A 53,645-nucleotide genomic window follows, 5' to 3' on the forward strand; every position below is an offset into this window, starting at 1 on the left:
CAAATATCAAACTCTTAGCCCTGCAGCTCGCGGGGCTTGCTGCGTCGAACCATCCGCGCTGGATCCGCCGGGGAAGCGTCGAGAAGCCGATCCCAAAATCAGCGTCAGAAAATCCAAAACAAACCATCAGACTAAAACTGATCCCCAGGAGCAATGGCTTATCGTCCTCACCTCCGGACAGGTGATAAGCGTTGCATCTGACCCTGCCTGATACGCCTATGATGCCGACTGGTTCCGAGAAGCGTTAAAAGACAAAGGGATACGCGCCTGCATCCCAGCCGCAAGTAACGAAAGACCCGGGTCAAACACGATAAGCACAGGTACAAACGCCGCAATCGGATCGAGATAATGTTCGGCAGACTCAAAGACTGGAGACGCGTCGCAACCCGCTATGACCGCTGTCCCAAGGTGTTCCTATCTGCCATCGCGCTCGCGGCTATCGTCATCTCTTGGTTATTAATCCTGACCCCAGGACAGGTCATTTAGAAATCCTTTAAAGTAATTACTCTAATTTGCAGTCGAAAATCAGCTTTTCGAAAGCTTCAACTAACTCTTCTACGTTCGAACCTTGCAATTGAAGAGCGGGACCAAAAGGTCCGACTACCTTTCCAGACGGGCAATACTCTTTAGTTCCACCAGAAAAGAAATCCGTCATGTCGTCTTTCAACAAAAACTCTCGGCTTGAAGCTATTGCTGCGTCCTTACCTCGACCATATTTTGCTATTGCAGCCTGTCGGCGAATTTTGGCTTCTGCCTTTAGACTAGTCGTTCGATCTGCCCACTCTCCAATAGGTGAAAGCAGAACATGAAACCGCCACATTCCATCCACTTCTCTAGCGTGCTTATGGAGTGTTTCCGCGTCGTGATGCCTCAAGTCAAAGAAGTAATGCTCAGATTGTGTGGACGAACCGGTTGTACACGCATCCGTATCCTTAAGGACTAGGTCTATACGGCATTGTTCGACAGAAGTTTCAACACTGTCGTACCTGGAATCCAGATACGCTCTCTTCAATGCTTCAGCAATCTGGAGACTGGTTGTGTCTGCCGAAACCTCCAGCGGAGAAAAAAGTAAAAACAGTATTAGTGCCTTTAAGCAGAAAGCTTGAGGTTTGTTTGATTGCATTGAAAGTGCTGCTGCCGTGGCAGCGTTTCCATAGACAGACGCTGCTCTCCAAATAACTCCCACGGCGGCTGCAAAAACAGACGCTGCTCTGGCTGTGAGAAAAAGACTGCCAACCAGATCTTCAAGCCATTCTTCTCTCTCGTCAATGGGATCAGTGATATGGGGCAACGTCTTACAAGTCATGATTTATAGAACTCCTTTATCTACAAAAAAAGACGTGTGAAATTGAAAACAGAAAAGCAGCAACCAAGACCAGATAAAAACCGCCGAAAATCGCGGGGCCGGGCGCGGCAACTGATCGAAAATCAGCGCCGAGCTTCACCTCAGCGAATGCTGGCCCATTATCTGGTATCGAAGTGTCAATTGCTGTTCGGACCTTTCCAAGGAGTGGCAACCGCAATCCAGGTGACGGGTTTAGTTTCATTCGGCTTTCGGTGTTGAAAACTCTGCTGACATCTCACATGGTTTGACAGCAAAAAGCCCTGCTCAATTCGAATTTGGCGAGGCGGTTTGCCGGCCCCGAAATTTGCAAATTTATTCGAAAAACCTTAAACTCAGCAGATTAAAGCCAAAAGCCATTTCCGGTTTTTGACGGCAAAGTCATACGAAAACACAGAATTTCCGGCCGAAATTGATTTCGTGGAGCCATAAATATGACTAAAAAAAACACCTTTATTGACATGCACACCCACCTGTTCACGGCGCGATATCTGCCGTTGCACAGTATCTTCTACTCGTTCACTTCACTGTATTTGTTTTCGCTTGGGTTGGCCTTTCTGGCGCTTCGTTTGACCCGCATGAGTGACTTCAGCAGACCCGCGACGGAAGAACCTGACCAGGACGATTTGATCAACGCGTTGCTCGATCACGATGTGGACCGGCTTATGCGGGCCATTGCACTTCCCGTTCGTGAGAAGATCAGAGAGTATCAATCGACACCCAACCCCAGCCACCAGGATTGGAAGGACATAGAGGAGCTGATCCGAGCCCTGAACGATATTGACCATGATATCAACTATTCAGGGGCCGGCGACCTCCCGATAGGTGTCCAGCTTGTGGGCGGCGACAGAATTTCTGAAAGCTCCGTCTTTGCCGACAGTGGCACGGACGCTGATTTGCTGGATCGGTTTCTGGCCGAGGCCTTCCGGGTCGCTGGTCAAAAAGCGGTAGAAAGCGATTTCTTTCATGAAGCTGCACACTTGCCGTCGGGTGAGGTGTACAAACCTGGATCTGATGCCGGCTTTCGTGCCGTCGACATTCCAATCGGTCAAATCGGCATTATCTTTCAGTTTCTTGAATTCTTTGTCATCATGACCTTGTCCGAGCGAAACCGGTTCAAAGCGCTCAAGAGGGATTTCAAGAAGAATGGTCAGCCGAGCGACCCGGAAGCCAGCCTTTTCGTGGGTATCCTGCTGGATATGCGCCGTGCCTTCGACAAGCTCAAGGAATTTTGGATGCCCGGATTCCTACCGCCGTATTTTGACTTCACCGAACAAATGGACCGGATGCAGTCACTCGCAGCTGAGAACCCGAATGAATTGATCAATTTTGGGGCAGTTGACCCGTTTCGAGGCGGGAACTGGAAACAGATTGTCGATTCAGGCGTTGCACTAGGGATAACGGGATACAAAATCTATCCGCCCTTGGGGATCCGGCCGATCGATATGCGCGGCTACCAGACCCCGGTCGCCCCTGGGCGAAGTCTGGACAAGTACAAAGAAAAAGCGCAGAACCCTGCGCCCTACCCGATGGCACAGGCCAAGATGGGTGACATCATTCGCCATTTCTCCAGCCACAACCTGCGTTTGTTTGCCCATTGCAACCCGATGGGATTTGAGGTGGAGAAAGGTTACGGCGTCTATTCCGATCCAGAGTTATGGAAGCACTCGATGGAGACCCACAATGCCCGGAACCTTTGGTTGTTCCTGGCTCATGGTGGCGGCGCAAAAGAAGTAGATTGGATGGGTTGGGCAGCAGATAACACCCATTTCAAGCAAACATTTGCCTATCGTGCTATTCGCTTGGTTGAGGAATTCGACAATGTCTATCTTGGCTTGGGTCATATTTTGGGAATTCTGGACACAAAGCTCAAACCAAAGATATTTCAGCGATTAAAATCAGTACTAGTGGACAAGAGAACCCAAGGCGCACCGCACCATTTTCGGGACAAAGTGTGTTTTGGAACGGATTGGGCGATGCCCCTGATGGTCGGCAGAACCCGTGAATACCTGATCGAATTTGACAAGTTCTTCAGCGATCCACAGATCAGTCCTTGTGCACCTAACTTTTTTGAAGGGAATGCAAAAAAATTCTTGGGTATTTGATGGGTTTTCAGGCTGAGATTGCCTGACCGGCGCCCAAGACAACCTGAATTTCCGATGGCCCTGTTTCAAGCGGATTCCCGGTGCAGGGGGCGATTCAGGAATATTATATTGTGCATTGTAAATACATGTTATGTTGGTTGGGGGGTATTTTTATGAGTCGTATTTTGGAAGAGTCCTATAGGGCTTACGAACCTCGTCCTTTTACTGCGGATCAGCGCAAGGATGTCACCTTGTTGTTTGGTGGGGTCACATGGCGCGCCGAAAAACTGCTGGAAGGCCTGTTCAAAAGTGCGGGTTACAATGCGCAGCGCCTGCCTGATGTGACAGTTGAAGACTTGTACCTGGGACGTGAACTGGCGGATGTCGGACAGTGCTGCCCCACCGCCTTCACAACGGGCAACTTGTCGAGTTTTCTCAGAAACGAAGCCGAGGCTATCGGTGCTGACGAAGTGGCCGAAAAATATGTTTATGTGACCGCCGGGGCCTGCGGGGCCTGCCGTTTCGGTCAATATCACCAAAGCTATGAGCTTGCGCTGAAGAATCTGGGGCTCGAGGCGTTCAGGATGTTTCTGGTTCAGCAGCATGAAATCGATCAGTCGAAAGGCAAAGACGCCGGTTTGCAGACTGATATTCACCTGCTGCTGAGCACGGCCTTGGGCATGATGGCAGCGGATGCCATTCAGGATCTGGAATACCAGCTGCGGCCCTATGAGCTAGAGCAAGGCGCGACCAACCAGGCGGCGCAGAAGGCGGTTTCCGAGATATACGACGCCATGTTGAGTAGGCCGAAGCAAATGCCGAAATGGGGATCGGTCCTGTGGCATGCGACGACCAGACGCTTTCTGAAGGCCATGAGGCGTGCACGCGACCACTTTGAAGACATCCAGCTTGATCGATTGAGGGTCAAGCCCATGGTCAAGATCACCGGCGAGTTCTATCTGGCCACCGCCGAAGGGGTGCAGAACTACAATATGCACAAATGGCTTGAAGGCGAAGGCGCCGAAGTTCAGCCGGCACCGATGGTCGTATGGTTCGATTACCTGATGCGGTATGGCGGACAAAAGCTCAAGCTGGGCTTCGGGATAAAAGACAAAGCGCGTCAGAACTATGCTCTGTTGAAACTTGGGCAGCGCTTTTTCAGGTTCAAATACGATCAGATGCGCCAGATGCTTGGGGGCGTTCCCCGTCCGATGCCCGATCAGGACAAGCTGCGGAAACTGGCGGCTCCTTTTTTTGACAACATGATCAACGGGGGTGAGGGTGATTTGCTGATCGCCAAGGCGATCTGGGCGCATACCCAGCGAAAGGCACATATGATTTGCGAGCTGTCGCCCTATGGCTGCCTTCCAAACACTATGAGCATCGGCGCAATGGCGGCCGTACAGGGCCGGTATCCCGACATGCTCTATGCCCCAATCGAGGTAAAAGGGGACAGCGACGTACATGCTTTGTCGCGGTGCCAGATGGTGCTGGCAGACGCCAAGATCCGCGCGCAGGAGGAATTTGAATCTGCTCTTGCCGCCGCCGGGTTGACTGCGGACGAGGCCAGAAAGCGCGCCAAAGAGCATCCCAAGGTCAACACGCCGTTTTGGAAAGTTCCCCATCGTGGCGCCGTGGGCACCGCATCCAATGTCGTGCTTGAGCTGGGAAATGCCACGTTGTGAAATACGCGGGGATAGATATCGGATCGACAACTGTAAAAGGCGTCGTGGTAGAAGATGGCGAAGTCATCTGGAAAGACTATGGTCGTCACAAAACACGCCAGGCCGAGAAAACCCTTGAACTGTTGTCGCAAATGGAGCTGGAGGCCGGCCTGACCGCCGGTCGCGATGTCGTCACGTTTACGGGATCCGGGGCTGGGACACTGGCAGATCATGTGAACGCGCGGCAAATCCAGGAAGTTGTCGCCGTCGCGGCCGCAGTCGAAGCGTTGCATCCGGATGTGCATTTCGTGTCTGAAATTGGCGGGGAAGACATGAAGACGTTGTTCTTCACGCCAACCTCCGCAGGCAAGGCCAAGCAGGTCTATATGCAATCGGCGTGCAGTGGCGGTACGGGCACCTTTATCGAAAAGTCAGCACGAAAGCTGAATATTTCTCCGGACGAACTGACCACTCTGCCATTCGATGGTCAAACTCTTCATCGGATCAGTGCCAAATGTGGGATCTTTGCAGAGACTGACGCAAACAGTCTGGTCAAGGCCGGAGTTCCCAAAACCGAAATCATCGCAAGCTTGTTTGACGCAGTTGTGCGGCAGAACCTGGCGACTTTGACAAAAGGCAACACCCCCACACCACCAGTGCTTTTGCTGGGCGGACCGAACATGTTCTTTCAAGGTCTTCAGCAGGCATGGGCAAGCCATTTGGCCGCGCTCTGGGACGAGCGCAATGTCGTATTGAAAGCTGGACAGAGCGTCACTGATGCAATCCTGGTTCCCCGCGACGCCTTGTACTATGCGAGCCTTGGTTGCGTCGAGATTTCTCGCCGGGAACAAAATGTATCCGGGGCCTATTCCGGCACGGATGGCCTGAAGTGGTGGGTTGAAACAGGCCAGCACGGTGAAAAGGCCAAAACCGGGCAAGAGGCCTTGGCCCGGAACGGTGAACTCGTCCGGTTCCTGGAGGATTTTACCCAACCCGTGATCCAGATGCCTCAGCCTGTTGCGGCCGAGACATATTATGTCGGGTGCGATTTCGGCAGCACCACGGTCAAGGCGGTGGCGTTGGACCGCGACGCGGAAATCAAGGCTTCGGTCTATCAGCACAGTCAGGGAAACCCGATCGAAGATGCCAAGTCCGTTTTCCGCAAGTTGCGTGACGCAGGGATCGAGAATATCGGCGCTCTTGGGCTGACGGGGTATGGGAAAGATCTGCTGAAGGATATTTTGGGGGCGGACGTTCCGGTGGTCGAGACGGTCGCACATGCGGCTGCTGCCATGCACATACATCCCGACGCAGACGCGATATGCGACGTCGGTGGGACCGATGTCAAAATCATGCTGTTGCGGCAGAAAGCGGTCGTCGATTTTCGGCTCAATTCCCAATGCTCTTCCGGCAATGGGGCGTTTCTTCAAGGCGTTGCCGAACGCTATGATGTCCGGCTTGAGGATTATGCCGAAAAAGCCTTCAGCGCCAAGCGGATGCCGAAACTGATGATGGGGTGCGGCGTGTTCCTTCAGTCCGACATCGTGAACCAGCAACGCAAAGGGTGGGCGGCAGAAGAGATTATGGCAAGCCTTGCCGCGGTCCTGCCTCTGAACGTTTGGGTCTATGCCGGGCAGTTTCAGAACCTCAAAGCCATCGGCAGGAAGTTCGTCCTGCAAGGTGGGACACATCGAAACCTGGCAGTCGTCAAAGCCCAGATCGATTTTATCAGGGGCAAAATTCCTGACGCAGAAATTACTGTGCACCCTCATGCTGGCGAGGCTGGCGCTTTGGGCGCGGCCCTTCTTGCGGTCGAACATGTGAACACCGGGCAAACGTCCCGGTTCGTCGGGCACGACCGCGTCGAAGAATTGGAATATGTCAGCACTACCAACAGCAAAACCACCTGCAAGTGGTGTGCGATGAACTGTAGCCGGGCCTTTGTGGATGTTCAGATCCCCGGCGGTCGCGGCCGGGCAAACAGCAAGGTTCCTCTGGCGGAAGGGTGGGAGCGGGTGATTACCGGCAATTCCTGCTCGAAAGGATTGATTGAAGACGCAGCCGAGATGAAAGCGCGAAAAAAGCAAATCGACGAGGAAGCGAATGCCAATCCAAATATTGCAGAAAGCGTTCGCGAAGGCGCCTTTCGCTAAGTCCAAACCGCCTAAGCGGGATTTTCGGATCGGTATCCCTCGGGTCCTGAACCAGTGGTCGACGCACAGGTTTTGGACGACATTGTTCGTTGAACTGGGAATCAATCGCCGCAGTATCGTCTATTCGTCGGACACATCAGAAGCACAGCAGCTGAAATTCGGAAAAGGGCGCGGTGCTGTTGACTGCTGCTATCCTGTCAAATGCATGTCTGGCCATTATGGCGAATTGCTGAACGGGCAAAAGCGCCCCATTGATATCCTGTTCGTTCCCATAATCCTGACTGTCCCATCCTTTTTGCGGGGTCATGTCCGGGAAAACATGGCCTGCCCGCGCGTCATTGCCGGCCCCGAAAGTACTCGGGCCGGCTTTCGGCGGGAAAAGGACGTGTTCAAGGAAATGGGCGTACACTATCTTTCGCCGGCCGTATCCTTGGCAGACCCACAAATTGCGACCCGGCAGTTGTACGATGCCCTGAAGGGCGTAATCACCGACTTGCGCATGACTGAACTGCGCGCGGCTGTTGCCACGGCTTACGATGCCCTTCAAGAGTTCGATCAGAGTCTGCGGCGGCAAAGTCTGGCGGTACTGTCCGAATGCGCCACGCAAAATCGACCTTGCATCCTAGCCTTGGGTCGCCCGTACCACATGGACACCGGAATTGGCCACGCCATTGAAAGCGAGTTGCAGGCCTTTGGTTATCCGATCCTCTGGGGTCAATATCTGCCATTGGACGCAGAGATACTGGACTGGTTGTACGGCGATCTGATCAAAGCCGGCCGAATTCAAAGCCCTTTTGACATTTCGGATATTTGGAAAACATCCCACAGCGCAAACACGAATGAACTTCTGTGGGCTGCCCGCTATGGATCCATTATGCCGTGGATAACCTGTTCGATCCGGTTTTCCAGCTATGAATGCGGAATGGATCAGCCGACTTATTCGCCAGTCCAGGAAATCACCGAAGCGCTTGGAACGCTTTTCTTCGTGTTTCAGGATCTCGATGAGACGAAACCCGCCGGCTCTGTTCGAATTCGCGTGGAAACCATTGCTTACTATCTGGAACAGAAATCGCCGAATATCATTCAAAGCAAACTGGAGGCCCTGAAAACTGCACCACCTGAATTGCTGTTGCCAACTTGATCCATCGGTCGGCTTTCAAGGCAGTACGGCACCCGTTTGCGGGCACGAGGCCAAAAGCGGTTCAGGCTGTGTCGGCGCCGCGACGCGAAAGAGACTTCTGAACAAACAACCTGGGGCTTATCGACTAAGAAGCAGATTTGAGGGATATTTTGCATAGAGCTGGCGCGGGGGCGATGCTTTGCTTGAACACATTGTGGACTCTGAAAAACCCATCGACGATGGAAAAATAAGACGAAAGATGCAGGTTGTTAACGTTGCAGCCTTTATTGCGTCGCTTGGGTTCGGTTTCACAGCCTTCTACCAGTTCCAACTTGGACCAGACTGGAGATATCTTGCATGGGTGAACTTTGGGCTTGGCTTCGCGGCGCTGTTGACGATGACGCTGGATCGCTTCGGCCTTGAGGTCAAAGTCGCTTATTTTACAGTATGGTTGTTCCTGTTCCTGGCTCATGACATCAGCGTCGGCAAAAACGGTGAAGATCACCTGGTCTTGCTTGTCGGCCCGCCCTTGCTTTTTTATTTTCTGGGGGCCGCATATTGGCGTTGGATCACTTTGATAACGATCCTCAGCGCAGCTTTGTTTATTTACATATCGCTTGTCGTTCCTTTGCACATACCGCCCGGCGAAACGATTTGGGATATTGTTACGCGATCATATCAAGACGGATTTGTTAGGCACCCTCAAGATGTTATTTTCATCGTGCTGATTTTGGGAATCGTCTCGGCGCTTTTTTTCACGTCCTATTCTGCAAACGCCGCAATAGATCGATACGAAGAAGCGTTGGAAAAGGAGTTTGCTGTTTCCGAGCGGCTGATAAATGTTCTTTTGCCTTCACGTATTGCCAAGCGCATCAAAGCGCACCCGGACAGGCTAATTGCTGAAAGAATTGATGACGCTACAATTCTGTTTTCTGATTTGTCTGGATTTTCTGAATTCGCGGCTGCCAACGGGGCAAGGGCGACGGTCAAATTGCTGGGCTCCGTATTCTCGGCATTCGATGAACTGGTTCTGAGCTACAAGCTGGAGAAAATCAAAACCATCGGAGACAGCTATATGGTTGCAGGTGGTCTGGACCCCTCTGTCAAAGAACGGCAACCGGATTCGGTTCGCATGGCAGCGTTGGCGATTGATATGATTGCGACGGTCGAGCGGGTGTCAGACAAACTGCATCCAAAGGTGTCCCTGCGGGTCGGAATTCACAAAGGTCCGGTGATCGCAGGTGTAATCGGCGGCGACAAACCGTTTTTTGACGTTTGGGGTGATACAGTCAACATCGCCTCAAGAATGGAAAGCTCCGGAGAGCCGGGGCGCGTTCAAATCTCACCCGAGGTAAGAGATGAGATAGCCGAACATGTGGACTGTGACAGACGAGAGGTTATCAACATCAAGGGATATGGCGAAATCCAACCCTATTGGTTGGGGAAAGTCCACGACGAACCTGCGATTTCACGCGCATCCGAGCAGTTTATCAAAGGTTGAAAACCTCATCTTCTCGGTGAAACGTCCCGAGGTCAGTGCGGGTTCATTCAGCGACCGGAAGGGGGCGAATCTGGGTCAGTTGAAACAACGGATCACACGGGGACAATTGCGGCCCGCAGCCGGATGGCCCGTTGCGACAGTGAGTGCATGCGCTCGAAGCCAGGCCGCATTTTCAAAAACGAGCCGCCGGCTGAAGAACCCGGCGGCTCGGACCTTGGTGCTTTTCAGTGAAACTGGGACAACCGTGGTCAGCGGTTTCAGGCGGTGACTTCCTGCTCGGGCGCGCTGAGCGAGATGACGAGCACCACAGCCGCACCGTTCAGCCAGTAAAACACCGCATCCAGTCCTGAGAACCCCAGAACGCTGGGTGCAAACAGGAAGGTGATCCCGACGATCAAGTCTACGGCCAGATGAAACTTGTAGGGAAGGACCCGCCAAATCCCAAGATGATGATCGGTCAGAACCGTCAGAACAAACGCAGCAACACCGGTGACAACCGACAACCACAGGGCCAGTGGGTTTGACTGACCCAATCCCAACAGGAACGGCAACGTCATGAGGGCAATGGCAACAGGGTAGTCGAGATAAGCATGGACAGAGCGGGTAACGAAACGCAGGGACATGAGATCTTCCTTTTTTCAATCATTGACAAAGGGAAGGTAAGGTGCCGAAGTTGAACGCTGAATTTCTGATCGTCTATGATACCATGCAGATCGTTCAGAAAATTTGGAGGATCAATGCATCGCCCGGTACGCAGCCGGCGATAACCCAACCTGTTTCTTGAACACACGTGAGAAAGCTGCCTCGGAGGCATACCCGACCTCGGCGGCTGCATCTGCCACGTTCCATCTTGCCTCGGTCAGACCATGGCATGCGATCTGCATCCGCCAATCCGTAAGGTACTGCATCGGCGTTGTGCCCATCTTTTCAGCAAAAAGCTGAGCGAAGGCCGTGCGCGACATACCCGCCACACGTGCCAATGACGCAACGCTCCAGTCATTGGCCGGGGCCTGGTGGAACGCGGTCAACGCCCGCGAGATGCGCTGATCAGCAAATCCTGCCAACGCGGAATCCTGCGGGCTCTGACGTTCCAGATAGGCCCGGATCGCCTGTGCAAACAGGACCTCGGACAGTTTCAGCGCGATCAGGTCGCCACCGATCCTCGCGCCTGAAACCTCAGAGCCGATCATGCGCAGGGTGGATTCCATCCACGATCCCGCCTCTTCGCCATAATTCTCGATCAGGATATAGGGCGGCAGGCGGTCGATCAGCATATGCCCGGTGCCGTTTCGGCCGGCCGGGCCGGTAAAAGAGAAGTGACCGCAGATCAGCTGCGTATCCCGTTCCTCGTCATCACCGCCATAGACCAACACGCCCTCGCCCGTGTAGCCCGCACGCTCCAGCACCTGCTCCAGGGGCAGTGCATCCAACGGCTTGACCTCGGCACAGAGCAATGCGTGCGGTGCCCCGTGGGGTATCAGGATCAGATCCCCCTGCCTCAACCGCAGGGTTTCCCCCGTGGTCGAGACATGAACCTTGAGCTCGCCACGCTGCACAAAATGAAACCGGGCCACGTTTTCGAACCCTGGCACCTGAATTCCGAAGGGCGGCGTGAACGACGTGCGGAAATAAAATGTGCCGCGCAGGGAAAGGCGGGTGAGAATATCGCTGAGAAGGTCCAACATGTGCTGAAGATACGCAATCTGTGCAATCCGTCCAGATGGCCGAACGGATTGCACGATAAATTGCACGTTTTGCAACAAAAAGCCCCCGACAAAGCGGGGGCAAAAGCTTACGAGCGCACCAGTTTCTCGTAGTCCTCGGCGATTTGGCGGGTCAGGTCGCCGACCTCGAATGTGTATTCGCCGATCTGCCCGACAGGCGTGACCTCGGCCGCGGTGCCGGTTAGCCAACACTGTTCGAAGTCAGCCATTTCTTCGGGCTTGATGCGGCGTTCATGCACGGTGATGCCCTTGTCTTTCAGCATCTGGATCACCGTCTGGCGGGTGATGCCGTTCAGGAAGCAGTCTGCCAGCGGGGTATGCACCTCGCCATCCTTGACGAAAAATACGTTCGCGCCAGTGGCCTCGGCCACGTATCCGCGCCAGTCCATGAACAAAGCGTCCGAGCATCCTTTGGCTTCGGCCTTGTGCTTGGAAATGGTGCAGATCATGTAAAGGCCCGCTGCCTTGGCATGGACCGGGATGGTTTCCGGGCTGGGGCGTTTCCACTCGGCAATGTCCAGCTTGGCACCCTGCATCTTGGCATCGCCGTAATAGGCACCCCAGGGCCAGACCGCGATGGCCATGCGTACCGGATTGCGCGCCGAGGCGACGCCCATATCCTCACCCGAGCCACGCCAGACCAGCGCCCGCACATACGCGTCCTGCAAACCGCTGGCTTTCAGCGCTTCTTCCTTGGCGGCTTCGATTTCATCAACCGAATAAGGCATCGGCATGTCCAGCGCCTCGGCCGAGGCGATCAGGCGCCGGGAATGGTCGCGGCTTTTGAAGATCTTGCCGTTATATGCGCGCTCGCCTTCGAATACCGATGAGGCATAGTGCATTGCGTGGGTCAGAATGTGCACGTTGGCCTCACGCCAGGGCACCAGTTTGCCATCCATCCAAATGGTGCCATCACGATCATCATACCCTGCCATGCGAAACCTCCTGAACCGGGTTGAGTTTTCGATTATTGCGCGATTTAGGTCCGGTGCGGACACAATATTGCGCAAAAACTGCGATTCGATACCGCTCTCCTCTTGGAATGTCAATAACGCTGACATAAACTCGGCCCGGTAGTAACGAATGAGGCATGATATGTCCGACATCCGCCCGGCCCCGCGTTATGGGGGCGAGAGCCTTTTGTTTTTGACCGATGAGCAATTGCGGCAGGGGATCGAGGCCATGTTCTTCGCCTATCGCGGCTTTACCGCTGATCCCGACCGCATCCTTGCGGAGATGGCCTATGGCCGCGCTCACCACCGGGCAATCCACTTCATCAACCGCGCGCCGGGCACGACTGTCAACAACTTGTTGGCCATTCTTGGCGTAACAAAACAGTCTCTGAACAGGGTTTTGCGAACCTTGATCGAGGATGGTTTGGTGGAAAGTCGCGTGGGAACAGTGGACAAACGTGAACGCCACCTATTTCTGACAGAAAAGGGGCAGTCGCTGGAAACCACGTTGTCGGATGCTCAGCGGGCCAGAATGCGCGCCGCCTATAAGGATGCCGGTCCCGAAGCCGTGGCTGGTTTTCGCAAAGTGCTTGAAGCAATGATGGATGCTGATATGCGTCATGCCTATACGAAACTTCGGGATACGACCTCATGAGCGAAATGGATGCCCATCTTCTGATTGTCGACGATGACGAGCGCATTCGCGATCTGCTCAAGAAGTTTCTGATGCGCAATGGGTTTCTGGTTACGGCGGCACGGGATGCAGCCCACGCGCGGCGCGTATTGTCGGGGTTGGATTTCGACATGATCGTCATGGATGTGATGATGCCGGGCGAGGATGGCGTCAGCCTGACCCGTGCTTTGCGGGAAACGCATACGACACCGATCCTGCTGCTGACCGCAAAGGGTGAGACGGAACATCGGATCGCGGGCCTCGAGGCCGGGGCGGATGATTACCTGGCAAAACCGTTCGAGCCGAAAGAGCTGCTGTTGCGGATCAACGCGATCCTGCGCCGGATGCCGGAAACGCCGGCAGAAGAAACCACGGCGAAGATCCTGTATCTCGGGCCCATCCGCTATGACATTGAACGCGGCGAGATGTGGCAGGGCGAAGACCCGGTCCGTCTGACCGCAACCGAAAGCCAGTTGATGAAGATATTCTCGGCCCAGCCCGGAGAGCCGATCAGCCGCGCCAAGCTGGTCGAGGATCTGGGGCGCGACAAGGGCCAGGCGCAGGAGCGCGCTGTGGATGTACAGATCACGCGCCTTCGACGCAAAATCGAACAGGACCCCAAGCAGCCACGCTATTTGCAGACTGTGCGGGGCGCAGGGTATATGCTTGCGCCGGATTGAGGTGCCGCTGCGCGGCGTATTTTGGCCTTCGGCGAGGATATTTGTAGCCAGATGAAGATGGGATCCCAATGACGACTGCCCTTTTGACCCATGCCGATTGTCTGGGCCATGTGACACCTGACGGGCACCCGGAACGGGTGGCGCGGCTGGAGCATATTCTGCATGCATTGGAAGTGCTGGAGCTGAAGCGGGTGACGGCTCCGCTGGCTGCGGATGACGATCTTTTGCGGATTCACCCCGAGAGCTATATTCGAGACATTCGAGCCGCGCGCCCTGCGGACGGGTTCGCCCAGATCGACGGGGATACGTTCCTGTCTCCGGGATCGGTGGACGCAGCCTACCGCGCGGCGGGTGCGGCGGTGCGGGCCGTTGATCTGGTATTGGGCGGTGAAGCGTCGAACGCGTTCTGTGCCATTCGCCCGCCGGGGCATCATGCGGAATCCGAAACGGCCATGGGCTTCTGCCTGTTTGGAAATGCAGCATTGGCGGCGAAACATGCGCTGGACCATCACGGTTTGAAACGCGTGGCCGTGGTCGATTTCGACGTGCATCATGGCAATGGAACCCAGGACCTGTTGTGGGATGAAGCACGGGCCTTGGTGATAACCAGCCAGCAGATGCCTTTGTGGCCCGGATCGGGCCGGCCCGAGGAAACGGGTGTTCATGATACGGTTCTCAACATCCCACTGGCGCCCGGAAGTGGCGGCGCCGAGATGCGTGCCGCCTATGAAACAAAGGCCTTTCCGCGCTTGCGGGCCTTCAGGCCGGAACTGATTATCATTTCCGCCGGGTTCGATGCCCATCAGGACGACCCGCTTGCCAATCTGAACTGGGCTACTGATGATTTTGCCTGGATCACCGCCGAGCTGTGCAGAATTGCCGACGAGGTTTGCGGCGGTCGTATCGTCTCGACTCTGGAAGGCGGGTATGATCTGAACGCACTGGCCCAGGCCACACGCGCCCATGTGGAAGAATTGATAAAGGCAGCCCGATGACCGAGATCCCCGTAGACCAGATGACATTCGAACAGGCGATGAAAGAACTTGAAGCCGTAGTCGGCCAGCTGGAACGTGGCGACGTCGCGCTGGATCAATCAATTGCGCTGTACGAGCGCGGCGCGGCGCTGAAAAAGCGGTGCGAGGACGAGTTGAAGCGCGCGGAAGAAAAAGTCGCAGCGATCACTCTGGACGCCAGTGGTCAGCCGACCGGTACGACGCCTGTCGAAGGTATGTGAATGTTCCCCGAAAGACTTGCGCAGGATGCTGCCAGCATTCAAAGCCATTTTGATCTGGTTTTTGGCGCTTTTGCAGACGTGGATGTCACCCGGGCCATGGCATATGCCACCCGAGGCGGAAAGCGGCTGCGCGGGTTTCTGGCATTGGAAAGTGCCCGACTGCATGATGTTGAAGAAGACCGGGCGATCTGGCCGGCCACCGCCATAGAGGCGCTGCACGCTTATTCCCTGGTGCATGACGACCTGCCCTGCATGGATGACGATGACCTGCGCCGCGGGCGGCCCACCGTTCACGTAGAGTGGGATGAAGGCACGGCTGTTCTGGCCGGAGATGCCCTTCAGACGCTTGCTTTTGAACTTTGCACCTGCTCGCAGGTTGGGGCCGCAGACATTCGCGCAGACCTTGCCCTGACCCTTGCCAAAGCCAGCGGTGCACAAGGTATGGTGCTGGGACAGGCGTTGGACATTGCGGCGGAAACGGCCGCCGAACCGCTGTCGCTGGACGAAATCACGCGTCTTCAGGCCGGCAAGACAGGCGCCCTGATCGAATGGTCTGCCTGCGTTGGCGCCGTTATGGCCCGATCCGATCCTGACCCGTTGCGCCGATATGCCCGGGCGATGGGTCTTGCTTTTCAGATTGCAGATGACATCCTTGATATCGAAGGCGATGCCCAAAAGGCGGGCAAGCGATTGCAAAAGGATACCGAGGCAGGGAAAGCCACTTTTGTTTCGCTTTTGGGTCTGCCTGCTGCCAAAGCCCGCGCAAGTGAGCTGGTGGATCAGGCCTGCGCCGCTTTGGACGGGTTTGGCCCGAAGGCGGAAACCTTGAAGGAAGCCGCCCGCTTCGTTATTGCCCGGGACAGCTAAGCCAGGAACGCGCCACATGTCTGACCGCCCCAATACGCCCCTGCTGGATCTTGTGAACCGCCCTGCGGATCTCAAGCAGTTCTCGGACGCACAACTGCACCAGGTCGCACAGGAGTTGCGGGCCGAAACCATTTCGGCGGTTGCCGTGACCGGCGGGCATCTTGGGGCAGGCTTGGGGGTTGTTGAACTGACCACCGCCTTGCACGCCGTATTTGATACGCCCCGAGACAAGATCATCTGGGATGTGGGTCATCAGTGTTATCCGCACAAAATCCTGACCGAACGACGTGATCGCATCCGCACATTGCGCATGAAGGATGGCCTCAGCGGCTTCACCAAGCGCAGCGAAAGCCCCTATGACCCATTTGGCGCGGCGCATTCCAGCACGTCGATCAGCGCTGCTTTGGGTTTTGCTGTCGCACGGGATCTAGGGGGTGTAACGCCCGAAGGGTTGGGCGACGCAATTGCGGTGATCGGCGATGGCTCGATGTCTGCGGGCATGGCTTTTGAGGCGATGAACAATGCAGGCCACCTGAAAAAGCGTCTGATCGTCATTCTGAATGACAACGAGATGAGCATCGCGCCACCAGTTGGTGCGTTGTCCAGCTATTTGTCGCGTATTTATAGCGAAGAACCGTTTCACGATCTGAAAGCTGCTGCCAAAGGCGCTGTCTCCTTGCTGCCCGAGCCATTCCGGGAGGGCGCCAAGCGCGCCAAGGAGATGTTGAAAGGCATGGCGGTGGGCGGCACGCTGTTCGAAGAGCTTGGGTTTTCCTATCTCGGCCCGATAGATGGCCATGACATGGACCAGCTGCTGCCGGTTCTGCGTACGGTCAAATCACGGGCAACCGGGCCGATTCTGATCCATGTATTGACGAAAAAAGGCAAGGGCTATGCCCCTGCCGAGCAGGCCCGCGACAAAGGTCATGCCACGGCCAAGTTCGATGTGGTGACTGGAGAACAGAAGAAGGCACCTTCAAACGCGCCCTCTTATACGTCTGTATTTGGCAAGGCGCTGGTGGATGAGGCCGCGCGTGACGACAAGATCGTTGCCGTGACCGCTGCCATGCCCGACGGAACTGGCCTGAACCTGTTTGCCGAGCGCTATCCGTCACGTTGCTTTGATGTGGCGATTGCCGAACAGCACGGCGTGACGTTTTCGGCTGCGCTTGCCGCAGGAGGAATGAAGCCGTTCTGCGCAATGTATTCGACCTTTCTCCAGCGTGGTTACGACCAGGTGGTACATGACGTGGCGATTCAGCGCCTGCCCGTACGTTTTGCAATCGACAGAGCAGGTTTGGTCGGGGCTGACGGCGCCACCCATGCTGGGTCGTTCGATATTGCCTATTTGGCCAACCTGCCCGGTATGGTTGTCATGGCTGCGGCTGACGAGGCCGAGCTGATGCATATGGTGGCGACCGCCGCCGCGCATGACGAAGGCCCCATTGCGTTCCGCTATCCGCGCGGCGAAGGCGTCGGAGTTGATTTGCCCGAACGCGGCGAGGTTCTGGAAATCGGCAAGGGCCGCGTTATCCGGGAAGGTGCGCGGGTGGCTCTGCTTTCATTCGGTACACGTCTGGCAGAGGTTCAGAAGGCGGCGGAATCCCTTGCAGCCAAAGGCATAACGCCCACGATTGCCGATGCTCGTTTTGCCAAACCTCTTGATCGCGACCTGATCCTGGATCTCGCGTCCCGCCACGAGGCGTTGATCACCATCGAAGAAGGGGCCGTTGGCGGTTTTGGCAGCCATGTCGCTCAGCTTTTGGCGGATGAAGGTGTGTTTGATCGGGGGCTGAAATACCGCTCGATGGTTTTGCCTGATATCTTCATCGATCAAGCCAGCCCCGCGGACATGTATGCGGTGGCCGGTATGAATGCCGAGCATATCGAAGCGAAAGTTCTGGATGTTCTGGGCGTCGCCTCGATCGGAGAGAAACGCGCTTAGCGTGCCTGTCGGCAGGGCCGCAGGCGTTGGGAGGGCCGAATTTCGTTTGACCTGGATTTTTCTGGTGCCGCTGAAGGGACTCGAACCCCCGACCCCATCATTACGAATGACGTGCTCTACCAGCTGAGCTACAGCGGCACCGTAGGTCATACGGAATTGATTATGACCGGATGCGAAGCTTCGTTTAAACCGTCAGTTTGGCGCCTGCAAGCCCGGTTGTAACCGTTTCGGCGTTGTTCAGCACGGTCGGGCCTCAAGTTGTGAGCCGAACGCCTGCGGCCAACCTTTCAAATTGGCGCTCTGGTCCGTGAATTTTTTGTGACGACGCGGAATGAAATTGACTCATTCTCTGTATTTCAATAATTCATGAAATATGATAGAACAGATAACCGATCAATTGACCATTCTTGGCCACCCGCAGCGCATCACCGTGTTTCGCATGTTGATGCGACGGTTTCCTGACAGGATTCCCGCGGGCGAGCTGGCGGCGGAGCTGGATATCAAACCCAGCACCATGTCGAACTACCTGAATGCTTTGCAGCGGTCGGGATTGGTGAAACAGGAACGATCCGGGACGTCTCTGCTCTATTCGATTGAAATGAAAAATGTGCAGCAAATGCTCGATTTCCTGATCGTGGATTGCTGCCGTGGCCGCCCGGATATCTGCATGCCCTTTCCCAAAGACACCGCGACGAACCGAAAGTTCAATGTGCTGTTCATCTGTTCCGGAAACTCCGCCCGTTCGATTTTTGCCGAATCCTTGCTGCGACAGATCGGCGGCGACCGGTTCAACGTTTATTCGGCCGGGACGCGGCCCAGTTCAGAACTCAATCCCTTTGCTGTGCAGGTTCTGCGCGACAAGGGGCACGATATCTCGGCCCTGCGGCCGAAGACTTTGTCCGAGTTTTTGGCGCCGGATGCACCTGCCATGGATTTTGTCTTTACTGTCTGCAATCAGGCCGCCAACGAGGAATGCCCGGCTTGGGAGGGCCAACCGATAAGTGGCCATTGGGGCGTGGAAGACCCGGTCAAGGCCGAAGGCACCGACGCCGAGAAAAGCCTGGCCTTTCAAACCGCCTATGGCGCACTGAAGCGCCGGATTCAGGCCTTTTCATCATTGCCGGTCGAAAGCCTTGACCGGATCGCATTGCAATCCGCCGTCGATGAAATCGGGCGTACTCCTACCGAGGAAATGAAATGACCACCTACGCACTGAACGGCCTTGGCCGTATGGGAAAACTGGCCCTGAAGCCCTTGCTTGAAAAAGGCGCAAAGATTGCCTGGATCAACGATGCCGTCGGTGATCCCGAGATGCATGCGCATCTGCTGGAATTCGACACCGTGCATGGGCGCTGGGACGCGGAATTCGACCATGACGCAGACAGCATCACGGTCAACGGAACCCGTCTGCCGTTCATTGGCACCAAAGACCTGAGCGCGTTGCCGCTGGACGGTGTTGACGTGGTGATCGACTGTACCGGCGTGTTCAAGACCGAAGCGAAGCTGGCACCGTATTTTGACGCTGGGGTAAAGAAGGTTGTTGTCTCTGCTCCGGTCAAGGACGGGCCGACGGCCAATATCGTCATGGGTGTAAATGACGAAACTTACGACCCTGCGGCGCATAGGATCGTGACGGCGGCCTCGTGCACGACAAACTGTCTTGCGCCTGTCGTAAAGGTCATTCACGAAAACCTGGGCATCCGCCATGGATCGATGACGACGATTCACGACGTAACCAATACGCAGACAATCGTGGACCGGCCTGCCAAGGACCTCAGGCGCGCACGCTCGGCCCTGAACTCTCTGATCCCGACCACGACCGGCTCGGCCACGGCCATCACGCTGATCTATCCGGAACTCAAAGGTCGTTTGAACGGCCACGCGGTTCGGGTGCCATTGCTGAACGCCTCGCTGACCGATTGCGTGTTCGAGGTTGAGCGTGAAACCACGGTTGAAGAGGTCAACGCCTTCTTCAAAACCGCTGCCGAGGGCGAACTGAAGGGCATTTTGGGATATGAGACACGCCCGCTGGTGTCCACCGATTATACCAATGACGAACGCTCTTCGATCGTCGATGCGCCCTCGACCATGGTTGTGAACGGGACGCAGGTGAAAATCTATGCGTGGTACGACAACGAGATGGGCTATGCGCACCGGCTGGTGGATGTCGCATTGATGGTCGGGGCATCATTGTGAAGCAACGGCCCGCAGGACTGTCGGCCTATATCGCGGTCACGGCTGCCTATTGGGCCTTCATGCTGACCGACGGGGCGCTCAGGATGCTGGTGCTGTTGCACTTTCACACCCTGGGTTTCTCGCCGGTTCAGCTTGCCTATCTGTTTGTGCTCTATGAAATCGCCGGGATAGTCACCAACCTGTCTGCCGGTTGGATCGCCGCGCGGTTCGGGCTGACCTCGACCCTCTATGCGGGGCTGGGGGTGCAGATTGTCGCGTTGCTTGCCATGACGCAGCTTGACCCGAACTGGACCGTCGCCGCTTCGGTCACTTTTGTGATGATCGTGCAAGGGGCCAGCGGAGTGGCCAAGGATCTGGCCAAGATGTCTTCGAAATCGGCGGTCAAATTGCTGGCCCCATCCGACGGAGGCGCGTTGTTTCGGTGGGTTGCGGTTCTGACGGGTTCGAAAAACGCGGTCAAAGGGCTGGGATTCCTGTTGGGTGCAGCCATGCTTGCAACGCTGGGCTTCCTACCGGCAGTGCTTGCCATGGCCGCCGTTCTGGCGGTGATTCTGGTCGCAGTGATGCTGTTCATGCCAGAGGGCCTGCCGAAGGGGCGCAAGGGTGCAAAATTCTCTGAGGTTTTTTCAAAATCCGCGAATGTGAACTGGTTGTCCGCGGCACGTGTCTTCCTGTTCGGCGCGCGGGACGTCTGGTTCGTGGTCGGCATCCCGATCTATTTCTATGCTGTTCTTTCAGATGGCACCGAAGAGGGCAATCGGGCCGCGTTCTTCATGATCGGAACATTCATGGCGGTGTGGATCATCCTCTATGGCGCCGTGCAAGCCAACGCGCCAAGGATTCTTCGTGCGTCAGATCGAACCGAAGGTGATCTGATCCGCGCCGCACGCAGATGGGCGGCGATCCTGTTCTGTGTTCCTGCGGCTCTGACACTGGCTGTTTTGCTGTCAAATGGGCCCGAGACCTGGCTGACCCTGACGCTTGTCGCCGGGCTTTTGGTCTTTGGTGCGATCTTCGCGGTCAACTCATCGCTGCATTCCTATCTGATCCTTGCCTTCACCCGGTCCGAGCGTGTGACGATGGATGTCGGCTTTTACTATATGGCAAATGCGACGGGGCGGTTGGCCGGAACCGTTTTGTCCGGCCTGACCTATCAGGTCGGGGGGCTGCCCCTGGTGCTGGGCACGGCGGCCGTGATGGTTGGCCTTGCTGCGCTGACGTCCGGCAAACTTATGGATCAAACTTCCGAGGCGTTATCATGAGCATTTTTGAACGGTATCTCACGATCTGGGTTGCACTTGCGATGATCGGTGGTGTCCTGATCGGACTGGCCGCGCCGGGGCTGGTGCAACTGGTGGCAAGCGCCGAAGTTGCCAGCGTCAATCTGGTGGTGGCGGTGCTGATCTGGGCAATGGTCTATCCGATGATGGTCAACGTCGATTTCGGTGCAGTCGCCGGGGTTGCCCGCCAGCCGCGTGGTCTGATTGTGACGCTGGTGGTGAACTGGCTGATAAAGCCTTTCACCATGGCGCTGCTGGCCGTTCTGTTTTTCGACTATGTCTTCGCGCCCTGGATCGCGCCCGAAGATGCTGCGCAATACACCGCCGGTCTGATCCTGCTGGGGGCCGCCCCTTGTACCGCCATGGTGTTCGTGTGGTCGCAACTGACCAAAGGCGACGCGACCTACACCCTGGTTCAGGTCTCGGTCAATGATCTGATCATGGTCGTGGCATTTGCGCCGATCGTGGCCTTTTTGCTGGGGGTCACTGACATCGAAGTGCCATGGCAGACTTTGGTTTTGGCCACGGTCCTTTATGTGGTGCTGCCGCTAATCGCCGGGTTGATCACCCGCCGCAGATTAGGCTCTAAACAGGCGATAGAATCCTTTTCGGCGCGGGTGAAACCGTGGTCCGTCGTGGGATTGATCGCAACCGTGGTTATCCTGTTCGGCCTGCAAGGTCAGACCATTCTGGCGAAACCCACGGTCATCGTGTTGATCGCCGTTCCCATTCTGATCCAAAGCTATGGTATATTTGCCATTGCCTATGGCGCGGCTTTTGCGCTGAAGGTTCCCCACCGGATCGCAGCGCCTTGCGCCATGATCGGGACATCGAACTTCTTCGAACTGGCCGTTGCCGTCGCAATCAGCTTGTTCGGTCTTCATTCAGGCGCGGCACTGGCGACGGTTGTGGGGGTCCTGGTCGAAGTGCCGGTGATGCTGTCGCTTGTGGCTTTCGCCAACCGAACACGCCAGCGTTTTCCGGAACCTGCGACACGATAGGATTGTTCAACGCAGCAGAACGGCTGTCATAACTGGCGGCTGCGCACCGCCAGAATCACACCTCACGTAGCTTCAGAAATCCACGCCGCGCTGGGCCTTGATACCCGCCTGGAACGGGTGTTTCTCCTCGGTCATTTCCGTGACCAGGTCGGCATAGTCACGCAGCGCTTGCGGTGCATCACGCCCGGTCAGGAATACGCTGGTCTTGTCCGAGCGTGCGTTCAAACCCGCGATGACCTGTTCGACCGTCAGGTATTCGTAGCGCAAGGCGATGTTGATCTCGTCCAGCACAACCAGATCGTATTCGCCACTGGACATCAGGGCACATGCCTTGTCGAAGGCGGCATTGGCAGCTGCAATATCGCGCTCACGATCCTGCGTGTCCCAGGTAAAACCTTCGCCCATCGTATGCCATGTCACCAGATCACGCTCTTCGAAGAAACGGCGCTCGCCGGTTTTCCACTTGCCCTTGATGAACTGCACCACGCCAACCTTCTGGCCCCAGCCCAAAGCGCGAATGACCACGCCGAACGCGGCCGAGGACTTGCCTTTGCCCTTGCCGGTATTGATCAAGACCAGACCACGGCCAGGATCCACGGCCTCGGACACTTTCTTGCGGTGCTGGGCCTGCACCTTCTGCATCTTTTCCTTGTGATCCTGCGCGTCGCTCATTTGGGAACCTCTTTGACTGTTCGGCCCAACCTAGGGGAAGATTGCAAAAGGTAAAGTCATGCTTTGGGGTCCGTAACCGACCGGACCTTGCCGCGCTCCAGCCCCAACTGGTTTTCGCGCCAGATGACGACAGCATTGCCTGCGATCACCAGTGCGGCCCCGATCAGGATTGCAAGCGTTGGCAGTTCGTCGAACCAGACATAGCCGATCACGATCGCAAACAGCATGGTTGCATAGTCATAAGGTGCCAGCATCGAGGCCTGGCCAAACCGATAGGAGGATGTGACCAAAATCTGCGCAACGCCGCCGATCAGGCCCATCATGACCATGATCAGAGCCTGATTCCACGTGGGCATCGTCCATCCCCAGAACGCTGTCAGCGCGGAAAGAAGCGCCGCGGTCATCGAGAAATAGAACACGATGGCCGCAGGGTGATCGACCTTGACCAATTGCCGGATATGGATCTGAACGAAGGCACGGGCGAGGGTTGCGCCCAACACGCATAACGCGCCGATGGTGGCGGCGAGTTCCATCTCGGTGGTGCCAAGACGTGGCCAGATCATGATCAGGACGCCCAGCAGACCCAAAGCCACAGCGCCGATACGGATAAGCCGAATGCGTTCGCCCAGCATGACGGCGGCCAGAATCAGGGTGAAGATCGGCGTCGCATAGCCGATTGCGGTGACTTCGGGCAGCGGCAGCAGGCTGAGGCCGGTAAAGGTAAGACCCATGGCGCTGGTCCCCAGAACGCCACGCCAGAAATGGCCCATGGGTTTCTTGACCACAAAGCCTTTCGACAACTCCCGTCGCGCGATGAGCCAAAGAATGATCACGGGGATAGCGAAAAGGGACCGAAAAAACACCAATTGGCCCGGTGGGAACTCATCCGACAGTGCTTTGACCAGCGCGGACATCGACGTGAACAGGAACAAGGCGCACAGCTTCAGCGTTACCGCAAGCAGAGGTCGATGCGAAGTTAAGGGTTTTGTCATCGGCGCGAACCTGCGCCTTTGCCGGGCAAAGATCAACGGGTGGGTTCAGCAATTCACCCAGGATTGCGGCAAGGAACAGCCGATCTCTTCGGCGAATTCTTCAAGAAAGCGGATCATGCGCGCGGTGCGTTGCTCGGCAATCAGTCGGCCGGTTTCGGTTAGCATGTCACCCGGCAGCCGCAGCAGCTTCACCTTCCAATGGTCGAGCGAGAAATGAAGGTCGTCCAGTGGCCGGACTTGGGCAAAAGGATCTGCCGTGTCATAAAGAGTGCGCCCCAAGGCTCCGGAAACGGAAAAGTTGCGGGCGATGCCGATGGCGCCCAGGGCGTCAAGCCGGTCCGCATCGCGCAGAATGCGCGCCTCGATCGTTTCAGGGGGGATATTGGCCGAAAAACTATGGGCTTCGATCGCGTGCCGGATCGCGCGGATCTGATCGGCTTCAAACCCGATTTCCTTAAGAATAGGCTCTGATTCCGTTGCGGATCTGCGCGAGGCAAGATGCCGGTCGGGATCGTCCTTGGGCAGATTTACAAGGTCGTGCAGATAACTTGCCGCCAGCAGCACGGACATATCGGCTTGATCATCCGCGATGGCCCGGGCGTTGGTCCACACACGATCAAGATGGGCCAGATCATGGGCCGGATCCGTTTCCATGCGATGTGCGACCACAGCACGCAGGCGGGTGCGCAGATCAGCCGATCCGTCCACGGTTCTCTCCGATCTGGCCGCGATGCAGCAGAAGGTGGTCGAGGATCACGCAGGCCATCATCGCCTCACCCACTGGAACAGCGCGGATCCCGACGCAGGGGTCGTGACGGCCCTTGGTGATGATCTCGGTCTCTTCGCCTGATTTGGTGATGGTTTTGCGCGTGGTCAGGATCGACGAGGTCGGCTTGACCGCAAAGCGCACGACGATGTCCTGCCCGGTCGAGATACCGCCCAGAATCCCGCCCGCATGGTTCGAGCTGTATTGCGGGCCGTTCTGTCCCATGAAGATTTCGTCGGCATTGGCCTCGCCCGTCAGTTCAGCCGCGGCCATGCCCTCGCCGATCTCGACACCTTTGACGGCATTGATCGACATCATCGCTGCGGCCAGATCAGTGTCTAACTTGGCATAAACCGGCGCCCCGATCCCGGCGGGGACACCGCGCGCAACGACTTCGACCACGGCCCCGACCGAGTTGCCGGACTTCCGCAGATCATCCAGGTACGCGGCCCAGTCTTCTGCGGCGGTTGCATCGGGTGTCCAGAACGGATTCTGTTCGATCTGGGACCAGTCGAAGTTGGCGCGGTCGATCTTATGCGGCCCGATCTGGGTCATGTAGCCGGTGATCTGCACGTTGGGCGCGATCTGTTTGATCGCTTCACGCGCCAGTCCACCTGCTGCAACACGTGATGCTGTTTCCCGTGCCGAGCTGCGCCCGCCGCCGCGATAATCCCGGATGCCGTATTTCTGCCAATAGGTGATATCGGCGTGCCCCGGACGGAACTTGTCGATGATATCGCCATAGTCTTTCGAGCGCTGATCGGTGTTCTCGATCATCAGCTGCACAGGCGTTCCGGTGGTTTGCCCTTCGAACACGCCGGACAGGATTTTCACCTGATCGGGTTCGCGCCGCTGGGTGGTGAACTTGTTCTGCCCCGGTTTGCGCTTGTCCAGCCAGTGCTGAATCATGCCCTCGTCGATCGGAACGCCGGGCGGGCAGCCATCGACCGTGGCGCCCAAGGCGGGTCCATGGCTTTCGCCCCAGGTGGTGACGCGGAAAAGATGGCCAAAGCTGTTCATCGACATGGGGCGTGCTCCTTTGAGCGTCGTGATTAACGGCGAGAGCCTGCCGCCTCAAGCGGATTTGCGAATTGGTGGGCGCCACCTTGCGGTGGCGCGAATGAGTATTTCTGAAAAGATGAAGATCAGGCGGCCTGCGTCAGCACCGCTCGGGTCGCTGTGATTTTCAGCGCGGCTTGTGCGGCTTCGCGGCCTTTCTCGACAAAATGCGCACGGTAGATGGCGTTGTGGTGATCCGTCTCCTGGTATTGGTGCGGCGTCAGGGAAACGGACAGGACCGGCACGCCTGTATCCATGCCGGCGCGCATCAAACCGTCCACGACGGCCTGGGCCACGAAGTCGTGCCGGTAAATGCCGCCATCCACGACGAATGCGGCGCAGGCAACAGCGGCGTAGCGGCCGGTTTGGGCCAGATCGCGGGCCAGCAGCGGCATCTCGAACGCGCCGGGAACGTCGAAAACATCGACCTGATCGGCCGGGATCAATTCAAGAAATCCGTCAAGCGCGCGGTCGACGATGTCGGAATGCCAGTTGGCTTTGACAAAAGCATAGCGGGTGTGTGTCATCGTGGTCTCCTTTCAGTTTGGTGGCCTGCTGGCGGTTGCGAACGGTTTCGCTGCCAGCCCGGCATGACACGTCACCCAAGGCGATCACGAGCAGGCGCGCCGGTTCACCGGCACGGCTTGCACGTTCTCTTCCATCCGGACTTTGACCGTCGGCTCTGGCCTCTCACCAGATCTGCTGACACTCGTTCGTGGTTCCACGCTTTGTCCGAATACCGGCTTCTGCCTTTCGGATCGTGGACACGGCAGAGCCGCTCGCGGGCTTACGGGTCATGGCCCGCATACCGCCGGTGGGGAATTCCACCCCGCCCTGAGAACGAGGCAGACCTTGCCAAGAACCAACCCCATCTGCAAGAGATTTGGCAGGAGGTCGCCCATGCACCCAAATCCAGCCTTCCGCGCCGAGGATCGTGCGCGTCATATTGAATTCGCCCGTGACCGGGCTTTTGGCGTTCTGGCGATTTCCGACGACGGCGCACCATTGATCAGTCACGTGCCCTTTCTGCTGTCTGAGGACGGTGCGGTGGCCGATCTTCATCTGGTGCGATCAAACCCGATTGTCCGTATGCTGTGCGGGCCGAAAGTGGTCAGGATCGCTGTGCAGGGACCTGATGGCTATGTCTCGCCCGACTGGTACGGTGTCGCGGATCAGGTTCCGACATGGAACTACGTTGCCGTGCACCTGACCGGAAGGCTTGAGCTGCGCCCGCAGGACGAGCTGCGTGATTTGCTGGACCGACAATCTGCATTCTTTGAAGATCGACTGCTGCCCAAAGCGCCATGGGTCACCGGGAAAATGTCTGATGACGCCTTGGCCAGAATGATGCGGATGATCGTTCCATGCCGGATGCAGGTAGAGGATATCCAGGGCACCTGGAAACTGGGCCAGAACAAGCCGGAGGAGGCAAGAATCGCTGCTGCCGATAATGTGCCCAACGGATTTGGCAGTGAAACCGGTCAGCTGGCCGCCTTGATGCACAAGGCGTAACCAGCACCGGGAAACAGGATTACTCGGAACTGAAAGTTGCCAGATAGGCGGCGATATCTTCCGCACCCTTCTTCAGTTTGACACTCATGTTAGGGCGGGCGGTTTCGTCATCCAGATACTCTTTGATGAAACCGATGGGGTCTTTGGAATAGGCGGCGATGTTTTCTTCGGTCCAGATCAGACCTTCTTCGCCGGCGCGGATCATGTCATCGGTGAACATGCCGACAGGCAGGCGCGCGCTGCCATAGCGATAGTCTTTTTCGGACCCGGCGACACGTCCGACGACGCCATAGAGATTCGGGCCGGTGATTCCGCCTTTGACCAGGACTTCACCGTCCTTGATGATCGCATGACACGAGGAGCAGCGGTTATACATGGCTTCACCTTTCGCCGGATCGCCTGCGGCAAAGGATTGCGTGGCCAGAGCTAATGTGAACATCGCAGCGGCCGAAGTGACTTTTGACATAGGGGTCTCCTTGCAGGAGTTCGCGCGTTTTTTGCGCTGTCCGGTATTCGCGCAGAAAGTGCAACTGCGATATCGCGCTCAATTTTTAATTTAAATCATCTATTTGGCGGATATGATTTTCCCGGCAAACAATCGTTGCTTTGTGATGCTGATTGTCCAGAATACGCCCTCAGATGACTGACGGTCTGGTGGTCAGAATCGGGCCGGATTGCGGCTGCTAAGCGGGGTCGTAGTTCGAATCATCCCCCGGTGATTCGAAGTCGCAGGCAAAGTTGCGGGCAAGATTCACCAAAAAAAGCCCCTCGTCATGTGCATGAAGGGACACATGCGGCGTATTGCGCATTTATGAACGCTGGACGAACACTATTCTCCCCGATAGTAAGCGCGGTTAAGACACCGCATTCGTGCGGTGCGCGAGCTATTTGCCCGTCCGCGGGCGCCAGATAATCGGAGATAACCTCGTGTCCCACGCAGAAGACCACGAAGGCACCCGCAGAGATTTCCTGTACTACGTCGCTGGCGGCGCAGGTGTCGTTGCAACGGGTGCAGCCGTATGGCCCCTGATCAACCAAATGAACCCATCGGCAGACGTTCAGGCGCTGTCCTCGATCCGTGTGGATGTGAGCGGCGTCGAGCCGGGCACGCAACTGACGGTAAAATGGCTGGGGAAACCTGTTTTCATCCGTCATCGCACCGGTGCCGAGATTCAGGAAGCCCAGGAACAGGACGCCGAAGGCGTTGATGCGCTGCCAGATCCGCTGGCGCGCAACTTCAACCTGAGCGCCGATGCGCCCGCGACTGACGCAAACCGCGTCATGCCGTCTCCGGAAGGCGAAGCACCGGGGGCCTGGATCGTGCAGATGGGCGTATGTACGCACCTGGGCTGTGTGCCTCTGGGGGATGCCGGCGACTTCGGTGGCTGGTTCTGCCCGTGCCACGGCTCGCACTACGACCTCGCCGGTCGTATCCGTAAAGGCCCCGCGCCTGAGAACCTGCCTGTCCCGCCCGCAGAATGGGTGGACAACAGCACAATCAAACTCGGCTAAGGGAGACCCAAACTTATGTCCGGAATTCCCCACGATCATTACGAGCCGAAGACAAACGGCGAGAAATGGCTGAACAGCCGTCTGCCGATTGTCGGCCTGCTGTACGACACGCTCATGATCCCGACCCCCAAGAACCTGAACTGGTGGTGGATCTGGGGCATCGTTCTGGCGTTCTGCCTGGCGCTGCAAATCGTCACCGGCATCGTACTGGTGATGCACTATACCCCGCATGTCGATCTGGCCTTTGCCAGCATCGAGCACATCATGCGCAACGTGAATGGCGGTCACTTTATCCGCTATCTGCACATGAACGGCGCGTCGCTGTTCTTTGTTGCGGTTTACATCCACATATTCCGCGGCCTGTTCTACGGCTCGTACAAAGCCCCGCGTGAAATCACATGGATCATCGGTATGCTGATCTATCTGATGATGATGGGCACCGCCTTCATGGGCTATGTTCTGCCCTGGGGTCAGATGTCCTTCTGGGGTGCGACCGTGATCACCGGCCTGTTTGGTGCGATCCCGTTTGTCGGCGACGCGCTGCAAACCTGGTTGCTGGGCGGACCTGCCGTGGACAACGCCACGCTGAACCGCTTCTTCTCGCTGCACTACCTGCTGCCGTTCATCATCGCGGCGCTGGTCATCGTTCATATCTGGGCCTTCCACACCACCGGCAACAACAACCCCACAGGTGTTGAAGTGCGCCGTGGATCGAAAGCCGAGGCCGAGAAAGACACGCTGCCGTTCTGGCCGTATTTCGTGATCAAGGACCTGTTCGCACTGGCCGTGATCCTGGTCGTGTTCTGGGCCATCGTCGGCTACATGCCGAACTATCTGGGCCACCCGGACAACTACATCGAAGCCAACCCGCTGGTGACACCTGCACACATCGTTCCCGAATGGTACTTCCTGCCGTTCTACGCGATCCTGCGCGCCTTCACCGGTGAGGTCTGGGTCGTTCAGTTCGCCAGCTTCATCACCGGCGGCATCATCGATGCCAAGTTCTTCGGTGTTCTGGCGATGTTCGGTGCGATCCTGGCCATGGCGCTGGCGCCCTGGCTGGACACCTCGAACGTACGTTCGGGCAAGTACCGTCCGATGTTCAAATGGTGGTTCTACCTGCTGGTCATCGACTTCTTTGCCCTGATGTGGCTGGGTGCGATGCCCGCGGAAGAGCCCTATGCGACCTTCTCGCTGATCGCGTCCGCCTACTGGTTCGCCTATTTCTTCGTGATCCTGCCGATCCTCGGAGTGATCGAGAAGCCTCTGGCCCAGCCCGAGACCATCGAAGAAGACTTCAACGCGCATTATGGCAAGGCTGACGCCGACGCCACGCCGGCCGAGTAAGAAGAGGGACCGGAAACATGTTCAAGAAACTTGCAATCGGCGCCGCGTTTGCTCTGGCCCTTGCGCCCGCCTCGACCTTCGCGGCAGGTGGCGGTGAGCAGCATATCGAAGATTTCGCGTTCTCGTTCGAGGGGCCCTTCGGCACCTGGGACAAGCACCAGCTGCAACGCGGCCTTCAGATCTATACCGAGGTCTGCGCGGCCTGCCACGGCCTGAAATATGTGCCCCTGCGCGATCTGGAAGCGCTGGGCTATTCGGAAGAAGAAGTCATCGCTTATGCAGCGGGCAACTTCGAAGTGTTCGACCCCGAGCTGGACGATTTCCGCCCGGCCATCCCGACAGACCACTTCCCGGCCAACAACGGTGTCGGCGCACCGGACCTGAGCCTGATGGCCAAAGCCCGCGCGGGCTTCCACGGACCTTACGGTCTGGGCATCAATCAGCTGGTCAAAGGCATGGGCGGAGCCGAGTACATCGCCTCTCTGCTGGACGGTTACACCGGTGAAGAGAAGGAAGAGGCAGGCACTGTCCTCTACGAGAACAAAGCCTTCCCCGGAGGCTGGATCTCGATGGCGCCGCCGCTGGCGGATGAACAGGTCGAGTTTGCTGACGGGCATTCGAATTCGGTCGAACACATGTCCGAGGACGTCGCGGCGTTCCTGATGTGGGCGGCCGAGCCGAAGATGATGGAGCGCAAGAACGCCGGCTTTGTTGGCGTGATCTTCCTGACCGTTCTGTCGGTGCTTCTCTATCTGGTCAACAAGCGCCTGTGGGCTCCGCATAAGGGCAAGAAATCCGCCTGATCCGTCTAGGGTAAGTTTAAGGAAATTCAAAAGGCCCCGTGCGTCGCGCGGGGCTTTTTCTTTGAAACCGCTCGACAACTTGTTCCTTGACGCGAACCCCGTGCAACACGACGCTGGTTGCATTGTAGAAGTCATTTTGGAGTGAATTGTCATGAACGCTTTGTCGAATGCCGCGAAACTGCGCGAGGCCTTTGCCAGATGGAACGAATCCAAGGGTTCGGATCCGAGCATGTGGGACGATTACACGACCGAGGATCTCTGCATTCGGTCTCTTGGCGACGGGAAAAACGGGCTGGACTTCAGTTGCGCCCGCAAGGGGCAGGATCAGATGCATCAATATCTGAAGGAATTGACGGATGCCTTCGAAATGGTCCACTGGACGTTGAAGGACACCATAGCCCAGGACGACCGGGTCGTCGGTGTGGGTGTCACGGCATGGACACACAAAGCCAGCGGCCAGACGGTCGAAACGCCGGTCGTTGTCATTTGCAGGTTCCGCGGCGACCGGGTCTGCGAATATCAGGAATTCTACGACACGGCCGCCCTTGCTGACGTGGCCGGGCAATGAATGGCGGCCGACGCCGCCATCACGCGATCAGCTGGGTTTGACTGTGACCGGTGATTGCCGCCGTGACGATCTCACCCTCGGTCCGGGGGGCCGAAAAAGACACTTCGGTGAATTGCTCGGTCCGGCCCATATGGGGGTTTTCCATCAGGATGTGATGGGTCTTGCCGATTTGCTGCGACAAGTGCTTTGAGACCTGAGCGTCGCCTGCCGCACGCAAGCGGGCAGCGCGATCCTTGATGACCGTTCCATTCACCTGTTGCGGTATGCGGGCTGCCGGGGTGCCTTCTCGTTTGGAATAGGGAAAGACGTGCAGCCAGGTCAGGTCGCAGTCGGTGATCAGCTTCAGCGAGTTTTCGAAATGCGCTTCCGTCTCGGTCGGGAAGCCTGCGATGATATCCGCGCCGAAGGTCATGTCGGGGCGCAGCTTGCGTGCGTCCTCGGCAAAGCGGATGGCGTCGTCGCGCAGATGGCGGCGTTTCATCCGTTTCAGGATCAGATCGTCGCCATGCTGAAGCGACAGGTGCAGGTGCGGCATCAGGCGTGGCTCGGTCGCGATGGCCTGCATCAGATTCTCATCAACCTCGATCGAATCGATCGAACTGATCCGCAGGCGTGGCAAATCCGGCACCAGTTTAAGGATGCGCATCACAAGATCGCCCAGCTTGGGGCTTGCGGGCAGGTCGGCGCCCCAGGATGTCAGATCGACCCCGGTCAGAACGACCTCGTTATAGCCCCGGTCCACCAGCCGCTTGATCTGATCCACCACCACACCCGCCGGGACGCTGCGCGAGTTGCCGCGGCCATACGGGATGATGCAGAAGGTGCAGCGATGATCACAGCCGTTCTGAACCTGCACATAGGCGCGCGAGCGGGTGCCGAACCCGTCGATCAGGTGCCCTGCCGTTTCGGTGACCGACATGATGTCATCGACCTGCACGGCCTCGGTCTCGCCGATGAAATCGGCGGCCATGCCCTTCCAGGTCTCGGGGCGCATCTTTTCCGTGTTGCCGATCACCGCATCGACCTCGGCCATTTCGGCAAAGGTCTGGGGTTCGGTCTGTGCCGCGCAGCCGGTGACGATCAGGCGAGCATTCGGGTTTTCGCGGCGCAACTTGCGGATTTCCTGCCGGGCCTTGCGCACGGCCTCAGCCGTCACGGCGCATGTGTTCACCACCACAGCGTCCGTCAGACCGGCCTGCTGCGACAGCTCTTTCATCGCCTCGGTCTCATAGGCGTTCAGGCGGCAGCCCAATGTGGTGAACTTGGGCGGGTTCATCCCAGCGACCTCAGAAATTCAGGCGTCAGAGTGCCAGAGAAAACGTGACACGTCGGCCCGGTCATCCAGACACCATCGTCGCGCCAGTCAACCCAGAGTGTGCCGCCATCCAGATCGATCTGTACTTTGCGCCCGGTCAGCCCCCGTCGCGCGGCGGCTACGGCCGTTGCACAGGACGACGACCCGGAGGCCAGAGTGATGCCAACTCCGCGCTCCCATACGCGCATACGGATGTGATCCGGGCCGATGACCTGGGCCACCTGGACATTTGTGCGTTCGGGATAAAGCGGGTGGTATTCGTAACGCGCACCGAACTCTGCCAACGGGATCGCTTCGGCGTTCTCAACGAAGAACGTGCAATGCGGGTTGCCCATTCCCGTTGCCGTCGGAGTTCCTTCGATTGGCAATTTCAGCGTGTCCATCTCTTCTGCCAGCGGAATTTCGCGCCACTCCAGCTGCGGGTGCCCCATGTTGACCGCAGTAAGCCCATCGCCGGCATCCTGCGCATGAAGGGTTCCGCGTTCGGTGGTGAGCGTCAGCGCAGAACGACCCATCTCATCCATAAGCAATCGCGCAATACAGCGGGTGGCGTTGCCACAGGCAGCAGAGGTTGATCCATCGGAATTGTAGAACACCAGATGCGCGTCGGCTTCACCATTTTCGATAACGGCCAACTGATCGAATCCCACACCAAATTGCCGATGCCCGATTCCTTTGGCCAGCGCCGGTGTGATCGGAGCATCCTGCGCGCGTGCGTCAACGATGACAAAGTCATTGCCCAGCCCGTGCATCTTGATGAAGGGCAATCCGGTGTCGAGTCTCTGTTGCATGGCGGGCATATATCGTTGGTCGGAACATGAATCCACCCTGTCGCGAAAATTCCTCAAAAAAGGGGTTGACCCTCCAGCGCCACCTGCCTAATTAGGCCGCCTATCGGGTTGCCGGAAACACGCGTTGTTACGGCGAAACGAGGCGCAAAATAAGGGCTTGAACCTGGTTGGGGAATTGCCGTAAAGAGCGCCACGGATCAACAGATCCAACAAAAGAGTGGGCCGTTAGCTCAGTTGGTAGAGCAACTGACTTTTAATCAGTGGGTCGCAGGTTCGAATCCTGCACGGCTCACCACTTTTTTCTAAGTTAAAATAATGTGTTATGCGCTGTAGAGATTGTGTTGCTACTTGCTCAGCAAGAACAGTTGCTTTGAATGGGGGACAAAAGCCGCTGATTTCTAACCCTAGTTCAAACCCGTAGCCAGCCTAGCTGATGTCAGGTTTTTTAAGCATTCCTTCAAAGGAAGTGCGTCTGCATCATCTTTCGTCAAAAACGCTGACCAGCTTTCATCGGCGAGTGTTTATTGATTTGCGCGGGCGGGTTATGTGCAATGATGGCCTCGTTCCAGGCCTCGACACACAAGTCAACATGCGTCATGTCGTTGGAACGACAGCTCAGAGCCTTATACGACGCCTAGACCGCGATCGCCACGAGATTCAGGAGTCCGGTCTTGACTGGCACGAAGGCGATGTCCGCGCAAGCCCGCTTAGACAAGCCACAACACAAGGCAACATGCGATTGATCCGAGGGACAGGCTTCCAACAACCAATTGCAAGTGGAAGCGAGATGCCGGTTGGGCGCTGTGCGCTTCCAATCGGGAATACACGCGGCGGGCGTTCATCCACGCTCCCCAATAGATCAGCAGCGAGATCAACACAAAAAGAGTGGCTGCAGCCTTCGCCAGCCACTCGGGTTCGACGGCGGAAAATACGGCCTTGAGGCCAAGGGCAATGGCCACGCATGCCATTCCGGTTCTCATCCAGCCAGCAAACGTACGCTCATTTGCCAATATAGTGCGGTCTTCGGCCCAGTCGGTCCGCTCCTCGGCCAAGTTTTGGCTTTTCGTGTTATTTTCAGACATTGCCGCCCTTTGGACTAGTCACCAGATCGGAATGTGCAGGCTTGCCGGTTTTTCGGCAAGCCTGCCCAAGACCTTGAACGCGCACAGTTGGGTCGCAAAACGACACACGCGCCCGGTCACCGCGTCAGCTTGATTTCGAGATCGCCCGCAGCATCCAAGCTGCCTGCTCATGAAATGCCGAACGTTCGGTCGCCAGATCTTCGGTCACGACGTCTTTGCGGCTTCCTGCAAGCTCGGTCAGGGCGTGCAGGCGGTGCGCCACCCGCTCGTGATCAGCAGCCAGATCTTCGATCATGTCGGCGGCGGACAGGTCCCCTTCGCAATCCTTGATGGCCGAGAAATCCAGGATGTCGGACATGCGCGAGGGCGCCAGATGTCCCAGCGCGCGGATGCGTTCCGCGATCTCATCAGCGGCGGCGAACATGTTTTCGTACTGTTCTTCGGTCAGCTTGTGGATCGAATAGAACAGCGGGCCTTCCACGTTCCAGTGATACGCATGCGTCTTGAAGGTCAGCCGGTAGGTGTCGGCCAGAACATCAGCCAGACCCTTGGCCAAGGGTGCGGTGTCGCGCACGCCAGTGGAAACGGGTTTTTCGTTCGGGACAACGTTCAATGCGTCGGTCATGACAACTCCTTTTTTCTACTGGGGAAGAAACACCCAAAGCCTGGCGTTGTTCCACTTTCGACGAAAAAAATCAGGTGACAGTGGGCATCCCGCCATCAGCGGAATAGTCGACCGAAACCCGCAGCAGGGTTGGAACGGCGACATCGGCCGCAGCCTGCAGCGCAGGAGCAAGTTTGCTGCGGCTTTCGATGTCGTGGTAGACCCAGCCAAAGGATCGGGCCAGCGACTCCCAATCTGGATTGCCGAAGGAAAACTCGCGCGCACCAGGCTGTTTTTCGTCGATCAGACCATAGCCGTTGTCTTCCCAGACCAGAACAGTAACGGGCACGCACAAACGGGCCGCCGTCTCCATCGCCTGAACGTTCATCAGGAAATCCCCATCACCGCAAACGGCGATCACCCGACCCTCGTCCAACAGACGGGCCGCCTCGATCGCTCCGGGCAGCGCAAGGCCCATACCGGCCAGGCCGTTCGGAATGATGATTTGGCCTGCCCGGCGTGCTTGAACCTTGCTGGCGACCCACAGTTTGTGCAGGCCCACGCCAGACAACAGAACGTCGCTTTCGCGAAGCGTTTCGGAAATCGCCTGACAAATGTCCGACGGCGCGATGCAGGCGGCATCGGAAGCTGTTGCTCCACCTTCCAGCGAGGCGTCAATCTTCCGCTGGAGACCTTTGAACCAGCTTTGTGCGGGACGTTCGGCCGTGGCCTTCGCCAGAACGTCGATGCAGTGCGGAAGGTCGCCAGTCAGAGCGGCCTTTACCGGCCAGTCCACATCAACAGTCGAGGCCACATCCGAGATCTCGAGAACCGGATTCTGACCGCCCATAGAGATGTTCGAGGGTGGATATTCGACCGGGTCAAACCCGATGGCAATGATCAGGTCGCACAGGTCGAAGGCTTCAGACACCAATTCTTTGCCCGGTTGACCGATCGAATGCAGCGAGAGCGGGTGCCTCGGAGGCAAAACGCCTTTGGCCATGAATGTCGTGACGACCGGGGCAGAAAGGCTTTCTGCAAGTGCCCGAACGTCGCTTGCGGTGCCGGATCGGATCACCCCGTGTCCCGCAAGGATCAAGGGCTTTTTCGCCTCGGCCAGCAGGCGCGCGGAGCGGATGACCGCATCGGCCGCCGGTCGCACCTCGGCTGGCGGCGGCGCCACGAAGGGTTCGGCCAGAATCGGGACCTCGGCCAGATCCTCGGGCAGAGAAAGATGGACGGCTCCGGGCTTGTCGAGCTTGCTTAATCGCACGGCCTCGGCCACGACTTGGGGGATTTCATCCGCGACCATCAGCGTTCGGCTCGACTTGGTGACTGGCGCGAAGAGTGCTTCGAGATCGATGATCTGATGGCTTTCGCGGCCCAGCCTGGACCGCGCACCCTGCCCCGTGACGGCGATCAGCGGCACATGGTCAAGCGTGGCGTCAGCCACACCGGTGACAAGGTTGGTCGCCCCAGGTCCAAGTGTCGAGAGGCATACCGCGGGGTTCCCCGTCAATCGACCATGAACCGATGCCATGAACGCCGCCGACTGCTCGTGCCGGCACAGGACGAAGTCGATGCTCGACTTGTCGATTGCGGCGATCAGATCGGTTGTTTCCTCACCCGGAACACCGAATGCACAGGTCACGCCGTTGGCTTCCAGGCAGGCAACCAGCAATTCGGCGGCGGTTTGGGTATGGATGGCATCTTTCATAGGGCTTTGAACCTCGGGGTACCGTTTCAGGGATTGCGGATGCGCGGGGGCTTACCCACGGATCAGCCGCAAGATCAGCGAACCGATGAACAGGACCAGAAAGATCACGAAAAGGATCTGCGCGATACCGGCCGAGGCCGACGCGATGCCGCCAAACCCGAAGATGCCAGCAACGATAGCAAGTGCGAAAAAGATCAGCGCCCAAGACAACATGGGATTTCCTTTCATTTCTGTGATTGCTGATGGGTCAACGCTTGGAACCCCGGATTGGTTCCGGGTTTGTTTTGGTGGAACCATTGGCGACCGCCCGCGTTGGGTTGATGAAAGGAGATCTGACATGACACAGAAAACGGCGAAGAAGACCCCTCAGGACACTCCGCATGCAGAGATGGCGGCGCGGATCGACGAAGTAGCCAAGGAGGCCAAATCAGCGTTGGAAGATGGCGTAACCGCAACGCGTGACACGTTGAAGACGGCGCGCGACGAGGCGCAAAAGCAGCTGACACAGACATCCGAGAAGGGCGCCGCATTCGTGCGCGAGAACCCGGGTCTGGCTATGGTCGGAGCGTTGGGCGCGGGTGTCCTGCTGGGCCTCGCGTTGCGCAAAGCGGATCGCGGTTAGAACACGCGATACTTTGCGACCGATATGGGCATCGAGTACGTATTGCCGGCCATGCTCGGCTTGGGTTTGGCCGGTCTACTGATCTGGTTCTTCATCAGGAATCGTTGACAGCGCTATTCGTCACTGCCATGCCAACCAACCCGCCATCCCAAAGACCCAAAGCGCCTCAGCCGCGCTTTGGGTCTTCTTCTATTTCGGGTTTGATCTGGGCATAGGCCAGCATCGTGAAGACAGCGGTTCCTCCGATGATGTTGCCGGCCAGAACGGGCAGGAAAAAGCTGAAAACGGCCGCGCCTGGTGGCAACTGCCCCTGAAGCATCAGAACCGCCATTTCCACCGATCCGGCAACGACGTGGGTAAAGTCACCGGCCGCAATCATCCAGGTGAAGATTACGATGACTAGCACCTCGTTGTTCTGTGCCGAAGGCAGCATCCAAACGATCGCCGCAATCAGGATCCCCGCCGGTATTCCGCGCAGAAAGCCAACCCAGGCGCCCATGCCGGTGGCGTGGTGGCTCAGGTCGTTGATGACCGCGACGAGTTGGGGCGACAACACCGGCGTATGGATCAGGAAGGCAGATATCGCAAACGCCCCCAGCACATTGGCACCCAGAACGATTGCCCACAGCCTCGCGGTTTTGGTGAAGCACGCGACGGACGGATTTATCATGGCTGGAACGACGGTCGTAATCGTGTTCTCGGTGAATAGCTGCATCCGCCCCAGGATGACTAAGACAAAGCCGAGGGAATAACCCAGGTTCTCGATCAGAAAGCGCCCGCTGGTTTCGGGCAGATGTGCCCGCAAGATCGCTTCGCCCAGCACCGAAAAGCTGATCAGCACTCCAGCGGCAATCCCGGACCAGAACAACGCTTTGGTCGGGCGGTCCAGTTCCTCCTCACCGTTTTGGCGGATGGTCTCGAATATCAGGCGCGGAGACAGCCCGGACGCTTCTTCGACCGCTTCGCGCTCACTCTCTTTCTCGACAAGATCGTCTCGCGGCGCGTTGTGTGTATTGGACATTTTGACCCCTTGTATCGACCTTCAAACCCAACGTTCTGCCGGTCGTTTTGGTTCCATCAGGCGCAAAAATCCTCAAGCCTCGTGCGAGAACTGGGATCACACCCAGATCTTTGTCGGGAACTTTTAGCCACCTATCGCGTTGTGTCCTTGTAGGAACAACGACACGTAATTCGAAAGGAACTTCGGTATGGTGGAAGTATATGGCATTGGCGGTCTGATCGTCCTGGTTTTGTCGATCTGGGCCATTATTTCGATCATCGGCTCGTCTGCGACGACCGGTGCGAAAATTCTGTGGGTCCTTTTCGTTCTGTTGCTTCCGGTTATCGGATTCATCTGCTGGCTGATCTTTGGCCCGAAGGCCGCGCGCAGCGCGATCTGATCAGCGCGGAAATTGTCGGTACAAAAAAAAAGCGCGGCATCGGCAGCGCTTTTTTGAGTCAATTGTAAAGATGGTGAAATGGGCCTTGTGCCAGTTCACCCAGGATCAGCGCCGATCTTCAAGCCGTTCCCACTGAAATCAATGGCTGCGATCTTGCGTGCAAGATCTGCGGCCGTGAAAGGCCGTATCAGTGCCGCGCATTCAAATTGCGCTTGCACCTCGGGGGACGGGTCCAACAGCAACAGTGCACTGCCGCGTTCGACCAACAGCCGCGCGACGGCGTCAAATGACGTCTCACTTCTGCGATAGCTCAGAACGCTCAAGGCCGGGGCGAATTTGGGATCCTGCCAGAAATGCCCGCCCGCGTGCAGCTCGCGGATATGGACAATGCGATCGGTTGGAACTGCGGGGATGGCGTCACTGATGTCCGCTGCTTCGATAAAGTTTTCCGTAACAATCAAAACATCTGCTACGCTGCGGGAAGAGGCTTCCATAAATACCATCCTGAAATCTGTTCGATGCCACCCTAGGGCAGTCCCACAGCGCCGCAATAAACTATGACACAGCAACGAAAAAATTCTCTGATCGCATGTAGGGACTGTCCGCTGAGGCAGATGGACGTCTTCCTGCCGTTCTCGGAAGACGACCTGCGATTCATGCAGGGTTTCAAAACCGGTGAGATGCAGGCCGAACCCGGAACACAACTGTTCATCGAGGGCGCGAAATCCGCGCATCTGTTCACGGTTCTGAGCGGGATGGGCGTTCGTTACAAAACGCTCGAAAACGGTCGCAGGCAGGTCATAGGCTTTGTGCTTCCAGGCGATCTCGTCGGGCTGCAGGCTGGCGTCATGGGCGAGATGCGGCACTCGGTCGAAGCGACAACCGCGATGCGGCTGTGCGTTTTCAATCGCTCGCGGCTGTTCGAGTTATATCAGAACCAGCCTGATCGCGCCTTTGACCTGACATTCCTGGCCGCCGTCGAAGAGCATTTTCTGGGCGACGCCCTGACAACAGTCGGCCAGCGCGGCGCGATCGAGAAGATCGCGTGGAGCCTGCACCGCTTCTACACAAGGTCGCAGGCTGTCGGATTGGCCAAAGGCTTGCAGTGTCCGCTGCCCTACCGGCAGCAGGATCTTGCGGATGCGTTGGGCTTGTCGCTGGTTCACACGAACAAGACCCTGCGCCGGCTGAAGGATCTCGGTCTGGCCGAATGGTCCAACAATGTGCTGCAGATTAACGATCTTGAGGGTCTAGCCGAGCTTGGCTTGGTCGAAATCACCGAAGCCGTTCCGCGCCCGCTGATCTAAACGTGGCGGATGGACAGGAATTAAAGAACCGCCGACCGAAAAATCGGCCGACGGCTTGATCACATGCTTTGCGACTGAGGAGCCGTTTTACGACCCTTCGTAGGCCGGCATATCCTTCAGCATCTCCTTGTCAGCGTGAACGAAGGCATAGGTGTTGTCACCATTGACTTCACGCATCAGCGACACGCGCGAGAAATCGATCAGAACATCCTTTTCCCCCAAGCCGAGGAACCCGCCAACGCCGATCACGGCCCCATCTACCGATCCGTCCATGTCGACGACGACCTCTTCGATCTCGCCGATCCACTCTTGCGAGACGTCATAGACGCGCATGCCGGTCAGATCTTCGGCCGGGATGGTGCCTTGGGCAACGGGGACATAACCCTTGATGTCGATGGTGGTTGGGTCAACCGCATCGGCCATCTGACCGGCTTTTTCGCTGATGTACTCACCGGTTGCTTCGGCTGCTTGGTCGACGTCTTTCGCCGTGTTCTGCGCAGCGTTCTTGATATCCTGCGCGGTATTGGACAGCGCATCACCGGCTGCCTCGGCTGCCTCTTCCAGGTTCTTGCCGACTTCTTCGACATTCGAGCTTTCTGCATAGGCCGATGCCGACATCACCAGAACGATCGAAGTTGTGGTCAGAAAACGTTTCATAGCTCACTCCTTTGGTCTGTTCTGACCGCATTTCCCGCGGTCTTGTTGAACAAACGAATGACGGCCCGACTTGTTCCCAAAAAATTTCAGAAATATTTGTTTTGAAATAATAAAACCGCGCAACTGCGCGGTTTTACAAGCCGTGTCCAGACCTTCAGACCGGGTGCAGCGGGTCGGAAGACCTGGATAGAACCATGTAGTGTTCGTCGTCGGGAATATTGCGTAACTCAGCGAACGGAACACTTAGGATATCGGGTCGCCCGTCGATCAGAAGAAACCGCAGTGCCTTGGTGTCAGGGTCGAACTCAATCTCCTTGAATCTGCCCAACTCACCAGTCGCGTCAAACACTGGGTTGCCCTGCAACTTCGTAAACCATCGGAAGTTGCTAGCGGGTGGCGTGGGTTGCGGGCGTTGGCGGAGAGCGTCATTCAGGACCGCCGCCAACACAACCGGCGCAATCGCGTTGCCGAACGGCCCTACGACCAGGGGCGGCAGGCCTTTGATGTCCACTGCAAGGGGATCTTCGCCTCCTTCGCGTTGTCGAAGATGATTCACTTGGTGTTGGGATAACGCGCACACTACCTCGCTTGCACCAAGTTCGAGCGTATCGGCGGTGAAAGCCACCGGGTCATTCCCTCCGGCCACGCTCAAATTGACCAAGACGTACTCCAACTCGGTCTGCCCAGCGCGAATGGCGATATCGGAAATGCGACCAATTGCGTGGTCGGTTCCAGCTGGGACAACGGGCGTGTTGATGAGGGAAGACAGTTTCATGGCGCTCGTGATTACCTGTTGGGGTCGATCTTGGGAGTCTGTGGGGCGCCATTGACTTTATGCCGCCCCGCGAGATGTGCGCATCCACCTTCGGGCTACATGTCCTTGATCAGGCGATCCACGATTTCCCGAACGTCTTCTTTCGAATCTCCGTATTTTTTTTGGATGATGCCTTCCAGTTGCTCGCGATCGCCGCGCGCTTGTTCGATTTCGTCATCGGTCAAATCGCCGAAACGCTCGATCAGCTTGCCTTTGAATTCGGTCCAGCGTCCAAGAATTTGGTCCCAGTTCATCGTAAATTCCTTTCGATTGCTTCGTCGCTGTCAGTGAAACGCACCAAACTCGAACTGGTTCCGGGCACCGGCGATATTTCTGCGTTGGCCCGAAAAATGGGGGTTCGGGCAGATACCGAACTGTGTCCTCAGTGGCGTTCGAACTGGTCTTGGGAACAATCTCGCCTTCCATGCGTTGGAGGACCGAGACCTCAACACAGGAGATCGAACCATGCCACGTCGAACCGAGACCACGGAGAAAGCAAAAGCCCATGCCCAGGATCTGGCCGGCAAGGTCAAGGACACCGTGACCGCCGAAGCCTCGGCCCGGGCCGAATCACTGAAGGACAGCGCAGCGCAGGAGGTTGAGAGCGCCGCTCATGCAGCCGACGCAGCTGCCGATGCATTTCCCGACCAATCGGTGCAGCATCAGGTCTTGTCGAGGATTGCGGACAACATGGAAGCTGTGGCTGGGCAAGTCCGCTCTGCCGACTTGGCCAGTATGAGCCGAAAGGTGTCTGATTTCGCCCGCGAAAACCCGCTGTTGTTCGTCGGATCGGCTGCCCTGGCCGGGTTTGCCGCGGCCCGTTTCCTGAGCGCGCGCAATACGGGCGCGGCCCAATCCGCATCTTTTGGTGCAGATCCTTGGGATATTGATCCGTCGCTGCCGCATGGGACCTCGGTCGATACCTCGGGCCACACCAGCGCGTTGGCGCGAATGAATGGTGGCCGCGATGCATAACCCCAACGATCTGCGATCTGCACCGGGGCTTTTGGCAAACGCGCTCAAACATCTGTCGGGTTTGCTTCAGGCTGAGGTAAAGCTTGCCAAGGAGGAGTTGTCCCGAAACCTGACGCGAGCGGGCTTAGGGCTGGCCTGCCTTGGCATTGCTCTGATCCTTTTGATGATCGCACTGAACCTCATGGCGACATCTCTGGTCGCATATATCGCCGCCAATGGTTTTTCGGTGGGTATGGCCTCGTTGCTCGTTGGCGCGGGCTTGGCACTGGTTGCTGGGTGCCTGGCGCTTTTTGGCCGGTCCCGCCTGTCCGCTACCGCGCTGGTCCCCGAGCAAGCCATGAAAAACCTGCAGCGCGACATCGAAGCGATGAAGGAGTCGACCCATGTCTGACCTGACACCTCTTGAAACGCAGATCGCATACGAACGCAGCGCTCTTGCACGCTCGCTGAATGCTCTGTCGGATACGCTGGCACCGCCGCGCCTGGCAGACGAGGCGAAATCGACGCTCGAAGCCTATGGCGGGCAGATCGGCGCGCAACTCTGGTCCGCGGCTCAAAAAAACCCGGCCGCCTTTGCTCTGCTCGGTGCAGGAGCAGCCCTTTTGGTTGCGGGTCCCGGGTCTGGCGCAAAAAGAACTCAATCCCCGCCCCAGGCCGTACCTCCGCAGCAGGCCTTCGACGGGTTTGACCGGCGTGTTGCCGACGCTGACAGCCGCATGAAACAGGAGATGACCGGAATGACTGAACACAGCCAATCTGCCAGCGTGCTGTCCGCCGCCTTGGATCGTGGTCTGGACAAGCTCTCACCCCAGGCCCGTGCCCGTGTGATCGAAGCGCGCAAGGCCGCAATCGGTGCGCAGCAAGCGGTCGAGAAGCGTGCGCGGAAGGCGGCGAAGGCCTCGCAGACCTTCGTCCATGATCAGCCTCTGGCGGCCGGAGCATTGGCGCTGGGCGTAGGTATTCTGGCTGGCGCTCTGCTGCCCAACACTCGCAAGGAGGACAAGCTGCTGGGCCATCGGCGCGATCAGCTGATGCGTCACGCCCAAAAGGTTTTCAACGAAGAACTGGACAAGCTGCATGCCGCGGCCAATGCACGGCTGGATGACGCGGCTGATCGGGCCTCTGACGCTTTGCGCAGTCAGTGAAGCGCGCCCATGCCAACTGTCTTCAGCTCTCCATCGGCCTTGCGTGCAATGCTGGCGATCCTGACCGGGATCGCCATCATCACCGCTTTGTACCTGGCCCGGTCCATCGTCGCTCCGATCACCTTTGCGTTGGTTTTGGGGGTCGTGGTCGCCCCGCTTGCCGACAAGCTTGAGAAGGTCGGTTGCCCACGTGTGATATCCGCCTCGGCACTGTTGTTCGTGACCAGCACCGTCATTGTCGCGGCGTTCCTTCTGCTCGAACCATTGCTGTCCACGCTGGTCGAACAGTTGCCTGCCATCAAACGCGAGTTGCGCTCTTGGGTCGCCGCGATGTCCGAGTTCATTCGGGGTATCGAAACGCTTGGACGCGAGATCGAGGAAACCGTCGGGGCCGATGGGGCAGCGGAAACGGAGTCCGCCCTTCCGTCGGTGATGGATGCCTTGTGGCTGGCGCCCAATTTCGGATCAAAGATCCTGATTTTCATCGGCACGCTGTTCTTCTTCGTTTTGACCCGGCCCGAGCTCTATGCCGCAGCCGGTCCCCTGAAAGAGCGGCTGTATCTGGCTGACCGCGCGGTCTATCGCTATTTCGCTGCTGTGACGTTAGTCAATATCGGCCTTGGGACTGTTACAGCTGTGGCCTTGGGGCTGATCGGCATCAATGACGCCGTGGTCTGGGGGGTGGCCGCCGGCCTTCTGAATTTTGTGCTGTATCTCGGCCCGCTGATGATCCTGACCGGCCTTCTGATCGCCGGTTTAACCCAGTTCGGTGGAGCCGCGGCCCTGTTGCCCCCCCTGGTTTTCCTGGCGATCAATCTTTCTGAAGCACAATTCGTAACACCCGCCTTCGTCGGCCAACGTCTGCAGGTGAACCCGTTGGTCGTGTTCATCGCCATCATCTTTGGGCTTTGGCTGTGGGGGCCGGTCGGCGCCATCGTCGCACTCCCGATCCTGCTGTGGTTCGGCGTGTTGATGAACCCCGAGGTCATGAGCCCGGTCGCGCCCACCTAAACGATGTTTTCAGTGACCCCCGGAAGCGGTTGCCGCATGTCGCGCGCAACGTCGGCGTCATGCGGGACCAGGAAGCCGCTGCGCGCTTCGGGGCGCCGCACGCCGTTGGCCTGTACCTCTCGCCCCCACCACGCGAACATGGCATCGGGCTCGATCGGTTTGCTCAGATCATCCGAGAACCACCAATGGTCCACCAGGGCCTGCCGCAGAACCGCGACCCGCTGCCGGTCGGTGACCCGAAGGGCGACTTCTGTGTCCCACCGCAAAGACCGTCCGTTCAGGTTGGCGGACCCGACCAAAGCATGATGGTCATCCACCACCAGAACTTTGTTGTGAACGTGAATGATCGGAGAGCCGCTCAGAACTTCAGCGCTGGCATCGGCCCCACTGGCCGAAATCGGTTGGACCGGGGTCGACACCGAAACCCGGTCTTGGAACCCCTGCTGAATGATCTCCAGGCATTTGGCCTGCAGGTCCAACCCGTATTGCGCGTCCAATCCGTCATGGCCGCCAAAGGCCACTTCCTCGGGCAAGGCTGGTAAAACAAGTACCAGTTTCAGATCCTGCTTGGAATGGCCCGCCTCAGCCAAGGCCTCGGCCAGCCGGGTTGATCTGAAATACTGGGTCTCGATGTGCAGAAGTTGCCGCGCGGCTTGAAAGGCGGCTATGTGCTCATCCTCGATCTCATGCGCGATAGTCTTTGGCGACAGCCGCCAGAATGCAAACCGGCGCGGGCTGGACAGGGTGCGGCGCAGGTGGGTTGCCTGTGGGGCCGTTTGTCCGGTTGCGATTTCATGTTCGAACCGGTCGATATGGCGCGCGGCCTCGGCGGCCTCGGGTCCGCGGACCAGCAATTGAACGTCTGACCAGGTGTTTTTGGCCAGACGATCGTGATCCGGTGTGTCAAAGCGCCTTTCGTTCAAGTCCAATCCGCCGAGGTAGCAGATCTCATTGTCGATCACGGCGACTTTCTGATGGTGCGACACGGTGTGAAGCCTGGGTAACGTGTCCGACCCCAGCCGTACTGCCTGCCGTTCGCGTCGTTCGCGGGACAGCTCCTGAATCCGCTGCGCCTTTTTCCGAAGAACCGCCGGCAACAGCGCGGCCCACGGCAATGCGCCAGCCTGTGCCGGGTGCATGGACACGCGAACGGTCAAGCGCGAGGCGATTTCTGGACCCAGGATTTCCGCCAGCGCAACCGCCTGCCGTTTCGTGCGCCAGCTCAGCTCGTGCAACTCGGTCGCGAAGATCGGGTCGAAATCGCTGATGACCAAATGAAACGTTACACCCTTGCGGATGACATGCTCGATCAGGTCAAACCAGGCATCGCCGATCTGGCGCGCCTCGTCGCTGCGCAGCCGTGTCATGAAATCGAATATCCGAAAACTTGCCTTGATCTGGTGCCGGGCCTCAAGAACCGCTTTTTCCAAGGCGGGCCAGGCTTGCGCGGCCGTAATCAGGACCTCAAAGTCATTCTGCTGCGGCACGGGCATCACCGCCTCTCTCATCCGCAATGGTCTGAGGTTCGCTATCGCCTTCTACTTCGGAGATTTCGAAGGTCACCTCATACACATAATGTGATGACGTCTCGGTTATGGTTTCGGAACCGTCCAATTGGCGGAGGAAGGCCTGCATCAGCCGTTGACCGATCCCGCCGCTGTGGAACAGATCCGCACCGTCGTCCGACTGCCCGCGCGTGTTGGAGATTTTCAGGTGCAGGGTGCTCTCGTCGGGTCGGGTCAATTCCACCGAAATTGTCGGCGGTCCGTCCTGCGGAACGCCTACGTATTTGACCGCGTTCGTTAGTGCCTCGGCCACCAGCATCGACAGCGTGACGGCCTGATCCTGCCCCAGTTCGACCGGCGCGATCCGGCAGTCAACCTCGACCACCTGACCCAGAATTGGCGGTCGATGCGCCAGTTCGGCGACCAAATGCCCGATCAGAGCCTCGGTGTTGATCGTCGTCATCTGCGAGTTCTGGTTCAGGGTCTGGTGCACCATGGCCAAGCCGCGAACCCGACGCTGCAACTGTTCCAGCAAGCGCCGGGCCTCGGGGGTTTCGGCCTTGCGCAAATGCATGTTCATGATCGAAGCGATCAGTTGCAGGTTGTTTTTGACGCGATGGTGCACCTCGCGCAACAGCAGCGTTTTCTCGACAAGGTCCCGGTCGTGTTGCGCCTCCGCCTCGCGGATCAACAAGACCATGCGGTTGAATGCAGTCTGGATCTGCTGAAACTCCTGCGGCGCGTCTTCCAGGCTTTCAATCGGATCGCGCTCACCCAGCGCAAAGCGGCGCACGGCCGAGCGCAGGCTGTCCAGGTGACGGATCACCAACCGGTGCAGGCCCCATAGCGCCACCCCCAGACCCGTTACCCACATCAGGATCGGAAAAGCAATGGTCAGGGCAGTTTGGCCGGCGCCGACCGAGGCGAGCGCCGCCTCGCGTGGCCAACTGCCAATCACGGCGACTTCGCCCGGAATGATGCTGGCAACTGCAAAAACCCGATCCTCTCCGTCGGCCGTTTTAGCCGAAAATGTTTTGCCGGAACTGGACAGAACCAACAGGTTTTCTTTCGCGGGCGGTAGGAATGGTTTGACCTCATCCAATCCTACATTTGATGACAGCACTTCTCCGGTCGCGTCGAAAATGGCAACGACTACGTCACTTCCAGTATTGCCAACACCCAAGGGAGTCCGCGCCAGCGCATGAGGTATCGAGATGGAAACGAACCCCACAAGCTCGGTCCTGTTCAGGACCGGTTGGGTCACGATGATCACCGATTGCCCGGTCGCCGCGCCGGCACGATTGACAGAAAACGTAAGCTGCGGATTTTCCGAGATCTGCCCGAAACCGGGCGCGTCCGACAAATCGATGTCCTTCTCGACGGTTGAGCAAGCCATGACCCCGTTTGGCTGGATAAATCCGGCAAATACAAACTCGGGCTGGCGTTCGACGAACCGGCGCATAAGGCCCGAGCAAGCGGCTTTGTCCATACCTCCAGTCGAAAGCGCGGCGGTAAGTCCCGAACTTGCACCAACAGCTTTTTGCAGTAGCTCCCGCTCCCGACTGGCAGCTTCGATGGTGCGCGCCAGAACCGAGGCCCGCGATCTTTCGTCGGCCTCGGTAATCACGGCGCGTGTCTGCAATACCGCAATCAGCCCCGAAGGCAGAAGCGCCAAGGTGACCAGCGCGGCAAGATAAACGGTCAGGCTGCGCGGCTTCGCATCCATGAATCGTCAGGCCGCCGGTTGCGACTGGACGATTGACGCCGTGACGGCATCGGTCAATTCGATGGGTTCGTCGTCATCCAGATCCATAAGTTCGGCCAGTTGCGCGCGGGCCCGGTTCACCCGGCTTTTGATCGTTCCAAGAGCGACGCCGCACATCTCGGCTGCTTCCTCATAGGAAAACCCTTGTGCACCGACCAGCACCAGGGCTTCGCGCTGTTCATCCGTCAGTTGGTCAAATGCAACAGCAAAATCCTTCAAGGCCAAGCGTCCGTCATGGTCGGGCTTTTGCGACAGGCTTTCGGCCATCGCGCCATCCACATCCTCGACCTCGCGCTTGCGCTTGCGGCGCAGGGAAAAATAGGTGTTCCGGACGATGGTGAATAACCACGCCCGCATGTTGGTGCCTTCCTGAAACGAGTCGATGTTGCTCCACGCCTTGATCAGCGCATCCTGCACGATGTCATCGGCAACAGAACCGTTGCGGCACAGGCTGATCGCAAAGGCACGCATCGCGCCGATATGTTCGACAAGCTCTTCTCTGGGATCAACCATCCGAGCCTCCCGCGTCACCCGTTTTGGGAACACTGGTCTGGTTGCGCAGTTTTTCGAGAAGATCGACGAACCGATCCGGAACCGGTTCGTTGGCTACCTCATCGAAAGCCCGCTTGAGGTTTTCGTCGATCCGCTTTTCTATTTCTTGCCGATGTTCTCGGCTGGGCTGTGGTTTTGTCATGGCATCATCAGAAATTTTCACTTTTGCTGGAACCATAACGCCCCAGTGTGCGTTTGGTTCCCGAGTTTAGTGAAAAAAATGAGGAAAACATAGATGACCGAGCTGACCGGAGTTTCCGTCGCAGATCAAATTGGCCCGCTCTTGCCGTTTCTGCGCCGTTATGCCCGTGCCCTCACCGGTTCACAGGACAGTGGCGACGCCTACGCCGCAGCATCGCTTGAGGCGATATTGGCAGATCCCGCCCAGTTCGATGCCGATCTCGCGCCGCGGGTCGCGTTGTTTCGTGTTTTTCACGGTATATGGTCAACGTCGGGAATGCCCGTTGACGCTGATGGCGGCAGTTTTGACATCCAATCGCGCGCCCACGCCCAGCTGGCACGCCTGACGCCGAACACGCGCGAGGCCTTGCTGCTACGGACGGTCGAAGAGTTCTCGGTCAGCGATATCGCCGCAATTATGCAGATAGAACCCGCCGAGGCTCAGAAGCTGATCGATATCGCCTACGAGGAAATGGCTCGCCACACTTCTGGCCGCATTTTGATCATCGAAGACGAAGCAATCATCGCGATGGATCTTGAGACGATGGTGGCCGACCTGGGCCACCAGGTCATCGGGGTCGCACGCACCGAGACCGCCGCCATTGACCTGGCCAAGCGCGAGCCGTTCGACCTGATCCTGTCGGACATTCAGCTGGCGGACAAATCTAGCGGAATCGATGCGGTGAACCGCATCATTGCCCAGCACGGCGATTGCCCCGTCATTTTCATCACCGCATTCCCCGAGCGCCTTCTGACAGGCAAAGGCCCCGAACCCGCCTTTCTGATTTCCAAACCCTACACCGAAGAACAGGTCAAATCGGCCGTCAGCCAGGCCATGTTCTTTGCCTCTAGCGCCGTGATCGAGGTCTGACCCGGCAGGACCGCGCTGCAAGAAAAAACTCAGGCGATGAAACACGAGGAACACCATGGAAAACGAGATTGCACAGACCGCAGAGAACGTGACGAACACCGTTTGGGCCGAACTGTCGCAAGTTCTGAATACCGAGCTGTATGACGGGAAATCGCTGAGCGACCTGCTGACGCTCGAGGCCCTTCTTGGCCTTGTCGCGAACACGATCGCCGCGCTGATCCTGTTGGTGCTTGGGCTTGTGATTTCAAGATATGTCAGCCGGAAGATCCGGGGCGTCGGTGAAAAATCGGAACGCCTGGACGATACGTTGTTCAACTTTCTTGGCAATCTGGCGCGCTATACGATCCTGGCGTTTACCGGGCTGTTCATTCTGAACACGTTCGGGGTGCAGACGACGTCGATCATCGCGCTGATCGGTGCCGCCGGTTTGGCCATTGGTCTTGCGTTGCAAGGCACATTGTCCAACGTTGCAGCCGGCGTGATGATCATCCTGTTCCGGCCGCTCAAGATCGGCGATTTCGTCGACGTGAATGGGGTGCTCGGAACTGTAAAAGATATCACCCTGAACTACACCGAAATTGCGGATATGGGGAACGTCAAGGTTATCGTTCCCAACGCCGAGGTGTGGGGAAACACCATCAAGAACTATTCCGTCTACGAGACCCGTCGTGCCGAGTGGACGTTTGGCGTTGGATACGGCGTCAACTTGGCGGAGGCCGAGCGCGTCATTCGCGAGACGATCATGTCGGACGCCCGTTCGCTGGCTGACCCCGAACCGTTCATCCAGGTGAACAATCTTGGCAGCAGCAGCGTCGATTTTCTTGTCCGCGTCTGGTGCAAGTCTTCGGACTACTTCCAATACCAGGCAGACATGAAGCGCAAAGTCAAAGAGGCGTTGGACGAAGCGGATATCAATATTCCGTTTCCGACCCGCACTCTGTTGATTGAAGGCGAAAAGACTCAGCGAGAAAAAGCGATCGCGGCAGAGTAACCTTGACTGTTGACCCCAGATGCCTGAAGCCAGCACTCTTCAGACAAAATTAGGGGTTTGAGCAACGGAGGTGCGGTCATCGGGCTGGGTCGCTAAAATGATTGCCGCGACTGAAACGCCAAAATGAGTTGGCCTGATCCTCTCCCAATGAAGTGGTCCGCCATTATGCTTGGGAAAACCGAAGATCAGCATGGCAACGAAGAGACACAAGCCAGAGGAGATTGTCACGAATAGTAATCCTTGGGCTAGAACCTGAGCGGCAGTACCTGTCTTGGTAGGCCCAGCGCTGGTCAATATGATCCTAATCAGTCATTTCACGCTCAGACTCCGGCTGGCTCGAAGCTCAAACATGCAATTAAGTCCACTTGGCATCCCAGGGCAGGCAAACGGTCGTGCCAACCTTCTTACCTATCTCGATGCCTGTCTGGTCGAAGCGACGCATGAACTCAGCGCCCGACTCGTCTTGTCTCCGTTGCAAAGTGACAGCTTCCTCTGAATCCGAAACGCTCACTATGGCACGATGAACGTCCTCTTTCAGATTGGGGGGGCAGCCGTTTTCGGTCGAAATCGGGCTCCCGTGCTTGTCAAAGAACTCGCCCGGAGTGACGACGACTTTGAACTGGTTTCCTGCGTCCTTTTCCGGTTTTTCCACCCTGCTTGTGTGACGTCAGCGCCAATGGGACAGTTTAAGTCGATTTGATAAGAGAGGGTTTCTGGCACATCGTACCCACCAAGGAGTGGAGATGAGACAGAAACCCGGAACACGCAAGAGCCACGGCGAGAAGGTTGTCAATGACATCCGCCGTGCCACACGCAAACAGTATTCGGCCGAAGAGAAGACCAGGATCGAGCTGGACGGCCTCAAGGGCGAGGACCACGTCCGAAACCCGTGCCCCCACCGCCACCCGCGGTTTGACATATCTGCAAGGCTGGTTTCCGGACTTGAAAGGGGCTTGCACCCGGTTGCGACACCTTCCCGGGATCCTCGTCCCAGTGGTTGATTGTCGAACCTGACCTTCCTTACCGTTGCGGGGGCAGTGCCGGAATTCCACCGGCTTCCCAATTCTCCGCTGCCTGAGAATCAAACAGCGGCACCTCACGATGGCAGCGTACTTTTTACCCGCTTGGGCGCTGAAATGCTGGCGGCATTTCCGGTTTCAAAACAGACATGGAAACATTCCGGCAAAGTGGACAGCACCGGGATCACGGTCCTTGGCTGAGGGGCGTGGCAGGCCCGCAAGCACGGCGTTCTGCGGGTCCAATGGCCTTGCGGTGTATGCGGCCACGTCTGACATCCACGCCGTCAAACTGACCCCCAACCGCGACGGCGACGGCCTGGTCGCTGTGATCAGAAACGAAACGTTGCGCGTCGCCTGACCTTGGCTGGGAAAGAGAGTGTCAGGCCAAAGGAAAGCGGTTTGCAGCAATGCCCGTTTGGGTGACGTTGATCCGTGCGGGATGGTGCTGGCTTGCCATGAGGCAGGTAAAGACGGCGAATATCCGTCATGCGAGAGTTGCCAGCCCATCCTGTCAACGGATGGTAGAAAACCTCATTTTGTCCATAAAAAATTGTCTTTTTTCGGAAAAACCATTACGTTTTCCGACAATGGTGGAAAACACCGGAGGCAGTAAGAGAGCAGATGCCAAAACCGAAAACAGGTGTTTTGCGGGCAAGGGTTCCTGCGCGCCTCATGGGAAAACGGGATGGTCTGTTTTTCCTCTGGGGGCAGATAGAACGCGCGCGTTTGAAAATCGAATGCGGCGAACGCGCCGAGGGCGCAGCCTCGGACGGGCCAAGGGCGAACACGGCCGGAGAGGTCAAGGGATCGACGACCGCATTGGTGGACGAGTTTATTTTCTACTGACTGTTGTGATGAAACCGGGCCTGGCGGCCCTATTTCTTCTCGAAGAACAGGATGACTTCACCCAGACGGACGCCATAGCGTGAGACATACGCGCGGTTCAGCAGACGGTCGTCATCCAGCAGCCACATCCAGTCGTCGAACTTGACACGCATGGTCCCGTTCTTGATCGGCAGGTCGATCTTGTATTTCCAGTTGAACGTATCCCCGCGTTCAATCCCGCTGGCGGTGCCCAGTACGCCAGGCGCCGTACCGGTCCATGTATCCTCTCCGGTTTTGGTCAATGTCCAGATGCGTTGTTCCGTCGCGCCATCATCGTAGACGAAGTCTTCGATCAGGGTCAGGGTTTCGCCGTCCCATGTCCCGTCGATATCAACCGTGAATCTGCGGGGGATATTTCCCAGAACATCCTGAAACTGACCGTAGGCCACGGTTTTACCGTCGAAGAATTCCTCGAGGTTCAACTGTCGGTCCGACAGAAATGTTTTTGGTACTTTGGGTTTGCTGGAGCAGGCCGCCAGAAGCGCGAGACTCGTGATGGCGACGCAGGCGATGAAAGAGCGAAAGGTGATCATTGCAACGGCTTCCCTTCCGAAGTCGCGTCATACCCGTTCGAACCAATCGCGTGGATCGGTTTTGATTTCGGGTTTGCACGCATCGTGGCGACAAGTTCCGCGACCTTGATGCCGAATTTGCGCATCTCGGACCGGTTCATGATGACGCCGGTTTCTGTCAGGTACATCCAGTCGGTGACATCCAGAGTATGCCCGCCAGCGTCCTCGGGCAGGATGATGCGATAGGTGAGTTTCACGGTTGACCCCGAGATGACAC

The 53,645-nt window shown here is 57.4% G+C and carries 59 protein-coding genes, 2 tRNA genes, 1 pseudogene and 2 riboswitches (1 of these 64 running past the window's edge); of the genes and pseudogenes, 33 read left to right on the forward strand and 29 right to left on the reverse strand.

Annotated elements, in window-relative coordinates; all coding sequences use genetic code 11:
• A partial coding sequence (locus AC2FFD_RS13960; RefSeq protein WP_496873376.1) for a hypothetical protein occupies window positions 1-185 on the forward strand: 185 nt, incomplete at its 5' end.
• A gap of 32 nt (window positions 186-217) precedes the next feature.
• Window positions 218-486, forward strand: a pseudogene (locus AC2FFD_RS13965) (transposase); the annotation flags it as partial.
• Between the two features lie 16 nt (window positions 487-502).
• Here the strand turns inward: AC2FFD_RS13965 and AC2FFD_RS13970 are convergent.
• On the reverse strand, window positions 503-1,306 hold the full coding sequence (locus AC2FFD_RS13970; RefSeq protein ID WP_496873377.1) for a hypothetical protein: 804 nt from the start codon (window positions 1,304-1,306) through the stop codon (window positions 503-505).
• A gap of 470 nt (window positions 1,307-1,776) precedes the next feature.
• Between AC2FFD_RS13970 and AC2FFD_RS13975 the strand changes: the two genes are divergently transcribed.
• From AC2FFD_RS13975 to AC2FFD_RS13995, 5 genes are all read left to right on the forward strand, one after another.
• A complete protein-coding gene (locus AC2FFD_RS13975; RefSeq protein WP_496873378.1) occupies window positions 1,777-3,447 on the forward strand; it encodes an amidohydrolase family protein in 1,671 nt (556 codons plus the stop codon).
• A gap of 152 nt (window positions 3,448-3,599) precedes the next feature.
• Window positions 3,600-5,111 (forward strand): hypothetical protein, encoded by a 1,512-nt coding sequence (locus tag AC2FFD_RS13980; RefSeq protein WP_496873379.1) that lies wholly within the window; start codon window positions 3,600-3,602, stop codon window positions 5,109-5,111.
• On the forward strand, window positions 5,108-7,243 hold the full coding sequence (locus tag AC2FFD_RS13985) for a BadF/BadG/BcrA/BcrD ATPase family protein (RefSeq protein WP_496873380.1): 2,136 nt from the start codon (window positions 5,108-5,110) through the stop codon (window positions 7,241-7,243). Before AC2FFD_RS13980 ends, AC2FFD_RS13985 begins: the two co-directional genes overlap by 4 nt.
• Window positions 7,194-8,384 (forward strand): acyl-CoA dehydratase activase-related protein, encoded by a 1,191-nt coding sequence (locus tag AC2FFD_RS13990; protein WP_496873381.1) that lies wholly within the window; start codon window positions 7,194-7,196, stop codon window positions 8,382-8,384. Before AC2FFD_RS13985 ends, AC2FFD_RS13990 begins: the two co-directional genes overlap by 50 nt.
• A gap of 178 nt (window positions 8,385-8,562) precedes the next feature.
• Window positions 8,563-9,864, forward strand: coding sequence for an adenylate/guanylate cyclase domain-containing protein (locus AC2FFD_RS13995; protein WP_257599626.1), 1,302 nt, complete (start codon window positions 8,563-8,565; stop codon window positions 9,862-9,864).
• 257 nt (window positions 9,865-10,121) lie between these two features.
• Here the strand turns inward: AC2FFD_RS13995 and AC2FFD_RS14000 are convergent, their stop codons facing one another.
• The 3 genes from AC2FFD_RS14000 to AC2FFD_RS14010 form a co-directional block, all read right to left on the reverse strand.
• Window positions 10,122-10,487 (reverse strand): SPW repeat domain-containing protein, encoded by a 366-nt coding sequence (locus AC2FFD_RS14000; protein WP_171726878.1) that lies wholly within the window; start codon window positions 10,485-10,487, stop codon window positions 10,122-10,124.
• A 111-nt stretch (window positions 10,488-10,598) separates the two neighbouring features.
• On the reverse strand, window positions 10,599-11,549 hold the full coding sequence (locus tag AC2FFD_RS14005) for an AraC family transcriptional regulator (RefSeq protein ID WP_257599624.1): 951 nt from the start codon (window positions 11,547-11,549) through the stop codon (window positions 10,599-10,601).
• 107 nt (window positions 11,550-11,656) lie between these two features.
• Window positions 11,657-12,523 (reverse strand): branched-chain amino acid aminotransferase, encoded by an 867-nt coding sequence (locus tag AC2FFD_RS14010; protein WP_257599623.1) that lies wholly within the window; start codon window positions 12,521-12,523, stop codon window positions 11,657-11,659.
• 160 nt (window positions 12,524-12,683) lie between these two features.
• Here AC2FFD_RS14010 and AC2FFD_RS14015 point away from each other — a divergent pair, with 160 nt between their 5' ends.
• From AC2FFD_RS14015 to dxs, 6 genes are all read left to right on the forward strand, one after another.
• Complete coding sequence (locus tag AC2FFD_RS14015; RefSeq protein ID WP_170347566.1) at window positions 12,684-13,196, forward strand: MarR family winged helix-turn-helix transcriptional regulator; 513 nt, start codon at window positions 12,684-12,686, stop codon at window positions 13,194-13,196.
• A complete protein-coding gene (locus AC2FFD_RS14020; protein ID WP_170347567.1) occupies window positions 13,193-13,894 on the forward strand; it encodes a response regulator in 702 nt (233 codons plus the stop codon). Before AC2FFD_RS14015 ends, AC2FFD_RS14020 begins: the two co-directional genes overlap by 4 nt.
• A 68-nt stretch (window positions 13,895-13,962) precedes the next feature.
• Window positions 13,963-14,889 carry a histone deacetylase family protein gene (locus AC2FFD_RS14025; RefSeq protein WP_170347568.1) on the forward strand — a complete coding sequence of 309 codons (927 nt, stop codon included), beginning with the start codon at window positions 13,963-13,965 and terminating at the stop codon, window positions 14,887-14,889.
• Window positions 14,886-15,128, forward strand: a complete 243-nt coding sequence (locus AC2FFD_RS14030) for an exodeoxyribonuclease VII small subunit (RefSeq protein ID WP_170347569.1) — start codon at window positions 14,886-14,888, stop codon at window positions 15,126-15,128. The genes AC2FFD_RS14025 and AC2FFD_RS14030 overlap by 4 nt, the downstream gene beginning before the upstream one ends.
• On the forward strand, window positions 15,129-15,995 hold the full coding sequence (locus AC2FFD_RS14035; RefSeq protein WP_257599620.1) for a polyprenyl synthetase family protein: 867 nt from the start codon (window positions 15,129-15,131) through the stop codon (window positions 15,993-15,995).
• Between the two features lie 16 nt (window positions 15,996-16,011).
• Window positions 16,012-17,940 carry a 1-deoxy-D-xylulose-5-phosphate synthase gene (gene dxs, locus AC2FFD_RS14040; RefSeq protein WP_496873382.1) on the forward strand — a complete coding sequence of 643 codons (1,929 nt, stop codon included), beginning with the start codon at window positions 16,012-16,014 and terminating at the stop codon, window positions 17,938-17,940.
• A gap of 62 nt (window positions 17,941-18,002) precedes the next feature.
• Here the strand turns inward: dxs and AC2FFD_RS14045 are convergent.
• Window positions 18,003-18,078 (reverse strand) — tRNA-Thr (locus AC2FFD_RS14045).
• Window positions 18,079-18,313: 235 nt separating this feature from the next.
• Between AC2FFD_RS14045 and AC2FFD_RS14050 the strand changes: the two genes are divergently transcribed.
• The 4 genes from AC2FFD_RS14050 to arsB are packed head-to-tail and all read left to right on the forward strand — an operon-like array spanning window position 18,314 to window position 22,417.
• Window positions 18,314-19,141: an arsenate reductase/protein-tyrosine-phosphatase family protein gene (locus AC2FFD_RS14050; protein ID WP_496873383.1), complete on the forward strand. Its 828-nt coding sequence runs from the start codon at window positions 18,314-18,316 to the stop codon at window positions 19,139-19,141.
• A complete protein-coding gene (locus tag AC2FFD_RS14055; RefSeq protein ID WP_257599617.1) occupies window positions 19,138-20,136 on the forward strand; it encodes an ArsJ-associated glyceraldehyde-3-phosphate dehydrogenase in 999 nt (332 codons plus the stop codon). Before AC2FFD_RS14050 ends, AC2FFD_RS14055 begins: the two co-directional genes overlap by 4 nt.
• Window positions 20,133-21,398 carry an organoarsenical effux MFS transporter ArsJ gene (arsJ, locus tag AC2FFD_RS14060; protein ID WP_496873384.1) on the forward strand — a complete coding sequence of 422 codons (1,266 nt, stop codon included), beginning with the start codon at window positions 20,133-20,135 and terminating at the stop codon, window positions 21,396-21,398. The genes AC2FFD_RS14055 and arsJ overlap by 4 nt, the downstream gene beginning before the upstream one ends.
• The gene (arsB, locus tag AC2FFD_RS14065) at window positions 21,395-22,417 is read left to right on the forward strand and encodes an ACR3 family arsenite efflux transporter (protein WP_496873385.1); all 1,023 of its coding nucleotides are present in this window, start codon (window positions 21,395-21,397) and stop codon (window positions 22,415-22,417) included. The genes arsJ and arsB overlap by 4 nt, the downstream gene beginning before the upstream one ends.
• A 72-nt stretch (window positions 22,418-22,489) precedes the next feature.
• On the opposite strand, the gene cobO is transcribed toward arsB, so the two are convergent.
• From cobO to AC2FFD_RS14090, 5 genes are all read right to left on the reverse strand, one after another.
• On the reverse strand, window positions 22,490-23,089 hold the full coding sequence (cobO, locus tag AC2FFD_RS14070) for a cob(I)yrinic acid a,c-diamide adenosyltransferase (protein ID WP_257599614.1): 600 nt from the start codon (window positions 23,087-23,089) through the stop codon (window positions 22,490-22,492).
• A 56-nt stretch (window positions 23,090-23,145) separates the two neighbouring features.
• Window positions 23,146-24,081 carry a DMT family transporter gene (locus AC2FFD_RS14075; RefSeq protein WP_496873386.1) on the reverse strand — a complete coding sequence of 312 codons (936 nt, stop codon included), beginning with the start codon at window positions 24,079-24,081 and terminating at the stop codon, window positions 23,146-23,148.
• A gap of 45 nt (window positions 24,082-24,126) precedes the next feature.
• Complete coding sequence (locus AC2FFD_RS14080) at window positions 24,127-24,789, reverse strand: HD domain-containing protein (RefSeq protein WP_496873387.1); 663 nt, start codon at window positions 24,787-24,789, stop codon at window positions 24,127-24,129.
• Complete coding sequence (aroC, locus tag AC2FFD_RS14085) at window positions 24,773-25,873, reverse strand: chorismate synthase (RefSeq protein ID WP_496873388.1); 1,101 nt, start codon at window positions 25,871-25,873, stop codon at window positions 24,773-24,775. Before aroC ends, AC2FFD_RS14080 begins: the two co-directional genes overlap by 17 nt.
• Window positions 25,874-25,992: 119 nt before the next feature.
• Window positions 25,993-26,433: a 6,7-dimethyl-8-ribityllumazine synthase gene (locus AC2FFD_RS14090; RefSeq protein WP_170347485.1), complete on the reverse strand. Its 441-nt coding sequence runs from the start codon at window positions 26,431-26,433 to the stop codon at window positions 25,993-25,995.
• 119 nt (window positions 26,434-26,552) lie between these two features.
• Window positions 26,553-26,752, reverse strand: a riboswitch (FMN riboswitch).
• Window positions 26,753-26,806: 54 nt separating this feature from the next.
• Here AC2FFD_RS14090 and AC2FFD_RS14095 point away from each other — a divergent pair.
• Window positions 26,807-27,418, forward strand: coding sequence for an FMN-binding negative transcriptional regulator (locus AC2FFD_RS14095; RefSeq protein ID WP_257599608.1), 612 nt, complete (start codon window positions 26,807-26,809; stop codon window positions 27,416-27,418).
• Window positions 27,419-27,437: 19 nt separating this feature from the next.
• Here the strand turns inward: AC2FFD_RS14095 and AC2FFD_RS14100 are convergent, their stop codons facing one another.
• The gene (locus AC2FFD_RS14100) at window positions 27,438-27,884 is read right to left on the reverse strand and encodes a c-type cytochrome (RefSeq protein ID WP_425079893.1); all 447 of its coding nucleotides are present in this window, start codon (window positions 27,882-27,884) and stop codon (window positions 27,438-27,440) included.
• Between the two features lie 461 nt (window positions 27,885-28,345).
• On the opposite strand from AC2FFD_RS14100, the gene petA reads away from it, so the two are divergent.
• The 4 genes from petA to AC2FFD_RS14120 all read left to right on the forward strand — a co-directional run bounded on the left by petA (window position 28,346) and on the right by AC2FFD_RS14120 (window position 31,648).
• The gene (petA, locus tag AC2FFD_RS14105; RefSeq protein WP_170347482.1) at window positions 28,346-28,930 is read left to right on the forward strand and encodes a ubiquinol-cytochrome c reductase iron-sulfur subunit; all 585 of its coding nucleotides are present in this window, start codon (window positions 28,346-28,348) and stop codon (window positions 28,928-28,930) included.
• 15 nt (window positions 28,931-28,945) lie between these two features.
• Complete coding sequence (petB, locus tag AC2FFD_RS14110) at window positions 28,946-30,277, forward strand: cytochrome b (protein ID WP_257599606.1); 1,332 nt, start codon at window positions 28,946-28,948, stop codon at window positions 30,275-30,277.
• A 17-nt stretch (window positions 30,278-30,294) separates the two neighbouring features.
• Window positions 30,295-31,080: a cytochrome c1 gene (locus AC2FFD_RS14115; RefSeq protein WP_170347480.1), complete on the forward strand. Its 786-nt coding sequence runs from the start codon at window positions 30,295-30,297 to the stop codon at window positions 31,078-31,080.
• A 151-nt stretch (window positions 31,081-31,231) separates the two neighbouring features.
• On the forward strand, window positions 31,232-31,648 hold the full coding sequence (locus AC2FFD_RS14120; RefSeq protein ID WP_496873389.1) for a nuclear transport factor 2 family protein: 417 nt from the start codon (window positions 31,232-31,234) through the stop codon (window positions 31,646-31,648).
• Between the two features lie 19 nt (window positions 31,649-31,667).
• Here the strand turns inward: AC2FFD_RS14120 and mtaB are convergent, their stop codons facing one another.
• Together mtaB and dapF are read right to left on the reverse strand one after the other, a co-directional pair.
• Window positions 31,668-32,924 (reverse strand): tRNA (N(6)-L-threonylcarbamoyladenosine(37)-C(2))-methylthiotransferase MtaB, encoded by a 1,257-nt coding sequence (gene mtaB / locus AC2FFD_RS14125; RefSeq protein ID WP_496873390.1) that lies wholly within the window; start codon window positions 32,922-32,924, stop codon window positions 31,668-31,670.
• A complete protein-coding gene (dapF, locus tag AC2FFD_RS14130; RefSeq protein WP_496873391.1) occupies window positions 32,921-33,763 on the reverse strand; it encodes a diaminopimelate epimerase in 843 nt (280 codons plus the stop codon). Before dapF ends, mtaB begins: the two co-directional genes overlap by 4 nt.
• A 210-nt stretch (window positions 33,764-33,973) precedes the next feature.
• Here dapF and AC2FFD_RS14135 point away from each other — a divergent pair.
• Window positions 33,974-34,049, forward strand: a tRNA-Lys gene (locus AC2FFD_RS14135).
• A 412-nt stretch (window positions 34,050-34,461) separates the two neighbouring features.
• On the opposite strand, the gene AC2FFD_RS14140 is transcribed toward AC2FFD_RS14135, so the two are convergent.
• From AC2FFD_RS14140 to AC2FFD_RS14155, 4 genes are all read right to left on the reverse strand, one after another.
• Entirely contained in the window at window positions 34,462-34,836 is a 375-nt protein-coding gene (locus AC2FFD_RS14140; protein ID WP_496873392.1) for a YidH family protein, read from the reverse strand.
• Between the two features lie 124 nt (window positions 34,837-34,960).
• Window positions 34,961-35,461: a Dps family protein gene (locus tag AC2FFD_RS14145; protein WP_496873393.1), complete on the reverse strand. Its 501-nt coding sequence runs from the start codon at window positions 35,459-35,461 to the stop codon at window positions 34,961-34,963.
• A 70-nt stretch (window positions 35,462-35,531) separates the two neighbouring features.
• Complete coding sequence (locus AC2FFD_RS14150; RefSeq protein WP_496873394.1) at window positions 35,532-37,157, reverse strand: acetolactate synthase large subunit; 1,626 nt, start codon at window positions 37,155-37,157, stop codon at window positions 35,532-35,534.
• Window positions 37,158-37,208: 51 nt separating this feature from the next.
• Window positions 37,209-37,370 carry a DUF1328 domain-containing protein gene (locus AC2FFD_RS14155; RefSeq protein ID WP_093961673.1) on the reverse strand — a complete coding sequence of 54 codons (162 nt, stop codon included), beginning with the start codon at window positions 37,368-37,370 and terminating at the stop codon, window positions 37,209-37,211.
• A 124-nt stretch (window positions 37,371-37,494) separates the two neighbouring features.
• Here AC2FFD_RS14155 and AC2FFD_RS14160 point away from each other — a divergent pair, with 124 nt between their 5' ends.
• Entirely contained in the window at window positions 37,495-37,779 is a 285-nt protein-coding gene (locus AC2FFD_RS14160; RefSeq protein WP_425079904.1) for a hypothetical protein, read from the forward strand.
• A 166-nt stretch (window positions 37,780-37,945) separates the two neighbouring features.
• Here AC2FFD_RS14160 and AC2FFD_RS14165 read toward each other — a convergent pair whose 3' ends face one another.
• Window positions 37,946-38,800, reverse strand: coding sequence for a formate/nitrite transporter family protein (locus tag AC2FFD_RS14165; protein ID WP_171616519.1), 855 nt, complete (start codon window positions 38,798-38,800; stop codon window positions 37,946-37,948).
• 187 nt (window positions 38,801-38,987) lie between these two features.
• On the opposite strand from AC2FFD_RS14165, the gene AC2FFD_RS14170 reads away from it, so the two are divergent.
• The gene (locus AC2FFD_RS14170) at window positions 38,988-39,179 is read left to right on the forward strand and encodes a PLD nuclease N-terminal domain-containing protein (RefSeq protein WP_093961670.1); all 192 of its coding nucleotides are present in this window, start codon (window positions 38,988-38,990) and stop codon (window positions 39,177-39,179) included.
• Window positions 39,180-39,274: 95 nt separating this feature from the next.
• On the opposite strand, the gene AC2FFD_RS14175 is transcribed toward AC2FFD_RS14170, so the two are convergent.
• Window positions 39,275-39,673, reverse strand: coding sequence for a hypothetical protein (locus AC2FFD_RS14175; RefSeq protein WP_171232984.1), 399 nt, complete (start codon window positions 39,671-39,673; stop codon window positions 39,275-39,277).
• Between the two features lie 63 nt (window positions 39,674-39,736).
• Here AC2FFD_RS14175 and AC2FFD_RS14180 point away from each other — a divergent pair, with 63 nt between their 5' ends.
• Entirely contained in the window at window positions 39,737-40,486 is a 750-nt protein-coding gene (locus AC2FFD_RS14180; RefSeq protein WP_171232983.1) for a Crp/Fnr family transcriptional regulator, read from the forward strand.
• An 87-nt stretch (window positions 40,487-40,573) separates the two neighbouring features.
• Here AC2FFD_RS14180 and AC2FFD_RS14185 read toward each other — a convergent pair whose 3' ends face one another.
• The 3 genes from AC2FFD_RS14185 to AC2FFD_RS14195 all read right to left on the reverse strand — a co-directional run bounded on the left by AC2FFD_RS14185 (window position 40,574) and on the right by AC2FFD_RS14195 (window position 42,211).
• Window positions 40,574-41,143, reverse strand: coding sequence for a PRC-barrel domain-containing protein (locus AC2FFD_RS14185; protein ID WP_171230037.1), 570 nt, complete (start codon window positions 41,141-41,143; stop codon window positions 40,574-40,576).
• A gap of 154 nt (window positions 41,144-41,297) precedes the next feature.
• Entirely contained in the window at window positions 41,298-41,918 is a 621-nt protein-coding gene (locus tag AC2FFD_RS14190; protein ID WP_496873395.1) for a PRC-barrel domain-containing protein, read from the reverse strand.
• A gap of 95 nt (window positions 41,919-42,013) precedes the next feature.
• Window positions 42,014-42,211, reverse strand: coding sequence for a CsbD family protein (locus AC2FFD_RS14195; protein WP_171116905.1), 198 nt, complete (start codon window positions 42,209-42,211; stop codon window positions 42,014-42,016).
• Window positions 42,212-42,422: 211 nt separating this feature from the next.
• On the opposite strand from AC2FFD_RS14195, the gene AC2FFD_RS14200 reads away from it, so the two are divergent.
• From AC2FFD_RS14200 to AC2FFD_RS14215, 4 genes are read left to right on the forward strand one after another with little or no spacing between them, the layout of a single operon-like run.
• Entirely contained in the window at window positions 42,423-42,932 is a 510-nt protein-coding gene (locus tag AC2FFD_RS14200; protein WP_480685768.1) for a hypothetical protein, read from the forward strand.
• On the forward strand, window positions 42,925-43,323 hold the full coding sequence (locus AC2FFD_RS14205) for a phage holin family protein (RefSeq protein ID WP_171172682.1): 399 nt from the start codon (window positions 42,925-42,927) through the stop codon (window positions 43,321-43,323). The genes AC2FFD_RS14200 and AC2FFD_RS14205 overlap by 8 nt, the downstream gene beginning before the upstream one ends.
• The gene (locus AC2FFD_RS14210) at window positions 43,316-44,077 is read left to right on the forward strand and encodes a DUF883 family protein (RefSeq protein ID WP_171725984.1); all 762 of its coding nucleotides are present in this window, start codon (window positions 43,316-43,318) and stop codon (window positions 44,075-44,077) included. Before AC2FFD_RS14205 ends, AC2FFD_RS14210 begins: the two co-directional genes overlap by 8 nt.
• 9 nt (window positions 44,078-44,086) lie before the next feature.
• Complete coding sequence (locus AC2FFD_RS14215; protein WP_496873396.1) at window positions 44,087-45,088, forward strand: AI-2E family transporter; 1,002 nt, start codon at window positions 44,087-44,089, stop codon at window positions 45,086-45,088.
• Here AC2FFD_RS14215 and AC2FFD_RS14220 read toward each other — a convergent pair.
• The 4 genes from AC2FFD_RS14220 to AC2FFD_RS14235 are packed head-to-tail and all read right to left on the reverse strand — an operon-like array spanning window position 45,085 to window position 49,052.
• Window positions 45,085-46,581: a phospholipase D family protein gene (locus AC2FFD_RS14220; RefSeq protein WP_496873397.1), complete on the reverse strand. Its 1,497-nt coding sequence runs from the start codon at window positions 46,579-46,581 to the stop codon at window positions 45,085-45,087. The genes AC2FFD_RS14215 and AC2FFD_RS14220 overlap by 4 nt on opposite strands.
• Window positions 46,559-48,319: a sensor histidine kinase gene (locus tag AC2FFD_RS14225; RefSeq protein WP_496873398.1), complete on the reverse strand. Its 1,761-nt coding sequence runs from the start codon at window positions 48,317-48,319 to the stop codon at window positions 46,559-46,561. The genes AC2FFD_RS14220 and AC2FFD_RS14225 overlap by 23 nt, the downstream gene beginning before the upstream one ends.
• 6 nt (window positions 48,320-48,325) lie before the next feature.
• The gene (locus AC2FFD_RS14230; RefSeq protein WP_480685774.1) at window positions 48,326-48,871 is read right to left on the reverse strand and encodes an RNA polymerase sigma factor; all 546 of its coding nucleotides are present in this window, start codon (window positions 48,869-48,871) and stop codon (window positions 48,326-48,328) included.
• The gene (locus tag AC2FFD_RS14235) at window positions 48,864-49,052 is read right to left on the reverse strand and encodes a NepR family anti-sigma factor (protein ID WP_480685776.1); all 189 of its coding nucleotides are present in this window, start codon (window positions 49,050-49,052) and stop codon (window positions 48,864-48,866) included. The genes AC2FFD_RS14230 and AC2FFD_RS14235 overlap by 8 nt, the downstream gene beginning before the upstream one ends.
• A gap of 93 nt (window positions 49,053-49,145) precedes the next feature.
• On the opposite strand from AC2FFD_RS14235, the gene AC2FFD_RS14240 reads away from it, so the two are divergent.
• The gene (locus AC2FFD_RS14240; RefSeq protein WP_480685778.1) at window positions 49,146-49,961 is read left to right on the forward strand and encodes a response regulator; all 816 of its coding nucleotides are present in this window, start codon (window positions 49,146-49,148) and stop codon (window positions 49,959-49,961) included.
• 55 nt (window positions 49,962-50,016) lie between these two features.
• Window positions 50,017-50,952, forward strand: a complete 936-nt coding sequence (locus AC2FFD_RS14245) for a mechanosensitive ion channel family protein (RefSeq protein ID WP_171172690.1) — start codon at window positions 50,017-50,019, stop codon at window positions 50,950-50,952.
• Window positions 50,953-51,307: 355 nt separating this feature from the next.
• Here AC2FFD_RS14245 and AC2FFD_RS14250 read toward each other — a convergent pair whose 3' ends face one another.
• Window positions 51,308-51,604: a hypothetical protein gene (locus tag AC2FFD_RS14250; RefSeq protein ID WP_496873399.1), complete on the reverse strand. Its 297-nt coding sequence runs from the start codon at window positions 51,602-51,604 to the stop codon at window positions 51,308-51,310.
• A gap of 258 nt (window positions 51,605-51,862) precedes the next feature.
• Window positions 51,863-52,066, reverse strand: a riboswitch (cobalamin riboswitch).
• A gap of 526 nt (window positions 52,067-52,592) precedes the next feature.
• On the opposite strand from AC2FFD_RS14250, the gene AC2FFD_RS14255 reads away from it, so the two are divergent.
• A complete protein-coding gene (locus AC2FFD_RS14255) occupies window positions 52,593-52,817 on the forward strand; it encodes a hypothetical protein (protein ID WP_170346793.1) in 225 nt (74 codons plus the stop codon).
• Window positions 52,818-52,846: 29 nt separating this feature from the next.
• Here AC2FFD_RS14255 and AC2FFD_RS14260 read toward each other — a convergent pair whose 3' ends face one another.
• Complete coding sequence (locus tag AC2FFD_RS14260) at window positions 52,847-53,389, reverse strand: DUF3833 family protein (RefSeq protein WP_480685779.1); 543 nt, start codon at window positions 53,387-53,389, stop codon at window positions 52,847-52,849.
• Window positions 53,386-53,645 carry the 3' end of a DUF3833 domain-containing protein gene (locus AC2FFD_RS14265; protein ID WP_496873400.1) on the reverse strand. It continues 358 nt past the right edge of the window, so only the last 260 of its 618 coding nucleotides appear in the window; its start codon lies off the right edge, out of view — the gene reads right to left on this strand; it ends in the stop codon at window positions 53,386-53,388. The genes AC2FFD_RS14260 and AC2FFD_RS14265 overlap by 4 nt, the downstream gene beginning before the upstream one ends.

It is taken from the genome of Ruegeria sp. YTSC002 (assembly GCF_059609845.1).

Bases quoted from the DNA above. Each gene is read 5' to 3' on its own strand.
- AC2FFD_RS14165 (WP_171616519.1), bottom strand. From the start codon at position 38,800: ATGTCCAATACACACAACGCGCCGCGAGACGATCTTGTCGAGAAAGAG.
- AC2FFD_RS14205 (WP_171172682.1), top strand. From the start codon at position 42,925: ATGCATAACCCCAACGATCTGCGATCTGCACCGGGGCTTTTGGCAAAC.
- arsB (WP_496873385.1), top strand. From the start codon at position 21,395: ATGAGCATTTTTGAACGGTATCTCACGATCTGGGTTGCACTTGCGATG.
- AC2FFD_RS14140 (WP_496873392.1), bottom strand. From the start codon at position 34,836: ATGTCTGAAAATAACACGAAAAGCCAAAACTTGGCCGAGGAGCGGACC.
- AC2FFD_RS14190 (WP_496873395.1), bottom strand. From the start codon at position 41,918: ATGAAACTGTCTTCCCTCATCAACACGCCCGTTGTCCCAGCTGGAACC.
- AC2FFD_RS14115 (WP_170347480.1), top strand. From the start codon at position 30,295: ATGTTCAAGAAACTTGCAATCGGCGCCGCGTTTGCTCTGGCCCTTGCG.
- dapF (WP_496873391.1), bottom strand. From the start codon at position 33,763: ATGCCCGCCATGCAACAGAGACTCGACACCGGATTGCCCTTCATCAAG.
- AC2FFD_RS14005 (WP_257599624.1), bottom strand. From the start codon at position 11,549: ATGTTGGACCTTCTCAGCGATATTCTCACCCGCCTTTCCCTGCGCGGC.
- AC2FFD_RS14100 (WP_425079893.1), bottom strand. From the start codon at position 27,884: ATGTCAAAAGTCACTTCGGCCGCTGCGATGTTCACATTAGCTCTGGCC.
- AC2FFD_RS14150 (WP_496873394.1), bottom strand. From the start codon at position 37,157: ATGAAAGATGCCATCCATACCCAAACCGCCGCCGAATTGCTGGTTGCC.
- AC2FFD_RS14020 (WP_170347567.1), top strand. From the start codon at position 13,193: ATGAGCGAAATGGATGCCCATCTTCTGATTGTCGACGATGACGAGCGC.
- AC2FFD_RS13975 (WP_496873378.1), top strand. From the start codon at position 1,777: ATGACTAAAAAAAACACCTTTATTGACATGCACACCCACCTGTTCACG.
- AC2FFD_RS14240 (WP_480685778.1), top strand. From the start codon at position 49,146: ATGACCGAGCTGACCGGAGTTTCCGTCGCAGATCAAATTGGCCCGCTC.
- AC2FFD_RS14230 (WP_480685774.1), bottom strand. From the start codon at position 48,871: ATGGTTGATCCCAGAGAAGAGCTTGTCGAACATATCGGCGCGATGCGT.
- mtaB (WP_496873390.1), bottom strand. From the start codon at position 32,924: ATGAACCCGCCCAAGTTCACCACATTGGGCTGCCGCCTGAACGCCTAT.
- AC2FFD_RS14050 (WP_496873383.1), top strand. From the start codon at position 18,314: ATGATAGAACAGATAACCGATCAATTGACCATTCTTGGCCACCCGCAG.
- AC2FFD_RS14195 (WP_171116905.1), bottom strand. From the start codon at position 42,211: ATGAACTGGGACCAAATTCTTGGACGCTGGACCGAATTCAAAGGCAAG.
- AC2FFD_RS13980 (WP_496873379.1), top strand. From the start codon at position 3,600: ATGAGTCGTATTTTGGAAGAGTCCTATAGGGCTTACGAACCTCGTCCT.
- AC2FFD_RS13970 (WP_496873377.1), bottom strand. From the start codon at position 1,306: ATGACTTGTAAGACGTTGCCCCATATCACTGATCCCATTGACGAGAGA.
- AC2FFD_RS14155 (WP_093961673.1), bottom strand. From the start codon at position 37,370: ATGTTGTCTTGGGCGCTGATCTTTTTCGCACTTGCTATCGTTGCTGGC.
- AC2FFD_RS14010 (WP_257599623.1), bottom strand. From the start codon at position 12,523: ATGGCAGGGTATGATGATCGTGATGGCACCATTTGGATGGATGGCAAA.
- AC2FFD_RS14245 (WP_171172690.1), top strand. From the start codon at position 50,017: ATGGAAAACGAGATTGCACAGACCGCAGAGAACGTGACGAACACCGTT.
- AC2FFD_RS14090 (WP_170347485.1), bottom strand. From the start codon at position 26,433: ATGACACACACCCGCTATGCTTTTGTCAAAGCCAACTGGCATTCCGAC.
- AC2FFD_RS14035 (WP_257599620.1), top strand. From the start codon at position 15,129: ATGTTCCCCGAAAGACTTGCGCAGGATGCTGCCAGCATTCAAAGCCAT.
- AC2FFD_RS14055 (WP_257599617.1), top strand. From the start codon at position 19,138: ATGACCACCTACGCACTGAACGGCCTTGGCCGTATGGGAAAACTGGCC.
- AC2FFD_RS14260 (WP_480685779.1), bottom strand. From the start codon at position 53,389: ATGATCACCTTTCGCTCTTTCATCGCCTGCGTCGCCATCACGAGTCTC.
- AC2FFD_RS14170 (WP_093961670.1), top strand. From the start codon at position 38,988: ATGGTGGAAGTATATGGCATTGGCGGTCTGATCGTCCTGGTTTTGTCG.
- petB (WP_257599606.1), top strand. From the start codon at position 28,946: ATGTCCGGAATTCCCCACGATCATTACGAGCCGAAGACAAACGGCGAG.
- AC2FFD_RS14210 (WP_171725984.1), top strand. From the start codon at position 43,316: ATGTCTGACCTGACACCTCTTGAAACGCAGATCGCATACGAACGCAGC.
- AC2FFD_RS14145 (WP_496873393.1), bottom strand. From the start codon at position 35,461: ATGACCGACGCATTGAACGTTGTCCCGAACGAAAAACCCGTTTCCACT.
- AC2FFD_RS14075 (WP_496873386.1), bottom strand. From the start codon at position 24,081: ATGACAAAACCCTTAACTTCGCATCGACCTCTGCTTGCGGTAACGCTG.
- aroC (WP_496873388.1), bottom strand. From the start codon at position 25,873: ATGTCGATGAACAGCTTTGGCCATCTTTTCCGCGTCACCACCTGGGGC.
- AC2FFD_RS14000 (WP_171726878.1), bottom strand. From the start codon at position 10,487: ATGTCCCTGCGTTTCGTTACCCGCTCTGTCCATGCTTATCTCGACTAC.
- AC2FFD_RS14120 (WP_496873389.1), top strand. From the start codon at position 31,232: ATGAACGCTTTGTCGAATGCCGCGAAACTGCGCGAGGCCTTTGCCAGA.
- AC2FFD_RS13990 (WP_496873381.1), top strand. From the start codon at position 7,194: ATGCCAATCCAAATATTGCAGAAAGCGTTCGCGAAGGCGCCTTTCGCT.
- AC2FFD_RS14160 (WP_425079904.1), top strand. From the start codon at position 37,495: ATGACACAGAAAACGGCGAAGAAGACCCCTCAGGACACTCCGCATGCA.
- AC2FFD_RS14255 (WP_170346793.1), top strand. From the start codon at position 52,593: ATGCCAAAACCGAAAACAGGTGTTTTGCGGGCAAGGGTTCCTGCGCGC.
- AC2FFD_RS14175 (WP_171232984.1), bottom strand. From the start codon at position 39,673: ATGGAAGCCTCTTCCCGCAGCGTAGCAGATGTTTTGATTGTTACGGAA.
- AC2FFD_RS14200 (WP_480685768.1), top strand. From the start codon at position 42,423: ATGCCACGTCGAACCGAGACCACGGAGAAAGCAAAAGCCCATGCCCAG.
- AC2FFD_RS14180 (WP_171232983.1), top strand. From the start codon at position 39,737: ATGACACAGCAACGAAAAAATTCTCTGATCGCATGTAGGGACTGTCCG.
- dxs (WP_496873382.1), top strand. From the start codon at position 16,012: ATGTCTGACCGCCCCAATACGCCCCTGCTGGATCTTGTGAACCGCCCT.
- AC2FFD_RS14235 (WP_480685776.1), bottom strand. From the start codon at position 49,052: ATGACAAAACCACAGCCCAGCCGAGAACATCGGCAAGAAATAGAAAAG.
- cobO (WP_257599614.1), bottom strand. From the start codon at position 23,089: ATGAGCGACGCGCAGGATCACAAGGAAAAGATGCAGAAGGTGCAGGCC.
- AC2FFD_RS14185 (WP_171230037.1), bottom strand. From the start codon at position 41,143: ATGAAACGTTTTCTGACCACAACTTCGATCGTTCTGGTGATGTCGGCA.
- AC2FFD_RS14225 (WP_496873398.1), bottom strand. From the start codon at position 48,319: ATGGATGCGAAGCCGCGCAGCCTGACCGTTTATCTTGCCGCGCTGGTC.
- AC2FFD_RS14015 (WP_170347566.1), top strand. From the start codon at position 12,684: ATGTCCGACATCCGCCCGGCCCCGCGTTATGGGGGCGAGAGCCTTTTG.
- AC2FFD_RS14095 (WP_257599608.1), top strand. From the start codon at position 26,807: ATGCACCCAAATCCAGCCTTCCGCGCCGAGGATCGTGCGCGTCATATT.
- AC2FFD_RS14030 (WP_170347569.1), top strand. From the start codon at position 14,886: ATGACCGAGATCCCCGTAGACCAGATGACATTCGAACAGGCGATGAAA.
- AC2FFD_RS14220 (WP_496873397.1), bottom strand. From the start codon at position 46,581: ATGCCCGTGCCGCAGCAGAATGACTTTGAGGTCCTGATTACGGCCGCG.
- AC2FFD_RS14215 (WP_496873396.1), top strand. From the start codon at position 44,087: ATGCCAACTGTCTTCAGCTCTCCATCGGCCTTGCGTGCAATGCTGGCG.
- AC2FFD_RS14025 (WP_170347568.1), top strand. From the start codon at position 13,963: ATGACGACTGCCCTTTTGACCCATGCCGATTGTCTGGGCCATGTGACA.